The 57671-nt window shown below is 56.9% G+C and carries 48 protein-coding genes and 1 pseudogene (1 of these 49 running past the window's edge); 25 read left to right on the forward strand and 24 right to left on the reverse strand.

What is annotated here, in order from left to right; translation table 11 throughout:
• Window positions 1–62: 62 nt before the first annotated feature.
• Together AC3WTM_RS13840 and AC3WTM_RS13845 are read left to right on the forward strand one after the other, a co-directional pair.
• Window positions 63–1061: a hypothetical protein gene (locus tag AC3WTM_RS13840; protein ID WP_256586035.1), complete on the forward strand. Its 999-nt coding sequence runs from the start codon at window positions 63–65 to the stop codon at window positions 1059–1061.
• Between the two features lie 168 nt (window positions 1062–1229).
• On the forward strand, window positions 1230–1727 hold the full coding sequence (locus AC3WTM_RS13845) for a hypothetical protein (protein WP_256228284.1): 498 nt from the start codon (window positions 1230–1232) through the stop codon (window positions 1725–1727).
• A gap of 450 nt (window positions 1728–2177) precedes the next feature.
• Here AC3WTM_RS13845 and AC3WTM_RS13850 read toward each other — a convergent pair whose 3' ends face one another.
• Window positions 2178–3557, reverse strand: coding sequence for a DUF6035 family protein (locus tag AC3WTM_RS13850; protein WP_020797634.1), 1380 nt, complete (start codon window positions 3555–3557; stop codon window positions 2178–2180).
• A gap of 121 nt (window positions 3558–3678) precedes the next feature.
• Window positions 3679–4401 (reverse strand): HEPN domain-containing protein, encoded by a 723-nt coding sequence (locus AC3WTM_RS13855; protein ID WP_020797633.1) that lies wholly within the window; start codon window positions 4399–4401, stop codon window positions 3679–3681.
• A 197-nt stretch (window positions 4402–4598) separates the two neighbouring features.
• On the opposite strand from AC3WTM_RS13855, the gene AC3WTM_RS13860 reads away from it, so the two are divergent.
• Window positions 4599–5831 carry an RES family NAD+ phosphorylase gene (locus tag AC3WTM_RS13860; RefSeq protein ID WP_219736431.1) on the forward strand — a complete coding sequence of 411 codons (1233 nt, stop codon included), beginning with the start codon at window positions 4599–4601 and terminating at the stop codon, window positions 5829–5831.
• Window positions 5832–5860: 29 nt separating this feature from the next.
• Here AC3WTM_RS13860 and AC3WTM_RS13865 read toward each other — a convergent pair whose 3' ends face one another.
• Both AC3WTM_RS13865 and AC3WTM_RS13870 read right to left on the reverse strand, forming a co-directional pair.
• Window positions 5861–6535: a hypothetical protein gene (locus AC3WTM_RS13865; protein ID WP_256228281.1), complete on the reverse strand. Its 675-nt coding sequence runs from the start codon at window positions 6533–6535 to the stop codon at window positions 5861–5863.
• A gap of 1 nt (window position 6536) precedes the next feature.
• A complete protein-coding gene (locus tag AC3WTM_RS13870; protein ID WP_020797630.1) occupies window positions 6537–6707 on the reverse strand; it encodes a hypothetical protein in 171 nt (56 codons plus the stop codon).
• Between the two features lie 771 nt (window positions 6708–7478).
• On the opposite strand from AC3WTM_RS13870, the gene AC3WTM_RS13875 reads away from it, so the two are divergent.
• The gene (locus AC3WTM_RS13875) at window positions 7479–8636 is read left to right on the forward strand and encodes a hypothetical protein (protein WP_020797629.1); all 1158 of its coding nucleotides are present in this window, start codon (window positions 7479–7481) and stop codon (window positions 8634–8636) included.
• Window positions 8637–8757: 121 nt separating this feature from the next.
• On the opposite strand, the gene AC3WTM_RS13880 is transcribed toward AC3WTM_RS13875, so the two are convergent.
• The 7 genes and pseudogenes from AC3WTM_RS13880 to AC3WTM_RS13910 all read right to left on the reverse strand — a co-directional run bounded on the left by AC3WTM_RS13880 (window position 8758) and on the right by AC3WTM_RS13910 (window position 18040).
• On the reverse strand, window positions 8758–9273 hold the full coding sequence (locus tag AC3WTM_RS13880) for a hypothetical protein (RefSeq protein ID WP_020797628.1): 516 nt from the start codon (window positions 9271–9273) through the stop codon (window positions 8758–8760).
• Window positions 9270–11408 (reverse strand): site-specific integrase, encoded by a 2139-nt coding sequence (locus AC3WTM_RS13885; protein WP_020797627.1) that lies wholly within the window; start codon window positions 11406–11408, stop codon window positions 9270–9272. Before AC3WTM_RS13885 ends, AC3WTM_RS13880 begins: the two co-directional genes overlap by 4 nt.
• A complete protein-coding gene (locus AC3WTM_RS13890) occupies window positions 11408–13858 on the reverse strand; it encodes a tyrosine-type recombinase/integrase (RefSeq protein ID WP_020797626.1) in 2451 nt (816 codons plus the stop codon). The genes AC3WTM_RS13885 and AC3WTM_RS13890 overlap by 1 nt, the downstream gene beginning before the upstream one ends.
• Window positions 13855–15147 carry a tyrosine-type recombinase/integrase gene (locus AC3WTM_RS13895; protein WP_256586034.1) on the reverse strand — a complete coding sequence of 431 codons (1293 nt, stop codon included), beginning with the start codon at window positions 15145–15147 and terminating at the stop codon, window positions 13855–13857. The genes AC3WTM_RS13890 and AC3WTM_RS13895 overlap by 4 nt, the downstream gene beginning before the upstream one ends.
• Window positions 15148–15261: 114 nt before the next feature.
• Window positions 15262–15786 (reverse strand): annotated as a pseudogene (nadE, locus tag AC3WTM_RS13900) (NAD(+) synthase); the annotation flags it as partial.
• A gap of 4 nt (window positions 15787–15790) precedes the next feature.
• On the reverse strand, window positions 15791–17017 hold the full coding sequence (gene pncB / locus AC3WTM_RS13905) for a nicotinate phosphoribosyltransferase (RefSeq protein ID WP_102669257.1): 1227 nt from the start codon (window positions 17015–17017) through the stop codon (window positions 15791–15793).
• A gap of 111 nt (window positions 17018–17128) precedes the next feature.
• Window positions 17129–18040, reverse strand: a complete 912-nt coding sequence (locus tag AC3WTM_RS13910) for a LysR family transcriptional regulator (RefSeq protein WP_102669256.1) — start codon at window positions 18038–18040, stop codon at window positions 17129–17131.
• A gap of 174 nt (window positions 18041–18214) precedes the next feature.
• Here AC3WTM_RS13910 and amaB point away from each other — a divergent pair, with 174 nt between their 5' ends.
• The 10 genes from amaB to AC3WTM_RS13960 all read left to right on the forward strand — a co-directional run bounded on the left by amaB (window position 18215) and on the right by AC3WTM_RS13960 (window position 29351).
• Window positions 18215–19705, forward strand: a complete 1491-nt coding sequence (gene amaB, locus AC3WTM_RS13915; protein WP_102669255.1) for an L-piperidine-6-carboxylate dehydrogenase — start codon at window positions 18215–18217, stop codon at window positions 19703–19705.
• Between the two features lie 154 nt (window positions 19706–19859).
• The gene (gene amaA, locus AC3WTM_RS13920) at window positions 19860–21143 is read left to right on the forward strand and encodes an L-pipecolate oxidase (RefSeq protein WP_102669254.1); all 1284 of its coding nucleotides are present in this window, start codon (window positions 19860–19862) and stop codon (window positions 21141–21143) included.
• Between the two features lie 362 nt (window positions 21144–21505).
• Window positions 21506–22639 (forward strand): ABC transporter substrate-binding protein, encoded by a 1134-nt coding sequence (locus tag AC3WTM_RS13925; protein WP_008048115.1) that lies wholly within the window; start codon window positions 21506–21508, stop codon window positions 22637–22639.
• A gap of 240 nt (window positions 22640–22879) precedes the next feature.
• On the forward strand, window positions 22880–23794 hold the full coding sequence (locus AC3WTM_RS13930) for an ABC transporter permease subunit (protein WP_007979705.1): 915 nt from the start codon (window positions 22880–22882) through the stop codon (window positions 23792–23794).
• A gap of 3 nt (window positions 23795–23797) precedes the next feature.
• Window positions 23798–25081 (forward strand): high-affinity branched-chain amino acid ABC transporter permease LivM, encoded by a 1284-nt coding sequence (gene livM, locus AC3WTM_RS13935; protein WP_090452840.1) that lies wholly within the window; start codon window positions 23798–23800, stop codon window positions 25079–25081.
• Window positions 25078–25950 (forward strand): ABC transporter ATP-binding protein, encoded by an 873-nt coding sequence (locus AC3WTM_RS13940; RefSeq protein ID WP_090452841.1) that lies wholly within the window; start codon window positions 25078–25080, stop codon window positions 25948–25950. The genes livM and AC3WTM_RS13940 overlap by 4 nt, the downstream gene beginning before the upstream one ends.
• A complete protein-coding gene (locus AC3WTM_RS13945) occupies window positions 25947–26663 on the forward strand; it encodes an ABC transporter ATP-binding protein (RefSeq protein WP_057712220.1) in 717 nt (238 codons plus the stop codon). Before AC3WTM_RS13940 ends, AC3WTM_RS13945 begins: the two co-directional genes overlap by 4 nt.
• 293 nt (window positions 26664–26956) lie before the next feature.
• The gene (locus AC3WTM_RS13950) at window positions 26957–27205 is read left to right on the forward strand and encodes a hypothetical protein (protein WP_102669253.1); all 249 of its coding nucleotides are present in this window, start codon (window positions 26957–26959) and stop codon (window positions 27203–27205) included.
• Between the two features lie 297 nt (window positions 27206–27502).
• Complete coding sequence (locus AC3WTM_RS13955) at window positions 27503–28273, forward strand: SDR family oxidoreductase (protein ID WP_102669252.1); 771 nt, start codon at window positions 27503–27505, stop codon at window positions 28271–28273.
• A gap of 172 nt (window positions 28274–28445) precedes the next feature.
• Complete coding sequence (locus AC3WTM_RS13960) at window positions 28446–29351, forward strand: cation diffusion facilitator family transporter (protein ID WP_102669251.1); 906 nt, start codon at window positions 28446–28448, stop codon at window positions 29349–29351.
• Between the two features lie 23 nt (window positions 29352–29374).
• On the opposite strand, the gene AC3WTM_RS13965 is transcribed toward AC3WTM_RS13960, so the two are convergent.
• From AC3WTM_RS13965 to AC3WTM_RS13995, 7 genes are all read right to left on the reverse strand, one after another.
• A complete protein-coding gene (locus tag AC3WTM_RS13965; RefSeq protein ID WP_102669250.1) occupies window positions 29375–30508 on the reverse strand; it encodes an AGE family epimerase/isomerase in 1134 nt (377 codons plus the stop codon).
• Window positions 30509–30693: 185 nt separating this feature from the next.
• A complete protein-coding gene (locus tag AC3WTM_RS13970) occupies window positions 30694–31266 on the reverse strand; it encodes a HupE/UreJ family protein (RefSeq protein ID WP_102669249.1) in 573 nt (190 codons plus the stop codon).
• Between the two features lie 29 nt (window positions 31267–31295).
• Window positions 31296–31910, reverse strand: a complete 615-nt coding sequence (ureG, locus tag AC3WTM_RS13975; RefSeq protein WP_090452850.1) for an urease accessory protein UreG — start codon at window positions 31908–31910, stop codon at window positions 31296–31298.
• 23 nt (window positions 31911–31933) lie between these two features.
• On the reverse strand, window positions 31934–32608 hold the full coding sequence (locus AC3WTM_RS13980; RefSeq protein ID WP_102669248.1) for an urease accessory protein UreF: 675 nt from the start codon (window positions 32606–32608) through the stop codon (window positions 31934–31936).
• Window positions 32605–33105 carry an urease accessory protein UreE gene (ureE, locus tag AC3WTM_RS13985; protein WP_102669247.1) on the reverse strand — a complete coding sequence of 167 codons (501 nt, stop codon included), beginning with the start codon at window positions 33103–33105 and terminating at the stop codon, window positions 32605–32607. Before ureE ends, AC3WTM_RS13980 begins: the two co-directional genes overlap by 4 nt.
• Before the next feature lie 285 nt (window positions 33106–33390).
• Window positions 33391–34023 (reverse strand): TetR family transcriptional regulator, encoded by a 633-nt coding sequence (locus AC3WTM_RS13990; protein ID WP_102669246.1) that lies wholly within the window; start codon window positions 34021–34023, stop codon window positions 33391–33393.
• Window positions 34024–34196: 173 nt separating this feature from the next.
• Window positions 34197–34625 carry a hypothetical protein gene (locus AC3WTM_RS13995; protein ID WP_102669245.1) on the reverse strand — a complete coding sequence of 143 codons (429 nt, stop codon included), beginning with the start codon at window positions 34623–34625 and terminating at the stop codon, window positions 34197–34199.
• 387 nt (window positions 34626–35012) lie between these two features.
• Here AC3WTM_RS13995 and AC3WTM_RS14000 point away from each other — a divergent pair, with 387 nt between their 5' ends.
• Window positions 35013–37082 carry an AsmA family protein gene (locus AC3WTM_RS14000; protein WP_102669244.1) on the forward strand — a complete coding sequence of 690 codons (2070 nt, stop codon included), beginning with the start codon at window positions 35013–35015 and terminating at the stop codon, window positions 37080–37082.
• A gap of 70 nt (window positions 37083–37152) precedes the next feature.
• On the opposite strand, the gene AC3WTM_RS14005 is transcribed toward AC3WTM_RS14000, so the two are convergent.
• From AC3WTM_RS14005 to AC3WTM_RS14015, 3 genes are all read right to left on the reverse strand, one after another.
• Entirely contained in the window at window positions 37153–37842 is a 690-nt protein-coding gene (locus AC3WTM_RS14005; RefSeq protein ID WP_102669243.1) for a hypothetical protein, read from the reverse strand.
• 79 nt (window positions 37843–37921) lie between these two features.
• Window positions 37922–38692, reverse strand: a complete 771-nt coding sequence (locus tag AC3WTM_RS14010; protein ID WP_102669242.1) for a hypothetical protein — start codon at window positions 38690–38692, stop codon at window positions 37922–37924.
• 205 nt (window positions 38693–38897) lie between these two features.
• Entirely contained in the window at window positions 38898–39812 is a 915-nt protein-coding gene (locus tag AC3WTM_RS14015) for a LysR substrate-binding domain-containing protein (RefSeq protein WP_173677921.1), read from the reverse strand.
• 109 nt (window positions 39813–39921) lie between these two features.
• On the opposite strand from AC3WTM_RS14015, the gene AC3WTM_RS14020 reads away from it, so the two are divergent.
• From AC3WTM_RS14020 to AC3WTM_RS14030, 3 genes are all read left to right on the forward strand, one after another.
• Window positions 39922–40560: an FMN-dependent NADH-azoreductase gene (locus AC3WTM_RS14020; protein WP_102669240.1), complete on the forward strand. Its 639-nt coding sequence runs from the start codon at window positions 39922–39924 to the stop codon at window positions 40558–40560.
• Window positions 40561–40866: a DMT family transporter gene (locus AC3WTM_RS14025; RefSeq protein WP_046039891.1), complete on the forward strand. Its 306-nt coding sequence runs from the start codon at window positions 40561–40563 to the stop codon at window positions 40864–40866.
• Between the two features lie 96 nt (window positions 40867–40962).
• A complete protein-coding gene (locus tag AC3WTM_RS14030) occupies window positions 40963–41853 on the forward strand; it encodes an esterase/lipase family protein (protein WP_102669239.1) in 891 nt (296 codons plus the stop codon).
• 114 nt (window positions 41854–41967) lie between these two features.
• On the opposite strand, the gene AC3WTM_RS14035 is transcribed toward AC3WTM_RS14030, so the two are convergent.
• Complete coding sequence (locus AC3WTM_RS14035; RefSeq protein ID WP_102669238.1) at window positions 41968–42855, reverse strand: DMT family transporter; 888 nt, start codon at window positions 42853–42855, stop codon at window positions 41968–41970.
• Between the two features lie 97 nt (window positions 42856–42952).
• Here AC3WTM_RS14035 and AC3WTM_RS14040 point away from each other — a divergent pair, with 97 nt between their 5' ends.
• The 4 genes from AC3WTM_RS14040 (at window position 42953) to AC3WTM_RS14055 (ending at window position 49926) form a co-directional block, all read left to right on the forward strand.
• Window positions 42953–43735, forward strand: coding sequence for an AraC family transcriptional regulator (locus AC3WTM_RS14040; protein WP_102669237.1), 783 nt, complete (start codon window positions 42953–42955; stop codon window positions 43733–43735).
• 104 nt (window positions 43736–43839) lie between these two features.
• Entirely contained in the window at window positions 43840–48267 is a 4428-nt protein-coding gene (locus tag AC3WTM_RS14045) for a dermonecrotic toxin domain-containing protein (protein WP_102669236.1), read from the forward strand.
• 90 nt (window positions 48268–48357) lie between these two features.
• The gene (locus AC3WTM_RS14050; protein ID WP_102669235.1) at window positions 48358–48666 is read left to right on the forward strand and encodes a PsiF family protein; all 309 of its coding nucleotides are present in this window, start codon (window positions 48358–48360) and stop codon (window positions 48664–48666) included.
• Window positions 48667–48912: 246 nt separating this feature from the next.
• Window positions 48913–49926 carry an AI-2E family transporter gene (locus AC3WTM_RS14055; protein ID WP_056725372.1) on the forward strand — a complete coding sequence of 338 codons (1014 nt, stop codon included), beginning with the start codon at window positions 48913–48915 and terminating at the stop codon, window positions 49924–49926.
• Window positions 49927–50050: 124 nt separating this feature from the next.
• Here the strand turns inward: AC3WTM_RS14055 and AC3WTM_RS14060 are convergent, their stop codons facing one another.
• Window positions 50051–51325 (reverse strand): Hsp70 family protein, encoded by a 1275-nt coding sequence (locus AC3WTM_RS14060; RefSeq protein ID WP_102669234.1) that lies wholly within the window; start codon window positions 51323–51325, stop codon window positions 50051–50053.
• Between the two features lie 298 nt (window positions 51326–51623).
• Between AC3WTM_RS14060 and AC3WTM_RS14065 the strand changes: the two genes are divergently transcribed.
• Entirely contained in the window at window positions 51624–52568 is a 945-nt protein-coding gene (locus tag AC3WTM_RS14065) for a DnaJ C-terminal domain-containing protein (RefSeq protein ID WP_102669233.1), read from the forward strand.
• 27 nt (window positions 52569–52595) lie between these two features.
• A complete protein-coding gene (locus AC3WTM_RS14070; protein ID WP_102669232.1) occupies window positions 52596–52901 on the forward strand; it encodes a chaperone modulator CbpM in 306 nt (101 codons plus the stop codon).
• A 43-nt stretch (window positions 52902–52944) separates the two neighbouring features.
• On the opposite strand, the gene AC3WTM_RS14075 is transcribed toward AC3WTM_RS14070, so the two are convergent.
• Window positions 52945–54075 carry a sensor histidine kinase gene (locus AC3WTM_RS14075; RefSeq protein ID WP_102669231.1) on the reverse strand — a complete coding sequence of 377 codons (1131 nt, stop codon included), beginning with the start codon at window positions 54073–54075 and terminating at the stop codon, window positions 52945–52947.
• 248 nt (window positions 54076–54323) lie between these two features.
• Between AC3WTM_RS14075 and AC3WTM_RS14080 the strand changes: the two genes are divergently transcribed.
• Window positions 54324–57671: the 5' portion of an NEL-type E3 ubiquitin ligase domain-containing protein gene (locus tag AC3WTM_RS14080; RefSeq protein WP_102669230.1), read on the forward strand. 1911 nt of this gene lie beyond the right edge of the window; only the first 3348 of its 5259 coding nucleotides appear in the window; its start codon is at window positions 54324–54326; its stop codon lies beyond the right edge, outside the window.

Genomic DNA, 57671 nt, shown 5'->3' on the forward strand with positions numbered 1-57671 from the left:
CATCACCCCCAAACAGAAGTTGGCCCTCGCGGCCTGACCTCTACTTCTGGTGAGTACTAAAAATGGGAGGATTACCGTTCTACCTGAAAAATGGATACAAGGTTTCCTTTCTTCCGGAACTGAGCATCACCTGGCCGGACGGAAAGACCAAGAAGACACCCGATCTACTCGTTCAAACAGGTGAAGAAGGCTTTTATGTCGAGTGCAAGCGAGCTGCTCAGCAAACTAGATACTCGCTGGATGAGCGGAATGCTTGGGCTCAAATCTGGGCGGTACTGAGCCTTCACATGTTGAGGGTCGCGCCATGGAGCATTGTTGATATCACTTTCCATGACCAGGTCAAACATGCGTCGGCAGAGGAAGTGATCAGGGTTGTGGATTTGGTACTTCAGAAGGGCGGAGGCCGGGTAAGAAACGGATCGATCAGTGTCGAATTGCGCTGGGTTGATCGGGGGCCTCTTGAGCGTCATTACCGTCGCTTCTCAGTCCGACCCAACTGCCCACAGCATGAGTTTTTGGTGTTCGGTGACGTAGACAGCAATGAAAAGCGCAGCATTGCAACGATCGCAGAAAGCATCGTGCGCGCCGGCACTCCCGATAGCATTCTCAACATCTTTGTCCAGGACGTTGCTAACTGCGTGGCTGCTCAGTGGCGCTGTGATCATGAGATATCGCTCGGGCTACGTTCGAAGCACTTCAAAAGCCTAATCAACGACGCGGTGACTCAGATTCCACCGGACAAACCTGGAGTCGTTCACGTGTTCTATGAAACCCGCGATGGCATTGCGATTGAGGAGATGAGAAGAGCGAAAAACATCGACAACATCGCGAACTACGATGCGTCCGGTACAACTGTGGCGGGCGTGCTCATGCACGCCGTGAACTATTACCCCTTGGAAAATGGTTACCAGTGGGCTGAAACCACGCAGGACTTCGCCCGCGTCCCTAATTTCATGGATATTTACCCTGTGCAAACCTTGATGCTCTCCTCTGGGGCTGCGCGTGAAGTCGAGGGTGATACCCATTGGCGGCAGGACAAAGCCTCTAAAAAGCCGCGATAGTGCTGTAATAGAGCTTTGGCTTAAGGTAGTGACACCTACCCCCAGCGTCGCCAACCCGAGGTCGTTGTAAGGTCTGGCAGAGCAGGGCAGGGCGGTCAGAATGACCATTAAAATCTGTGGCAGAATGGCGACGCCCTCAGGGACTAGCCACCACTGGATGAAGAACACTTGTCAGCATTGATGCCCCTTGTGCCGCTGTTTGATTACGCGACCCTGGACAAAGAGGTTTGCGTACCGCACCCAGTCACTGGTTTGCTCAGCTATGGCTATATCGAACCCTACAGTAGTCGTAACCTCACGTTGCCCGGTGGCGAGATCTACCTGCGGGTAGGCAAGCATCATGGTTTCAGTAAAGGCTTTGGTGTTCGCCATATCTGGGAAGGTCACGGTCATGAACTGGTCGGTGCTGGCTGCCCGAAGATCGAAGATGTCCCGGCTTTCGTAGCGGCAATTCTGTCGCAGGGGGCGCAGATTCTTTGCGAGGGGTATCAAACCCGTGATGGTTACCGTTTGACGATTGTGAGGGGCGCGAAGGGGGTTGTGATCCTCTCCCCACAGCTGGATGCCGAAGGCGAGAATTTCTATTCTGTAGTGACCGCTTACAAGGTTCTGAAGAAGCAGAGCGCGATGAAGGTCGGCACGCTGAAAGCAAAAAAGGCGCCGTAGGCGCCTTTTTAGAGAATTCATTGAGGGCTGGTAGTCGCAGCGCTTGCTTAGCACGTCCAGGCAGAGCTGCCTGAAAGGGGTCGGAAGCTAACCATTGTTGCCGGTTACCGCTACCGCACAGGTGGCGACCTGCGCAATCCACACTGATCTGCCAATATCGCCATGATCCAGATCAGCCCTGCTCTTATTGAGCCCTCGTGATCATTCTTGAGCAACGAGGGTCACTATGTCAACACAGAAAGTGGAAATTACTTCGGCAACCGCCCAGGTTTTGGGCTGGAGCGCCCCCGTCAAGCTGCTTGACGAGGATCACGCTGCAGAGCGCTCGCAGGCTATCGGCAACCATCTATCATAACGCTTCCCCCGCAGGATGCGGCAGCGAAGTCGACGTTCGGCCAAGATACTCTAGAACCCTTCCATGCGCCCCCGGTTCGCAGTGCTCTTCGCGGGTTACCAATCCCTGGCTTGGGCGAGCTTCTCGGTAATCTCGGGAACGAGGAATGCGATCAGTCGGTTGAGGCTGGGATCTTGCCGGAACGCCTCGTCATGATTCCTCATACCGTCCTTGATGACCTCAATGCGCCGAAGCCACGTACCTTTGGTGTCCTGCTCCTTCAGCAGATGCTCGGTATCGCATAGTTTGAGCGCCCAGCCAAACGGGTAGAGGTACTGCTTGTAGTGGTCGAACGCAGTGTTGGCAACGTTCAGTAAGCGCGGCAGGTTGTAACCGACAGGCCGGCCAAAGCGGGCGCTCAGCATCAGTGAAATCGCTCCATGAAATTTGCCCGTGCGGTAGTCCGTTGGCAGGTGCAAGCGCGGTAAAGCAACGCGCATCTTTTCCCGCAGAATAACCCAGGCGGCATCCGTTTCCCGGCAATCATTTGGGGCATGTTCGAACCAGAAGTCATAAAACGCCTGGCGGGCTTTCGAGATATCCAATGAGCTTTCCAACTCGGCACGAATGGCATCGTAGTCCTTGAAGAACACCTTCTGTGCCTTGGTATCTACAGTTAGCTGGTAGAGGAAAACCTCCTCCATCACCCACTCGTTGATGATCGTCTTGCCCCTCAGGTGCGGTACCGCATACCAGCAATCCATGGCCATGTGTTTCGCGTGTCGCGATCGCTCCAGTGTTGCCTCATTCACGATGAAGACGTTGTGGTTGTTCAGGTAGAAGATGTCTTCCTCGGAGGTTCGAGTGATGCTTGGATCGAAGCTCTGGAATACCCAGACCATGCCGCCGTTGTTCATTCGGTAGAATTCGCGCCGGCCTACGATCTCGGTTAGATAGGTGGTCGAGAGCTGCACCTCGAATGCCAGTCGCTGGCCGGCGTGTTCTACCTGCACATCCGGCTTGCGCCACTGCGCTCGGTCAGCAAGCCGCATGCCCTTCCAGACAGCTTCCACTTGCGGCTCGCTGCAGTTTTCATCGGCAATCAAGCTGTCTCGAATGATGCTCTTGAGCCTGAGGTGAGCAGAGCTTTCCTTGGCTGCGTTGTACTTAATGCAGTTGATCTGCTCAGCACTGAGTTGGCCACGCGTGGAAATCGAACACTTCTGCTCGACCTCCTCTCGCGGGTGGTGGCGGAAGTGAAAACGCCGACCTTTGGTGCGTACCAGGATGACCGGCGCCGAGCATAACTGGCAGACCAGCCAGGGTTCTTCGGGATTGCGTGCATACCTGCTGGCCAGCTCGCCCCGGTCTTTGATGACCAGGCTCAGCTCGCGGCTCAGGAAAACCTGCAGGTCGACGTTTTCGCCGTTCTCCATGTCGAGGATCTCGGTCAGGAGCATGGTGTCGGTGGGCTGTGCGATTTCATGGGTGAACATACGGCTTCCTTTCGTGGGGTCTCCTAACCAGCCTCCGGAAATCAGCGGCCCGCTGCCACCGAACCCTTTACACTTACTCACACCCTGATTTGCACACGGTCAGCGTCCACTGGTGCGCCATCTAGAAATCAGCGGACTCTCGTTCGCAGGCGGCATTATCGATCCTGGATTTCAGCTCTTCAGCAAATTCACGAATGGTGCGTATTGCCTGTTTAACCTCTTCCGTAGTGAGCTCGATCGGCTGATCGTCGACAGTCTTACCATTGCGGTGGACGATGTCATGGCGCTTGCTGCAGATGCGACCGATCTCGCCCACCTCCAAGCTGTCCATGTGTTTGCCAAACATCGCACCCAGCACCTCTTTCACCGTTCCGACGTTGTGCAGCGTCAGCTCCTTCAGTGTGGTGAGGACGATGCTCTCCACGAGCTTGGGCTGCTCGGCAACCTCCTTGAGGTTGATCGTGCGCGTACTCAGCTTCCGGTACCCAGCCACCAGATTGATCAGCAGCCCCTTGTCACTAACGACGAGCTTGCAAACGACAGAACTGATAAGCGCCTCCATCAAGGTCACGGCATGGGCATACACAAGCTTGTTCAGTGTATCGGTGTGCTGCTCACTATCGCCAAGCGTCAATAGGCTGGATGCGGTCGCAAGGTCTTCGGGAAAGTTGAGGAAAAACTCGCTATGCGTATGCCGGTTCAGCCATTGGAACTCAGCTTCTTCCTCTTCTCCGTCAAGCATGGCTGAGTACTCGGCGGCCAGCTCCGCCCAGCGCTCATCATCCTTGTCGATGTCGATTCCATATACCTGTTTGATCCCCTCAATGCAGCCTTGCTGTTGCAACTCGAAGAAGTGTTCCTTGACGCTGCTAATACGATGTCCTGTCCTGTGACGTTCATGGAGGGGTGTCGCTGTGCGTGGAAGCTCACGCAACGGATCGGCAAATCAGGTGTTGGTCTGCGGATGATCATCAGCGATCATGCCGAGCTTCCACGTACTTGTACTTTGCCACCATTATGCAAAAGGACGATGAGCACGCGATGGCTGAAAATGTAAATGTGTGTTCCGAGTGTGCATTCGATTCTTTTCTTGGCGAGCAGATCCGGCTCAAAGGTAGCGCCGTTGTGTGTGGGCTCTGTAACTCGACGCGTACGTGCTCACCGCTCAGCGAGATCGTTACCTGCGTGGAGGACGCCCTCGGTAAACACGTTTGTGTAGGAACTCACCGTCACGTTGGTGGCGACGGCGACTTCTTCGTAACGCATGGCGATAACATCGAGCACTGGATCATCTCGATGTTTGGTTGTTCAGCTAGTGAGCCAATCGTGGGCGCGGTTTGCAGCAACCTGACGTCCTTCCGGCGCGACGACGAATACCTGAAGAGGTCTTCCACACATGATCATATTGGCTTGAAATGGGGAGAGTTTGAGGAAGGTGTAAAGCACGGCAGTCGCTTTTTCAATCAGCAAGCCAGAGAATACTTAGACTGGCTATTCGAAGGGCTGCATAAGTACTCAGAAGAGTCAGAGGCTCTGTCTGTGGTGCGCGTGCTGACTCCTGAAAACGCTCCACCAATTTACCGCGCCCGCACCTGCATGACGTCGTCAAGCGTTGATGAAATCAGCGCCGATCCCGCGACCAAGCTCGCGGCGCCGCCTAAGGCGCTGGCAGGCGAGGGGCGAATGAACCCCAATGGCGTACCGGCATTTTATGGTGCCTTCAAGCGAATAACCTGCGTGGCTGAACTTCGACCTCCGGTAGGTGGGACTGTCGTCAGCGGGGAGTTCAGATTGAACAAATCGGTTAGCGTGCTGGACTTCGAACGATTCGAAAATGCCGATCTTGGGCTCGAGCCGAGCGTCTTCGATCCCGACTACTTCCGAAAGTCCGGGCGCAGGGAATTCCTCAAGTACCTGCACGATAAGATCACCGCACCAGTGCTCCCAGGATCGGAGAGAAATTATCTGGTATCTCAGTTCATCGCCGAATACCTGGCCACCTGCGTAGAGCCTCGTATCGATGGCGTCATCTTCAAGTCGGTTCAGGATCCCTCGGGAAGTAACATCACCCTGTTCTCGCATGTCGTCTGCGTAGAAACGGCATTGCAGTGGGAGTTCGACGGCAGCCATGGAGTGCGGGGGCCGAGACAATCTGACCCCCCTCGCATTGCGTATGTAAACGCAAGCCTCGTTCAGCACTCTATCAAAGCAGTGGAGTACCGCCCCATCGATAAAGCCCTCTCGGAGAGGGCTCAGGGCTGCGAGAGTATTTAGCCGGGGCGTTGCAGCAGCCAGGCGGCTGCTTAGCGGGTTGAGGTTACTGGCGTCGATGCTGACGCCGACTCGACTGGCAGGTCGGCTTTCGGGGCGGGTCTGATCAAGATGCCGACGCCGAAGGTTTCGGCCAAACCGGAAATGATCCGTTCCTTCGTACTCTGTGCGAAGTCGTCGCGGGTGACGCTGGACGCCGCCCCGAACAGAACAAGGATGACGATAAGGGTCGTGAGTGCATTGCCTACGACACCGCCGATGCCTCCAAAGAACAGCGCTTTGGAGCCATGTAAGAACTGCTCGAATTTCGACTCAGGCTTGTGCCGCTTGATGAAAAGCCAAAGCTCAGCCTTGTACTGCTCCTCCATCTCATCCAGCTTGTCCTGGATAGCCTGAGCCAGATAATCGTTGAACAGGTTGTTGGCGGTGTCTTTGTACATATCCACGGCAGGTAATTCTGCACAATGGACGTGGTTGCGGACTTCCGCGTCGCTGGGCTGCCTTTTGTTTCGCGACGCGAATTGCTGGAGATACTGCTGCTTGCTCTGCTTGTACATACAATAGGCGAGCTGCCCCACGATGTCATCGGGGTTCTCGACCAGCTTTTCGTACATGACATTGTGCTCCACCACCGACTCGTCGTCGTTGGCGGAGGGCTTGGGTAGGAAGGGCTTGGGAGGCGCTTTTTTGGGGCCTTTCTTACGCATCCTATCGAGAAGCCACACGCTTGACCTTCGCGAAGCGAGCGTTGATGGTGGCTGCACTCTCTGTGCTCAGACCGCGCGCAAAGGCACTCACAGCCTTTTTAGAGCTGTGGCGTTTCAAGACTTTGGACACAAGGTCGTTTTTGCCCATAAGGCTTTTGAGGAAAGCAGTCATAAATCCTCCTGATTCATAGGGCATTGTACACCAAACCCCGCAGCCTACCAACGGAGCGGAGGAACGCTGCGCCCTCTGCAGACGACCGTTCAGTGGCTGCCACGCAGGTAGATTAGGTGAAGCGCTATCTCTTATCAACGTCTGCTACCCGGTGCGCTGATGGAAAGCTCCACGAACTGCGTCTGGTAGAGCTGGCCAATAAGAATCAATGCACCGCCCAGAATATACGGCGGGCGGGGCGTATCGCAGCAAAGCCGATTTCTGCGGAGCCACCCCGGAGCGGATTCACGAGATCTTCATGTCCTCAGAGTGGCAAGCGGGTAGGCGGGATGGAGGCTGATGGTTATTTGACCAGATCCTAAATCTCCACAGGACGTAGCCAGAGAATCTCTGGGCGTGTTCGCTCGTCCGTACCTTTGGTGTATGTCGATGACTTGATGGATGATTCTAAAATCATCTACCCACGACGCTGACCCTTCTAGAGCCCATCGCACGTACTGTGCGGAAGCATATCAATCGATCTCTATTTTGCTCCTGAGCAAACAGCCTAGGGCATGTAAACTATCGAAAATTCCCCCTCCTGAATGATAGTGGCACAAATCTTTTTTGGGGGACGCGCTTGTGCCATCATTCCGTTCCGGGCAGCGCTTATCAGAAATTGAAGCGTATTGTCCTAAGCCTGCAGCTTGTCTTCTCCAGATCTATTGGGGCAGGAATTTTGACCGTTGAGCTGAATGATTCGGCTTTGTGTTTTGATGTCTAGGAGCGGAAATGAGTGGGCTCTCATCGTCAGTAGAAAATAGGTTGAGTAAGTTCCAGCCACCAGTAGACCATAAGGAATTTGAAAGGTTATGCGTAGACGTCTTTGAGTTTATCCTCAAGGCGCGAAATATTAAAATATTAAGTAAGTTGCACAATCGCGTGCACGCGTATGGGACTACCGGGGACAAGCAGTATGGTGTTGATGTAAGAGATCCGGCCACTATGGCTGTGGCGCAGTGTAAGAGGCAGGTTGACATAACTACAACCACGCTTCAGCGTGAGCTTAAGCTGCTCATGGAGTACGAAAAGGACGTTTCGCACTATTTTTTCTTGATTAGTCATTCGGATGTCAAAAAGTCATTGTCTGATTGGGTGGAAAAGAAAAATACCAAGGCGAAAGCAGAGCGTGATGACTCCACACCTTTTCCCTGCCTTCCTTCTGTTGCATTGCCAGAGCTGCACATACTAGGTTGGGATGAAATCAGGAGCTACCTTGGTCAAAGCACATTCCTGCTGTGGAAGTGGCAGGTGTCAATACCAGTCGGTCAAAACTTTCATCTGGATGGTTTAGATATTAATGGTCTTGATCGGGAAGTTAGAAGATTCAAGGATGAAATTGATCCCGCTGAAACACCTCTCTCTCAAGAAGCGATTGATGCAATTGAAAGCTTACTCTCAACAATCGACATTGAACGAATTCTTACTATAGGTGCTGGCCCGCTGATTGACGTAAAGGTAGTTAATGGAATCGGTACCTTTATAAATGAACTGGCTGAAACCTATAGAGTCATCCGCACATATCCCGAAGCCATCAGAAAAATCGATAAAAGAGACTTGATAGTAGTAGAGCAGGGGTATTCGTTACTTAATGATTTGGCTAGACAGAAGGCGCGGATTTCTGCGTATCCATACCTGCGAAGGATTCTATTTGCTTGCCAAGCTCTCCGTTGGTGCTTGACTCGACCTGAGTGCTATATGTGGGAGCCTGAAGAAGTCATTGACGAATGTGGAGATCAGCATGTGGTGGACGGCGTAACTCAGTTACGATTCAACTTTACCAAAAAGGAAAGTACATACTATGGAATAGCTTACACTGATCCAAAGGAAGTAATTAAGCTGACTGGGAAAATTGTCAAGGGGATAAGGTATCTCACTTCTTTTAGTTGAGGGCCCACCTAGGTATCTAATGGTGTAGTCGGTGTTAAATTAGCCTTTGGAATGTGTTTTTTGGCAGTGCCCGCCCCCACCGCTCGATTTTGCTTGAGGGCGGGGGGCTGAAGTCGCAATATCATTTAGCTGGCGACAGATTTCGCTTCAAGAATGTGAGTTCTTCTTCCTGCAAGGCGAGCGCGTCCTGCAGCTTACTGATTTCATATGTTTGCTTATTGATATTTTCTAAGTGTTCTCGTGATTGTTTCATGTAGAAATTTCTGCTCGCTTCGGTTTCTTTAAGCTTTTTGATCAGCGAGTTATTGCTATTGCGAGCGTCCTGAAGCTGTGTGAACCAATAAATAACCTCAAGCCGACTTAGCTCCAGAAGCTCCTCTGGTGTTTTTTGGCCAGCCTTGATAATAGCGTCATCTTTCTTTTGCTGAACGCGATTTTCTTTGATTACGTTAAGTTTCTCTAGTGGCCATTTGCGGTTATAAATGGTATTTCGATGCACACCAGATAGCTTGGCCAGCGATGAAACAGACGCAGATAGTGAAGAATCCTTTTCTAATTTACGCAGCGCCTCATTAAGTTGTCGCGTTACTGCCTCAAATAATTCTTCGTTCTTTTCATCGTATGGAGAAGAGCTCATACTACCAACTCCTCGCCCAATCCTTGCAGTACCGCCTCAGCCTCAGCGATTGCCGCCTTCATCTGCGCAATCGATTTCGCAAAGCCACCATAAATAAGCTGATCGGATGACTTGACCTCCGACTCGAGCTTTCTGACTGCAATCGTGTTTTGCACATAAATCTCGCGCCACTTGGGTGCATTGGCCTTGGTGACCACAGCGTTTTTGCAGCGATATGGGTTGCACCGAAGCGAACCGATACAAGGGAGCGATGCGTCGAAGTCCTCTGTAGCGTCGCCATAGCAGTAGCCTTGACCCACGTTGATGATCGCAAAGCCGAGCTCAACCATCCGATCAAAGATTTCGTCTCTGGTGTAGCCTGCCTCAAGATAGCCTTGGAAGTATTTCTTCAATCGCTCCCGATGGGCTCCGGCATTTTCACCCACGTAGCCGCCATCGGGATCGCAGGCATTCATGATGAATTCTTTTTCGGCATCGTGCCGAATGGCATTTGCGGCGTCGCGCCCCGCGTCGGAGGTGAGTGCTGAGCCGATATTGCCATAGTCAATCGTGACGGCGCTTAGGCGGTTTTGCCCAATGCCACTCACAAGATTTCCAAAATGCTTCAGTTGGTAGGAGATGAAAGGAAGTCCTACGGAAGCACGAAACATTTGATGCGCCAGGGAGTGACGCAGGGTATAAGCGGAGACATCAAGAGTTTCTAGTTCTTCGAAATCTAAGACTTCTGATAGGAACGCCCACAAAGTGTGGTCAAAATTTCCGATCGAATTTGCGCTTCCCTGTTGCCCAGGGGCCACGGTATTCATATTGGCTATCAAGTACGGGTTCTGCTTGAACCGGTTTAGTATTTGTAGTGTCCTTACGGCATCCATGACGATAGGAATCGCTGCCCATTTATCGCCAAAAAGTTTTCCAAACGCCTCGCGATTTTTAATGACTGTGCTCAGGATTAAATTGTGACCAAACTCACTTGTCGTTAGGCATCCTTGCGCCATTATGCCTGAGAGCTCGGATGGCCTCATGCCAGTGTATTGAGCGATTATGTAATATGCGCTGTTGCTGATGTGTGTAATGTACTGATAAAAGTCCTCATCCATCTTAGCCTTGGTCAATTTGCAGATGGCTTCCTTATCCTTAAACATTCCTTCACGTTGGAGAGACCAGTATTCTGGGTCGCTGTAGTAAAGGAACGGTTCGATTTCTTTTCCTGTATATCCTCTAGAAGTCAGACGAATGGCTACATAGATGTCAAAATTTTTCTTGGTGAGTTTGGCTATGGCTGCAGCGTCGTAACCACTAACCTTTACTCGTTCAAGGCCATCTTTGTCACAAACAGGTTCCTTCAACGCTTTCAGGAAGTCGACAACCGCGAAAGTGGCTTTGCGTGAGCATTTCTCAAAGATGTGGTTGTCAAAATGTTTTTGTTTTTTACGGATTTTAGGATCAGTAATGCTGTTTTGTGGCCACTCCAGAGTATGCATTTCTACAAAAGGCAGTGGCTTCGCAAACAGATTTTCGAGTAAAAAATGTGAGCGTAGGAGTGTGAATCCTAAATTCGTGACGTTCCGAAAAGCACGATCGTATACTTTGGCTTCTACAGCATAATCATCTTCACCGAAGTCTGCGAGGCTGTAGTAAGAAAGCTCGAAATATTCATCGCCCTGTTCACAACGTTTGCGAGCACACATTTTATCAATGAACGGGATGACTGACTTGAAAATATCGATGATGGTGTGCGGCTTTAAAGTTTTAAGCCTTTCTCCAGTTCGAATGGCCCCTGGCATTTGAAGTGCGCAGACGAATGCAATTTTCAACTCGAAGAGAATCGTTGAGTTAAGGTTTTTGTAGTTCCCAAAGTCAATCCTAGACTTTGAGCCCTGAATATTTCTCGCCAGAAGATGCGGTTCGTCATTGAAGTCCCATACCAAGTCCCTGATGACGCTGAGCTTACTCACGGGAAGATTCATAAGTGCATTGTGGATCGCAACAGGGTCGTAGCCGACGCTGGGCTCACCATGGCTGAGTTGGCCGGAGCTACTAAGTCCTTCGGCAAGAACGTTCTGAGCACTGAGTAGGCACAGGAATTGATCTCTTGCCGGTTTAATCTGGTAGATAAGGGTATCGAGCGAAGTCATCAAAGGGTCATACCTTCTACCAGGGTGCTTGTAATGATGTGTTCAGATAGTCGCTCGGCATACTCCAGTTGCTCGATATCGAAACCCTGCGCCGACGGTGTCAGGATGGAGTTCAGCGTTTCTAGGTTCTCCCGGATGATTCGCCCATAGGGAGTTTGCGCGACGGCGCTGGTCTCCATCATCGCGTTATAGTCCCTTCGCATAGCGAACAGGTCAGGCAGGTTAGAGACCGTAATGATGCTGTTTCGGCAGGAAAGGCATTTGTTCAGAAGCGAGCATGGGTTCCCTTCCTTATAGCTTGGCGATTTCCTGATCTCTGGTGGGGGATCGTAGACATTTCGACACTCGACCAGTCCAGTGCTGATGGTGACTGCTGGGGAGCTGAGGTCGTTTGGGGTATCGATGTTGGTCTTGGGAGCGTTTACGCTGCTCGCTTCATCCAGCACGAATTCCTTGTGTATCTTCAGCAAAGCTTCATCAACCACTTTCTGCGCGGTTTTGCTGAACTCTAACTGGTCGAGGTAGTTGATCGTGGTGGAGATGCTTCGATGGCCGAGAATCATTTGAATCTCACGCAGAGAAACACCCTGATCGACCAGTTCTGCTACAAGGCTAGGCCTTAACCTTGAAGCAGAGATTGCCATGTCGTCACCATTGTCTTTCTTCAAGTTATGATCTTTAGCAAACCGATTCATCACCAGGTTGATGATGTTGGAGTTCTCAATCGATTTGATCTCGCGATACTCGGATCTTTTCAAGGATTCATAAATAAAAAGCTTCTCTCTAACGGGAGGGGCAGCGCGGTCACGGATGTGACGAGTTAAGTAGATCACATCGTTGAAGATCTTCTCGACTTCAACGCTCTGAGCAACACTAAGCCAAGTGACGTCAGCATCCATGAGATCAAGGCCAGCATTCATGAGATCAAGGTGGTAGAGTTTTTCTCCGCCTGATCGCTCCTTCCAGTAGCGCAGGTAGGGCCGCTTGGTGATTTCATGGCATTTGATGAAGTCATCCACATCCAGAGATTTCACAGAGTCGGCATTGAGTCCTGTTACTTGTGCTAAGCGGATTAAATAGGGGGCGAGTAATCTGGATGTATATTCGTAGATGACACCCCAGCTCTTATAGATATCGATGATGCCAAATTCTGAATAATCCAGGATTTTGCAAAAAGCTTTCTCGTAGAAGTTATTTTGGTCAGCAAATGCACGGCTAAGGCGTTGGCAGTTGAGTTTGTTTTCAAAAATCCATCTGGCATTTTCTAGTGTGCCAAGGCCGCTCTGAATATGACCTTTAGCATTGACGGGGTCGCAGCCGCCATTAAACTGCTGGTAATCCGCCGCGAGTCGATTGGTTTCCTGGATTTCTAACTCGCAGGCCTCTTTGATTCTGATTCGCTCTGGAGAAGTATAGGGGCGATACTCATCGGTGCTTCTGCTTGTTTCGAACCCTTGAGTGTCCACAAAACTACTGAAGCCAATTCCTTTGATTTTCAACGAGCGCTTTAACATTTTGCGTGTGCATGAAATGGCATTGTCAGCTATATGCGATGTCGTTGCCCCAATGCTAAGTTGCTCTACCATGTAGTTTCGAAGCCGAGTCAAGTAGTTTGGCGTGATGCATTGCAATGCATGCTCAGTGCCGGTGTAGCCAACTTCTTGCAAGTGTTGACTGACATACCTGAAGCCTTCGACAAAATTGCGCTGCCCAGACTCAGACCTGGTAGCCATCGATGCTGCGGCAAACATGTGGAAGATTTGAATGAATGGGCGTGCGGGGTCAACCGGTACCAGGTCTTCGACATGCGAGAGCGGGATTGATCGCAGCGTATTCAGCTGCTTTTCCCAAGTCTCACCTTTTGGGAATTGCTCTTTCTTTTCGTCGATCTCAAGATTTCGCTCAGCAACTGTTTTGTAATTGGCGTCTACGACACCGCGTTTTTCTAGATCTAACAAGATGTCGCTGAAGGTTTGCTCTACAAGTGGGATATTCAAACGTGCCCACTTGAGATTTCCCATTCCCGGTACATTCTGGAGGCATCTGCGGACTGAAATGGTATTGCTTACAATCGGGATGGCTTGCTTCTCGGCATCCGTCATACCTTCATACCAGCACAGCAGCTTGCGACGCCATTCATTGGCAATCGAATTATGCCCGGGGATAATAATTTCCTCATCAATCATTCTTTGGATGACTGAATTTAGGATTGCGGTTCTCGTTTTGAAGACGCCATAGGATGTGTCCAGCTGGGTCTCTAAATAAGTGGGTGCGATAGCCGGCTCGCCCTTTTGATTAAGCTGCACATTAAGAAGGCTTGACCGGCTGGATTTGATCTTTTCGGCCCACGAGTCGATCTCTTTCGTGATATCGGCCTCCAAGCGCTTCTTGCGCTTTATCGGCTCTTGGGCGGCCTCTGTAAGTTCGCCTTCAGGAGATTCATATTTCATTTTTTGTCTCCTGTACGGATTCGCTTGGTAGTTCTTTCACGGAGTAGTTCCATCTCGCTGGCTTTGGTCTTTTCCACGGAATTAGGGTCGGCGAGCTTTTTATACAAATCATGAGGGATCAGCGTGTAACCCTCAGATGTCGTCTCCCGATTGTGCCCATACGACTTCGTGAGCGTAACGAGACGATCGACGTAATCATTGCCTAGGTCAGGGCTGTTGAGAATCGCGTATGCGCCGCCGTGGCGCAGCTTGTGCGGCGAGATGAGCCGCCTGGTTTTCCTCGCATTCCTGGCCCGCTTGGCGACGCGGTCAAAGAGCTTCTCGATGCTCTTGGTCTTGTAGGGCTCACCATGTGAGTTGAAGAACGCGGGTGTTTCTTCTGGAGTCGGGTATCGATTAGCAGAGCGCCGGTATAGAGGAGTCCTGTGGTAGTTCTCGATGCGTTCCAGCGTCGTCCGGCTGACCAGCGTCACACGCGGCTTGATCTGATTCTTTCTGCCCTTGCTCCCTTGGATATGGAGCGGGCAGTACTCCGCCTTCAACGGTCTTGCGTGAGACAATCCTGCGGTGATGAACTGCAGCTTCTGAAAGTCGAGCGCATCTCGTACCGCCTGCAGCGTAACGCGAGGTACTTCTGACTCCCGCATTCCAGTGTCGTATACGGCCTGGATCAGGCACCGCTCACGCTCCGATTCAGCGTGTAGGATCAACTGCTCCAGCTCATCCATGCTGCAGGGTTGAACGATACCCAGGGTGTTTGCTTTGCCACTCCAAATTAGGCCTGTCTCGTAGGGATTGTCCTCTCGGAGCGCCGGGCTCTCATCAAACTGCTTGCATAGAAACGTTGTGAACAGGTGATGATGGGCTGAGTCCCTTCCTTTAATTGTTTTGGGCGCAAGGCCTGCAGTGTTCAGGCCGGCCAGATAACTCTCAAGCCTACCTATAGTGACGCTCAACAACGCTTCGTCTCGGTCACTGCTCTCAAACTCCACCTGGGTCTTCAGGTCATCCAGAAGGTACCCAATACGGTACGCGTAGGACTTGGTGCTGGCATCAGCCAGTAGGTTATTCCGGTAGTTGCGGCAGAGATATTCCGAGGTCAGGGGTTGGAGTTGCTCGCCACTCCCTATCAACACGCACCCGGTGACCTTCACTTCGAGATGTTGAGCTTCAGGTTGGGACAAGAACTGCTCCCGATACTTGCCTTCAGTCAGGACAGAATTTCTTAGGTCTAGGAGCTTTCCCTTGACTGCAACCATCTTCATCAACGCACCACCTTCGGTTTCCATTTCAATCAGTTGAGGAACCAGCGGTGTGCATTATGAGTGGGGAGATAAGGTAAGGGGAAGTGGGTAGGACGGGGGGTACAGAGGGTGTTGTGCAGTTTAGTGTAGGGGGGTAGAAATCACCGCTTCCGCCGCGTGATCGGTGCCGATCACCAGGCCATGGGCAGCGCCAGCGATGGTGTACTGGGCGACCATGCGCATGCGCGCCTTGGTGTTGCCGAGCACGAAATCCACCGACACCGCATGTTTGCCTTCGAAGGCCGCCACTTCATTGGCCAGGGATTTGACCGCCGGACCGATATTTACGGTGTGGCGCTCGTCCGGCTTGATGAAATCCACCGAAGCCTGGGCGTCGTGTTCATCGAACTGGGTTTCGTAGGGCAGGCGTACGGCGATGAATTTGTAGGCGGCATCACCGCTGCGCTGGCGCAGTTCACGGACGGCCCGTTGGGCCAGCAGGCCGGCGGTGAGGGAGTCGACACCACCACTGATGCCCAGTACCAGGGTTTTGAGCCCGGAATTGACCAGGCAGTCCTGAATGAAGGTCACCCGCCGGGCGACTTCGGCCTCAAGGGCGGCTTCGTCGGCGAATGGCGGCTGGACCTTGAGCTGTTCAGCAATCTCACGCTGTACGGCTTGCATGAATTCACTCCTTGCTTGATGTACTTGAAAGGGCGGCAGGAACCTGGAAAACGTGTCGCAAGTAAGCGACGAAATTCGGGTCTTTACAGTGCGTCTTGCCTGGCTCGTCGGAGATCTTCGCCACCGGCTGGCCGTTGCAGGCGGTCATTTTAAGCACGATGCTCATCGGTTCGACACCCGGAATATCACACGTCAGGTTGGTACCGATGCCGAAGCTGACATTGATCCGACCGCGCAGCGCCCGGAATATCTCCAGAGCCCTGGGCAGGGTCAGGCTGTCGGAGAAAGTCAGCGTCTTGCTCATCGGGTCGATGCCGAGCCTGTGATAGTGGGCGATGGCTTTTTCTGCCCAAACCACCGGATCGCCTGAGTCGTGGCGCAAGCCGTCGAAAAGCTTGGCGAAAAAAAGATCGAAATCGCCGAGGAAGGCATCAATGGTGATGCAGTCGGTCAGGGCAATCCCCAGCAGGCCACGGTATTCACGGACCCAGCAATCGAGTGCGGCAATCTGGCTGTCGATCAGCCGCGGACCAAGTTGCTGGTGCGCCATGATCCATTCGTGGGCCATGGTGCCCAGGGGTTTCATGTCCAGCTCCCGGGACAGGTGAACGTTGCTGGTGCCGACGAAGCGTCCAGGGAAATCGTGCTTGAGCACATTCACTACTTCTTCCTGCACTCGGTAGGAAAAGCGACGACGGGTGCCGAAGTCGGCCACCTGCAATTCGGATAATTCGTCGCTGCTGGCATTGGCGCTCAGCCAGTCGAACTTGCGATAGAGCTGCTCGCGGGCCTGTTCCAGCACGACTTCGCGGTAGCGATAGCGGTTGCGCACCTCGCTGACCAGCGCCAGCAGCGGCACTTCGAACAGGATCACATGCAGCCAGGGGCCCCGCAGCCGGATAAACAGTTCACCGTTTTCGAGGCCGGTGTGGATGTAACGCAGGTTGAAACGAAACAACCCGAGAAAGCGCAGGAAGTCCGGCTTCAGGAAGCTGATGCGTTCCAGAAAGCTCAACTGGTCGGCGCTCAGGCTCAGTTCGGCAAGGCGCTCGATCTGGAATCGGATTTCCGCCAGGTACGGGCGCAAGTCCTCGCTGTTACGGCAACGAAACTCCCATTCGACTTCGACGTTCGGGTAGTTGTGCAGCACCGCCTGCATCATCGTCAACTTGTAGAAGTCGGTGTCGAGCAGGTTCTGCACGATGCGATCGGCAAACACGCTCTCGCTCATAACGGGAATCTCCGGCGTTGCAGCGGTATTGATCAGTGGCGCTAGTGGCGCATATCACTAGCAAGGAATGCCAGCAATTTTTTGGCTGCAGCAAATCCTCTGTGGGAGGGTTTAATGTTGCATCACATCCGGGCTATCGATCTGCTCCAGCATCCACTTCACAAAGTCCCGCACCTTGGGGACTTCCGCCGAATGTTCCGGGTACGCCAGGTAGTACGCGTCGGTGCTGGGCATTGCATGCTGCCAGGGAATGACCAGCTTGCCGTCGGCCAGTTCCTCTTCCACCAGAAAGCGCGGCAGCAACGCCACGCCGCAGCCGACCTGGGCGGCGCGGATGCACATGTAAAAGGTTTCGAAGCGCGGTCCGTGGTAGCTGTGCTCGGTGTGGTAGCCCTGATGGTCGAACCAGTCATGCCAGGCCTGGGGGCGGGAAGCGTTTTGCAGCAGGACCAGGTCAGTCAGTTGCGTAGGATCGGTAAACGGTGTGTCCGGCAGGCTGCCCGGGGCGCACACCGGCACCAGCTCTTCGCCGAACAGCTTCAGGCATTCGGTGCCGGGCCGTGAGCCCTGGCCGAAGTAGAACGCCAGGTCGCTGCGACCTTGCAGCAGGTCGTCGGCTTCCTGCTCGCTGCACAGGTCCAGGTGGATCGACGGATGCCGCAGGCGCCAGCCTTTCAGGCGCGGCACCAGCCAGCGCGCACCGAAAGTGGGGGGCGTCGAAACCCGCAGGACTTCTGTTTCACCACCGTAGGAGCGTAGGTAATGGGTCGACATCTCGACCTGCGTGAGGATTTTTCGCACCTCAACCAGGTACAGATCGCCAGCCGGCGTCATCTGCAGGCGGCGGCGTACCCTGCGAAACAGCAGGTGCTGCAACAGCTCTTCGAGTTGCGCGACCTGTTTGCTCACGGCGCTTTGGGTCAGGTTCAACTCTTCGGCGGCCCGGGTGAAGCTCAAATGCCGGGTGACGGCCTCGAAGCACTGCAATGCAGCGATCGATGGCAAGTAGCGTTTATTCAGCATGGGCGGTCCTTGGTTCTTGTTTCTTGTTGCCAGCAATGCACAGCATGAATAAACGGAATGATATCTCTCTTAAAGGTCGTTTGTTGAGTAACCTCCGGGCAGCTAAAACTACAGGTCTGATCAGCCGTGATTTTCCGGCTGCACGTGTTCTGTCTTTTGCTTGAGGAGTGACCCATGGTTGCCGCATTGCTTGATCGTCTAGGTGTGAACCCGGCCCTGTACCAGAATGGCAAAGTGCCGGTGCATTCGCCGATCGATGGCAGCAGGATCGCCGCTGTTAACTGGGAAGGCGCGGCTGAAGTCGAGCAACACATCAGTCGCGCAGATCATGCGTTCGAACTGTGGCGCAAGGTTCCGGCACCGCGCCGTGGCGAGTTGGTGCGGCAACTGGGTGACATCTTGCGTGAATACAAGGCCGACCTCGGCGAACTGGTGTCCTGGGAGGCCGGCAAGATCACCCAGGAAGGCCTGGGTGAAGTTCAGGAAATGATCGACATCTGCGACTTCGCCGTCGGTCTGTCCCGTCAGTTGTACGGTCTGACCATCGCCTCCGAGCGTCCTGGCCACCACATGCGCGAAACCTGGCACCCGCTGGGCGTTGTCGGAGTGATCAGTGCGTTCAACTTTCCGGTCGCGGTCTGGGCCTGGAACGCCACGTTGGCGCTGGTGTGCGGCAACCCGGTGATCTGGAAACCGTCGGAAAAGACTCCACTGACCGCACTGGCTTGCCAGGCGCTGTTCGATCGCGTGCTGAAGAACTTCAGCGATGCACCACCGCACCTGAGCCAGGTGATTATTGGGGGTCGCGATGCCGGCGAAGCCCTGGTCGATGATCCGCGTGTCGCACTGGTCAGCGCCACCGGCAGTACCCGCATGGGTCGTGAAGTGGCGCCGAAAATCGCCGCGCGTTTTGCCCGCAGTATCCTGGAACTGGGCGGCAACAACGCGATGATCCTCGGCCCAAGCGCCGACCTGGACATGGCCGTTCGCGCGATTCTGTTCAGCGCCGTCGGCACCGCCGGTCAGCGCTGCACCACCCTGCGTCGCCTGATCGCCCATGAATCGGTGAAAGAAGAAATCGTCACCCGCCTGAAAGCTGCGTACTCGAAAGTGCGTATCGGCCATCCACTGGAAGGCAACCTGATCGGCCCGCTGATCGACAAGCAAAGCTTCGACAACATGCAGGATGCGCTGGAGCAGGCCTTGAGCGAAGGCGGCCGGGTGTTTGGCGGTGAGCGTCAGCTGCAAGACAAGTTCCCGAATGCCTACTACGTGTCGCCGGCTATCGTCGAAATGCCGGAGCAAAGCGATGTGGTCTGCCACGAAACCTTCGCTCCCATCCTGTACGTGGTTGGCTACAGCGATTTCCAGGAAGCCCTGCGCCTGAACAACGCCGTGCCACAAGGCCTGTCCTCGTGCATCTTCACCACCGACGTGCGTGAAGCCGAGCAGTTCATGTCGGCGGTGGGCAGCGACTGCGGCATTGCCAACGTCAACATCGGCCCGAGCGGCGCGGAAATCGGCGGCGCGTTTGGTGGCGAGAAAGAAACCGGCGGCGGCCGTGAGTCCGGCTCCGATGCATGGCGCGGCTACATGCGCCGCCAGACCAACACCGTGAACTATTCGCTGGAGTTGCCGTTGGCGCAGGGCATCACGTTCGATTGACAGGTGCCTTCCTGTAGGAGCGAGCTTGCTCGCGATGGACGTCAACGATAACGCGTGTTTGCTGCATAACCGTGTTGCCCTGACGTTTTTCGCGAGCAAGCCCGCTCCCACATTTGAAGTATGTGTTTGTTAGGTTTCTGCTTGGAGTCTGGCAATGCCGTTACGCGAAGAGTGTCTGTGGGAAAAACTGACGCCGCAAAGGCCGGACAATTCGGCCCTCACGGGTGAGGTTACGGTGGATGTCTGCGTCATCGGCGCCGGGTTTACCGGTTTGTCGGCGGCGGTGCATCTGCTGGAGCAGGGCAAGACTGTTTGCGTGCTGGAGGCCCATCGCGCCGGCCATGGTGGTTCCGGGCGCAACGTCGGGCTGGTCAATGCCGGGATGTGGATCCCTCCGGACGAGATCGAAGCCGGGTTTGGCGAGGCGGTTGGCAGCCAGCTCAACCGCATGCTGGGTGCAGCGCCATCCCTGGTGTTCAGCCTTGTGGACAAGTACAACATCGATTGCCAGTTGCGCCGCGAAGGCACGCTGCACATGGCGCATAACGCCCGTGGCGAGGCCGACTTGCGCAGTCGTGAAGAACAATGGAAGCGCCGCGGTGCGCCAGTAGAACTGCTCACCGGTCAGGCCTGCGAGCAAGCCACCGGCACGAAAAAGATCGCCGCGGCATTGCTCGATCGCCGCGCCGGCACACTCAACCCGATGGCCTACACCACGGGGCTGGCCAAAGCGGCCATCGGCCTGGGCGGTCAATTGTTCGATCATTCCCCGGTCACCCGACTCGAACGTCAGGGGCAGCGCTGGTCAGTACAGACTGCCCAGGGCTCGGTCATGGCCGAGAAAGTAGTGATTGCCTCCAATGCCTACACCGAAGGCGACTGGACGCAATTGCGGCGCAATTTCTTCCCCGGTTACTACTATCAAGTGTCCTCGGTGCCGCTGACCGAAGAAGCCGCCCGGCAAATTCTGCCCGGTGGCCAGGGGTCCTGGGACACCCGCCAAGTGCTCAGCAGTATCCGTCGAGACAAAGACGGTCGCCTGCTGCTTGGCAGTCTCGGTAATGGCAATCAGAAACCGGCCTGGTTCCTCAAGGCCTGGGCCGACCGCGTGCAGCAACACTATTTCCCGTACCTCAAGCCGGTGGAGTGGGAGTGCACCTGGACCGGTTGCATCGCCTTCACCCCCGATCATTTGATGCGCCTGTTCGAACCGGCGCCCGGTTTGGTGGCAGTCACCGGTTACAACGGCCGGGGCGTGACCACGGGCACGGTGGTCGGCAAGGCGTTTGCCGACTACTTGTGTAACGGAAATCCTCAAGCGCTACCGATTCCCTTTGCACCCATGCAGCCACTGGCCGGGGTGGGGTTGCGCAGCTGTCTGTATGAGGCGGGATTCTCGCTGTATCACGCAGGCCAGTGCCTGCGGATCGTGATCTGAATGTTGATTTTTGCAGTGGGAGGCGGCGCTTTTTCGATCTGCGGCTAGCCTGTAGTGGTGCGGGTTGTAGCAGTTCCGCACCAGCAGTGTGCACTTCGGTGACGCACGTTGTTACAGGCTGGTTGCACGTTGTTTAAAGCCGCGGTTGCAATGATGGCGCAGTCGGGTTGCGCCTCAAATAATAAATGGTTTTACCTTCTGCGGTTTAGACGGTTGCACGCCCAATGAAAATGGGACCGAAACAGTCGAAATAACAAGAAAGCAGCGACTTTTTTCAGAATAAAAAACCGATGGCACGGCCCTTGCTCTGAGCATTCAGTGAAGTCGCAGTGCCAATTAAAAAAACCATGGAGCACCACCTCATGTCCCAGACGTTTTACAAGAAAGGCTTTCTGGCCCTCGCAGTGGCAACTGCGCTGGGTGTTTCTGCATTTGCTCAGGCTGACATCAAGATCGGCGTAGCGGGACCAATGACGGGCGCCAACGCGGCATTTGGCGAACAGTACATGAAGGGTGCACAGGCCGCGGCCGATGCGGTCAACGCGGCTGGCGGGGTTAACGGGGAAAAAATCGTACTGGTCAAGGGCGATGACGCCTGCGAGCCGAAACAAGCTGTGACGGTCGCCAAGGACCTGACCAACCAGAAAGTCGCCGGCGTAGTCGGTCACTTCTGCTCTTCCTCGACCATTCCGGCTTCCGAGATCTACGACGAAGCGGGCATCATCGCCATCACCCCGGGTTCCACCAACCCGGCCGTTACCGAGCGCGGCCTGAGCGCCATGTTCCGTATGTGCGGGCGTGACGACCAACAAGGCATCGTGGCCGGCGACTACATCGTCGATGTGCTCAAGGGCAAGAAAGTTGTCGTGCTGCACGACAAGGACACCTACGGCCAGGGCCTGGCGGATGCTACCAAGGCTCAACTGGTCAAGCGCGGCGTAACGCCTGTGCTGTATGAAGGCCTGACCCGTGGCGAGAAAGACTTCAGCACCATCGTGACCAAGATCCGCGGCGCCGGCGCTGACGTCGTCTACTTCGGTGGTCTGCACCCGGAAGCCGGTCCTCTGGTGCGTCAACTGCGTGAACAAGGCCTCAAGGACGTCAAGTTCATGTCCGACGACGGCATCGTGACCGACGAACTGGTGACCACCGCTGGCGGCCCGCAATTCGTTGACGGCGTGCTGATGACCTTCGGCGCCGACCCACGCCTGCTGCCAGACAGCAAGACCGTGGTAGACGCATTCCGCAAGGCCGGTACCGAGCCTGAAGGCTACACCCTGTACGCCTACGCTTCGGTCCAGACCCTGGCAGCAGCCTTCAACGGCGCCAAGTCCAACAAGGGCGAAGAAGCGGCTGCGTGGCTGAAGAAGAACCCGGTCAAGACCGTCATGGGCGAGAAGACCTGGGACAGCAAGGGCGACCTGAAAATCTCCGACTACGTGGTTTACCAGTGGGACAAGGATGGCAAATACCACCAGCTGGAAAAACAGAAGTAAGGGCTGACTCAATCGGGTGAACCCCACGGGTTCCCTGTGGGAGCGAGCTTGCGCGCGATGACGGACTGGCAGGCAACTCATTCGTTGAATGTTAAACCGCAATCGCGAGCAAGCTCGCTCCTACAGGGGGCCGTGGTGGCCTGCCTGATCGTGGCTGACATTGCTCCGACGTATATCTGTATTTTCCTTAGAGGAACCGCACAGCCACATGTGCAGGTTCTCATTGCGTGAGATTGCGTTATGGATGGTATTTTCCTGCAGCAACTGGTCAACGGCCTGACCCTCGGGTCGGTCTATGGCCTGATCGCCATCGGCTACACAATGGTCTATGGCATCATCGGCATGATCAACTTCGCCCACGGCGAGGTTTACATGATTTCCGCTTACCTCGCGGCAATCAGTCTGGCTCTGCTGGCTTACTTCGGTATCGAATCTTTTCCGCTGCTGATGCTTGGCACACTGATCTTCACCATCGTCGTCACGGCAGTGTATGGCTGGGTCATCGAGCGTGTCGCTTACAAACCCCTGCGTAACTCCACTCGACTTGCACCGCTGATCAGTGCGATCGGCATCTCTCTGATCCTGCAAAACTACGCACAGATCTCCCAGGGCGCGAAGCAACAAGGCGTTCCGACTTTGCTCTCGGGTGCCTGGCGCGTTGATATCGGTACCGGTTTCGTTCAGTTGACCTACACCAAGGTCTTCATTCTGGTCGCAGCGTTCGTCGGGATGGGCCTGCTGACCTACGTCATCAAATACACCAAGCTCGGCCGCATGTGCCGTGCAACCCAGCAAGACCGCAAGATGGCTTCGATCCTGGGGATCAACACCGATCGAGTGATTTCCTACGTGTTCATCATCGGTGCAGCGATGGCGGCCCTGGCCGGCGTGCTGATCACCATGAACTACGGCACGTTCGACTTCTATGCCGGCTTCATCATCGGGATCAAGGCGTTCACTGCCGCGGTGCTCGGCGGGATTGGCTCACTGCCCGGCGCAATGCTCGGCGGGATCATTCTCGGGATTTCCGAGTCGCTGTTTTCCGGTCTGGTGAACTCGGACTACAAAGACGTTTTCAGCTTCTCGCTGCTCGTTCTCGTTCTGGTCTTTCGGCCCCAAGGCCTGCTCGGCCGTCCTCTTGTGTCGAAGGTGTAAGCGATGTCTTCAACCACTAAAAAAACCATTGATCTCAAAAGAAGCCTGGTTGACGCGATTCTTGCCGGCCTGGTGGCCCTGATTGTGTTCGGCCCGATTGTCGGCGTAGTCCTCGACGGCTACGGCTTCAACCTGGAAGCGACCCGGGTGGCATGGATTGTCGCCATCGTCATGGCCGGCCGTTTTGCCCTTAGCCTGTTCCTGCAAACCCCCAAGGGCCTGAGAATCCTCGAGGGATTTGAAACCACCGGATCCGGGGTCCATGTACTGCCGCCTGATTACAAATCCCGGCTGCGCTGGATCATCCCGCTGATGATTGTTATCGCGGTGGTATTCCCGTTTTTCTCCAACTCGTACCTGTTGGGCGTGGTCATCCTCGGGCTGATCTACGTGCTGCTGGGGCTGGGGCTGAACATCGTGGTCGGCCTGGCCGGCCTGCTCGACCTTGGTTACGTGGCGTTCTACGCCATCGGTGCCTACGGCCTGGCGCTCGGATATCAATATCTTGGGCTGGGCTTCTGGACGGTGTTGCCGTTGGCGGCGATTACCGCTGGACTGGCCGGTTGCATCCTCGGTTTCCCGGTGCTGCGCCTGCACGGTGATTACCTGGCGATCGTGACCCTGGGCTTCGGTGAAATCATTCGGTTGATCCTCAATAACTGGCTGACCCTGACCGGCGGCCCGAATGGCATGGCAGCGCCGTTGCCCACCTTCTTCGGCATCGAGTTCGGAAAAAGGGCGAAAGAGGGCGGGGTGCCGTTCCATGAGTTCTTCGGCATCGCCTACAACCCTGACGTGAAGTACTACTTCATCTACGCCGTGTTGTTCCTGGTGGTCCTGGCCGTGCTGCACATCAAGCATCGCCTGACCCGCATGCCGGTCGGCCGCGCCTGGGAAGCCCTGCGCGAAGACGAAATCGCCTGCCGCTCCATGGGGCTGAACCACGTGCTGGTCAAGCTCTCGGCGTTCACCATCGGCGCCTCGACGGCCGGTCTGGCCGGGGTGTTCTTCGCCACCTACCAGGGCTTTGTCAACCCGACCTCGTTCACCTTCTTCGAATCGGCACTGATCCTCGCCATCGTGGTACTCGGTGGCATGGGTTCGACCATAGGCGTGGTGATTGCAGCGTTCGTGCTGACCGTCGCCCCGGAGCTGCTGCGTGGCTTCGCCGAGTACCGCGTGCTGCTGTTCGGCATCCTGATGGTGTTGATGATGATCTGGCGACCGCGCGGCCTGATTCGGATCAGCCGTACCGGTGTGACCCCGCGTAAAGGAGTAGCGCCATGAGCGAAGTCGTACTCAGTGTAGAAAAACTGATGATGCACTTCGGCGGCATCAAGGCGTTGAATGATGTCAGCCTGAAGGTCAAGCGCAACTCGATCTTCGCCCTGATCGGCCCCAACGGCGCCGGCAAGACCACCGTGTTCAACTGCCTGACCGGGTTCTACAAGGCTTCCGGCGGCAAGATCGAACTCAACGTGCGTGGGCAACAGACCAATGTCATCCAGTTGCTCGGCGAATCGTTCAAGCCGACCGACTTCGTTTCGCCAAAAAGCTTCATCACCCGGATGCGCTACAAGATGTTCGGCGGCACCCACCTGGTGAACCGCGCCGGCCTGGCAAGGACCTTCCAGAACATTCGCCTGTTCAAGGAAATGTCGGTGCTGGAAAACCTGCTGGTAGCCCAGCACATGTGGGTCAATCGCAGCATGCTCGCCGGCATCCTCAACACCAAGGGCTATCGCAAGGCCGAAAGCGATGCTCTGGACCACGCGTTCTACTGGCTGGAAGTGGTGGATCTGGTGGACTGCGCCAACCGCTTGGCCGGTGAACTGTCCTACGGTCAGCAACGCCGCCTGGAAATCGCCCGGGCCATGTGCACCCGTCCGCAGATCATCTGCCTCGACGAACCGGCCGCCGGCCTCAACCCTCAGGAAACCGAAGCGCTGAGCGCGATGATCCGGCTGCTGCGCGACGAGCACGATCTGACCGTGGTGCTGATCGAACACGACATGGGCATGGTTATGAGTATCTCCGACCACATTGTGGTGCTGGACCACGGCATCGTCATCGCCGAGGGTGGCCCCGACGACATCCGCAACGACCCGAAAGTGATTGCCGCTTATCTGGGCGCGGAAGAAGAGGAGGTGGTATGAGTAAACCCATCCTCGAGCTCAAGGAACTGGACGTGTTTTACGGGCCGATCCAGGCCCTTAAAGGTGTCTCGCTGCACATCAATGAAGGGGAAACCGTCAGCCTGATCGGCTCCAATGGTGCCGGCAAGTCGACCCTGCTGATGTCGATCTTCGGCCAGCCAAGGGCGGCGGACGGGCAGATCCTCTATCAGGGCGTGGACATTACCCACAAGTCGTCCCACTACATCGCCTCCAACGGCATTGCGCAATCGCCGGAAGGGCGGCGGGTGTTCCCCGACATGACAGTCGAAGAAAACCTGTTGATGGGCACTATCCCCATTGGCGACAAGTACGCCAAGGAGGACATGCAGCGCATGTTCGAGCTGTTCCCCAGGCTCGAAGAGCGGCGTACCCAGCGGGCGATGACCATGTCCGGTGGCGAGCAGCAGATGCTGGCTATCGCCCGGGCCCTGATGAGCCGGCCCAAGTTGTTGCTGCTCGATGAGCCAAGCCTGGGCCTGGCGCCGATTGTGGTGAAGCAGATCTTCGCCACCCTGCGGGAACTGGCCAAGACCGGCATGACTATCTTTCTGGTGGAGCAGAACGCCAACCACGCCCTGCGGTTGTCGGACCGGGCTTACGTGATGGTCAACGGCGAAATTCGCATGACCGGCACCGGCAAGGAGTTGTTGGTCAACGAGGATGTGCGTAGCGCCTATCTCGGCGGGCACTGAGTTTCAGTGGTTGTACACAAGCCCCGGCGCGCAATCGCCGGGGCTTTTTTACATCTTCAAAACACCACTGAACCCTGTGGGAGCGAGCTTGCTCGCGATAGCGGTGTGTCAGTCTCCACGATGCAAGCTGTGCCGCAGTCATCGCGAGCAAGCTCGCTCCCACAGGTTTTTGGCATGCCTCTGGGAAATTGTGGAAAACAATATTCCCAAGCTCGTAAAGCGCGACATAAAGCCGCTGCAAATAGTTGTTTTGTCACGGTTTTGACTTGTCCCCGTTTGCTGTGGAACCGGCTGTGAATAACGTGGGAGTAGCTGGCTGCAGGCCTTTTAAACCGTGGCTTGCAGAGGTGTGGTTGTTTTTTGATCAAGTGTTTTTGCGCAGCTTGCAGGCCGCTTTGTCAACCTTTTTGTTCGGGATGAAAATGCATGGAGTCGGCGTGGACAAGCCTGTGGATAAGTCTGTGACTAAACTCTGGAAAGACTCGGCTGAAGGCCGTGGTTGCTGGCTTGGCGCCATCGCTGGATTGACCCGTCAGTCATGAAAATGGCCAAGGGCTACACAGCAGGCGCTTGAGGGTCAAGCAAAAAAGTTTCAAAACCCCGCGCAAAGCCTTGTGGATAGCGGCTTGCAGCTTTTCCACTTGCCCCCAAAGACTGTGGATCGGCCTGTGGATAACGTGCGCGCACATGGCTGTAGGCCACGCTGGTCAAGGGGTTGCCGGGATTGAGCGTTTTTTGAACAAATTGAACGGTGGTTGCCGCTGTGAACAAGGCCGGGCATGCTGCCTGCTGATTTTCTATTCCAATGGCTGGCGATCAGCCGAAGCAAGGAGAACACGATGTCCAACACCCTGTTTATTACCGGCGCGACCTCCGGTTTTGGTGAAGCCTGTGCCCGTCGTTTTGCCGAAGCCGGCTGGAAACTGGTGCTGACTGGCCGTCGTGAAGAGCGCCTCAATGCGTTGTGCGCTGAGCTGTCGAAGCAGACGGAAGTCCATGGGCTGGTGCTTGATGTGCGTGATCGCAAGGCCATGGAGGAGGCGATTGCCAATCTGCCGCCATCCTTTGCAAAACTGCGCGGATTGATCAACAACGCCGGACTGGCCCTGGGGGTTGATCCGGCGCCCAAGTGCGACCTGGACGACTGGGACACCATGGTCGATACCAACGTCAAAGGCCTGATGTACAGCACACGTCTGTTGTTGCCGCGCCTGATCGCCCACGGTCGAGGTGCCGGTATCGTCAACCTGGGGTCCATCGCCGGCAACTACCCGTACCCGGGCAGCCATGTGTATGGCGCGACCAAGGCGTTCGTCAAACAGTTCTCCCTGAACCTGCGCTGCGACCTGCAAGGCACGGGCGTGCGGGTCAGCAACATCGAGCCGGGCCTGTGCGAGAGCGAGTTCTCGCTGGTGCGTTTTGCCGGTGACCAGGAGCGCTACAACGCCACTTACGCTGGCGCCGAGCCGATTCAGCCGCAAGACATCGCCGAGACAATCTTCTGGGTGCTCAATGCCCCGGCGCACATCAACATCAACAGCCTGGAGCTGATGCCGGTGAGCCAGACCTGGGCCGGGTTTGCTATTGATCGCAGTGGTGGCAAGGCTTAATACCGAGGCATCGTTCTTCGCGACCAAGCCCGCTCCCACATTAGACCGCGATCCAATGTGGGAGCGGGCTTGCTCGCGATGGGGCCGGACCAGACAAAACCGGACATCAGCTAGACTCCTCCCTCAAGCAATCCGCCGCACCCGGCGGTCTAGAGGTATCCGAGGAGATCAAGTGAGTAATCGAAGCGAGCAGGCGCTGCTCAAGCAATCGACCTTCCTGATGCTCGCCGTAACATTCGCCGGGATCATCACCGGCTTTGTTTCGGGCGCCCAATCCATTCTGTTCGATGGCTTCTTTTCGTTGATCGCGGCCTTCATCAAGGTCCTGATGCTGATCACCGCCCGGCTGATCGCCAAGGAAAGCAACCATCGCTTTCAGTTCGGTTCCTGGCACCTGGAGCCCATGGTGCTGGTGATCGAAGGCAGTTTCATATTCCTGGTGGCCGTTTATGCCTTTCTCAACGGTGTGTTCGGCATCATCAGTGGTGGTCGCGAAGTCGAACTCGGTCTGGTGATTTTCTACGCGGCCTTCTTCACTGTCGTTGAGCTCATTTATTTCTTCTACGTCCGCCAACGCAATCGCACGCTCAACTCATCGCTGATCCAGTTCGACAACATCAGTTGGCTGGTGGACGCGATGCTGTCGGCGGGACTGCTGGTGAGTTTCCTGATCGCACTGCTGCTCAAGACTCAGGGTTACGACAAGTGGGCGGTGTATGTCGACCCGATGATCCTGATTCTGCTGGCCTTGGGCATGCTCCCCCCGGCGTTCAAAATCCTCGGGCCGGCGTTGCGCGATGTGCTGGGGATCGTCCCGGATCAGCTGGACGACAAGGTGCGTCAGGTGATGGAGGTCGTGAAGGCCGAGCATGGTTTCGACGATTACATTTCCTACGTGCAGAAACACGGGCGTGCGTGTTTTATCGAGATTCACATCGTATTGCCGAAGGATTACCGGCTGGACGGCGTGGGGCAACTGGACAGTCTGCGCGAGGAAATTTCCAAAAAGCTTGGCGAGCCGGATGCCGCTCGATGGCTGACCATCAGCTTTACCGGGGACCGCAAGTGGATTGAGTGATTGGATTTCCTCTTGCCACTCAGTCAGCCGAGATACTGCGCTAACCCGCGATAACAGGTCGCCAGGTGATAAGGCGTGGTCGACGGCATGTCGCGGCGGCTGACTTCACCGTGCTCGTCACGGCATTCGTACCAGCCGCCGGCATGCAGCGAGCGCTGCTGCAATGCCTGCAATTGACTCAGTACATCCGCTTCGCTGTCCGGGCGCAGCGTTAATGCGCGTAGGTACTCGGCCTGGGCCCAGATGCGTTGCGTGGCGTCCCGGGCGCCGCCATCGGCTGCGAAATCGAGCATCGCCCGCACGGCGCCAGTCCGCTGATCAACGCCCACTTGCTCGGTAAAAGCGAAGGCCCGCTCCAGATCGGCATGCAGCGTCGAATTGCGCAACAGCTCCGAGGATTCCAACAGGAAATACCATTCGAACTGATGCCCCGGTTCAAACCAGTTATCCACAGACCCCAGCGGTTTTTCCATCAATACGCCGTGCTGTGGATCGATGAAGCGTGCGTGCATGGCTGTGCATAACCCGACGAGCGCCTGTTGGACGTCGAGGTCTTCACGCACTGACAGGGTGGCGAGGAAAGCTTCGGCCAGATGCATCAGCGGGTTTTGCAAAGGGCCGCTGTCCAGCGATGCCCAGTCGCGGTCGAGCGTAGCTTCGTACAGACCGTCGTCCGTGGCGAAACGCTGCGCGACCACTTCCAGCGAGGCATTGAGCACCGACTCCACCAGCGGCTCGCGGACCTTGTCCCAGTAATGGGCGCAGGCGAACAGGATGAAGGCGTGGGTGTAGAGATCCTTGCGCTGATCGAGCGGCGCACCTTGTGCATCGACACTGTAGAACCAGCCGCCGTGCTCGGCATCGTGGAAGTGCCGCTGCAAGGAGCGAAACAACGCGGCGGCACGCTCTTCGGCGCCCGGCACCTGATCGATCAGGCTGGCAAACAGATACAACTGCCGCGCACAGGCCATGGCCCGGTAGCGTTGCGGTGGCAGCGGTTGGTGTTTGGCATCCAGCGCCTCATAAGGCAACGCCATATCGGCGTTCCAGCCCGGACCTTGCCAGAGCGGCACGATGACGTTCAGGAAGTGCTGTTGCACCGAGGCGAACAGGGCGGTCAGTTCAGGCTGAGAGGCGGAGCGGGAAACAGGCGGCATTGGCTGGCGTCGTCACGGCAGGGGCGATTGCGCGACATGTTAGCAGAGAGGCTGGCCTGAGAGAGGTTGTGTCTGTCAGGCCGCCTTCGTCGGGATGCCACCCGGGACAAGCCCGCCCACAGGTGTACGCATTCCAATGTGGGAGCGGGCGTGCCGGCGAAGAGGCCGGGTCAGGCACTAGAGAGTCAACCTGTCAGCAACCACACGCCAGTCGCCGCCGAAGCCGCGCCCGCCAGTCGAACCAACGGCGCCGCCGCCTGCGGCAACACCCGCACCAGTGCATAACCTGCCACGTGTAACACTGCCGTCGCCGTGACGAAGCCTGTGGCGTAGGTCCATGGACTCGACATCTCCGGCAGCTCCAGGCCATGGGCCACGCCGTGGAATAGCGCAAACAACGCCGTCGCAGCCACCGCCATGCCCAGAGGTGGACGCACGGCCAATGCCACGGCCAGGCCCAACGCGAACACCGACGCGGCAATCCCGCTCTCCAGTGCCGGCAGGTTCAATCCTTCAAAACCCACCAGCCCGCCAATCAACATAGTGCCGACAAAGGCGCACGGCAGCGCCCAGCGCGCGGTGCCTTGCTGCTGTGCTGCCCACAGGCCGACCGCGAGCATTGCCAGCAAGTGATCGAGCCCGCCAAGTGGGTGGCTGATACCGGCGATCAAGCCGTTGTCGCCGTGTCCCGGATGGGCGAAGGCGAGGGCCGGAGTCAGCAGCAGGGCCAGGGCGGCGAGAATGCGTTTGAGTGTCATGGATAAGCTTCCTTGTTGATAAGTCATGATCAGGCCGCGGTCAGCAAACCCTGGCGTTCGATGAAGGCAATGATCTCCTCCAGGCCCAGGCCGGTTTTCTGATTGCTGAAGACAAAGGGCTTGCCGTTGCGCATGCGTTGGGTGTCGCTGTTCATCATCTCCAGCGAGGCACCGACCAGAGGTGCCAGGTCGATCTTGTTGATCACCAGCAGGTCGGATTTGCAGATTCCCGGCCCGCCCTTGCGTGGCAGCTTGTCGCCGGCCGAGACGTCGATCACGTAGATGGTCAGGTCGGACAGTTCCGGGCTGAAGGTCGCGGAGAGGTTGTCGCCACCGGACTCTACGAGAATCAGGTCCAGCCCCGGAAAACGGCGGTTGAGCTGATCCACGGCTTCGAGGTTGATCGAGGCGTCTTCGCGGATGGCCGTGTGCGGGCAGCCACCGGTTTCCACGCCGATGATGCGCTCCGGTGCCAGGGCTTCGTTGCGCACCAGAAAATCTGCGTCTTCGCGGGTGTAGATGTCGTTGGTCACGACGGCCAGGTTGTAACGCTCGCGCAGGGCCAGGCACAGGGCCAGGGTCAGGGCGGTTTTGCCGGAGCCGACCGGGCCGCCAATACCGACGCGCAGGGGTTGTGCGTTCATGTGTTTCTCCAAAATAAATGGCCCTAGGAACGGAACAGACGGCTGTACTGGCGCTCGTGGGCCATACACGCCAGGGACAGGCCGAAAGCGGCGCTGCCGTAATGAACGGGATCGATTTGAGTGGCGTTCTGTTGAGCTTGTTGAAGCAGCGGCAACAGTTCGCTGGTCAGGCGTTGGGCGGCTTGCTGACCCAGGGGCAGGGTCTTCATCAGCACCGCCAACTGGTTTTCCAGCCAGCTCCAGAGCCATGCGGCCAGGGCGTCCTGCGGGCTGATCTGCCAGGCGCGCGCGGCCAACGCCCAACCCAGGGCCAGATGTGGTTCGCTGCGCTGTTCGAGGAAGGCGCGGGCGGGGGCGTCGAGCTCCGGCAAGCCATTGAGCAATTGCTGCAACGAGTAGCCCATCTGCCGGCTCTCCTGATGCAGCTCGCGGGTTTCGCGGCTGGCGCGGTGTTCCTCGCAGCGTTGCAGCAATTCGTCCCAGTTTTCCTCGCTGGCGGCCAAGCAATGGGCGAGCAGCAAGGGTGCTTCGAAGCGTGCCAGATTCAGCAGCAACTGATCGCTGATCCAGCGTCGCGCACTGTCGGGGTCGTGAACACGGCCGTTATCCACAGCCATTTCCAGCCCCTGGGAGTAGCTGTAGCCGCCAATCGGCAATTGCGGACTGGCCAGACGCAGCAGCGCCCAGGCCGGGTTCATGTGCGTACGCCGAACTGGTGCAGTTTCGGCGCGTAGTTGAAGTCTTCATCGCCGTGACGCGAATGATGATGGCCACCACCGTAGGCGCCATGTTCCGGCTGGAATGGCGCCTCGATGTTCACGGCAACGGCACCGAGTTGTTCGAGCATGGCCTTGAGCACGTAGTCGTCGAGCAGGCGCAACCAGCCGTTGCCGACTTGCAGGGCGACATGGCGGTTGCCCAGGTGATAGGCCGCGCGGGTCAACTCGAAGGCATTGGCGCAGGTGACGTGCAGCAGTTGTTCGGGACGGGCGCAGACGCGCACGATTCGCCCGTCTTCGGCTTGCAGGCATTCGCCGTTACGCAACGGCGGCTGGCCGCGCTCCAAAAACAATCCGACGTCTTCACCTTCGGCACTGAAACAGCGCAATCGGCTTTTGCTGCGGGCTTCGAACGTCAGGTGCAGTTCGGCGGCCCAAACGGGTTGAGGGTCGATTCTGCGATGAATAACCAGCATCGGAAGGCTTCCAGCTATGGACAATGCTCAGGCTAGAGCAAGGGGCTTGCCAATCGACATGATGCGTAGGAAATGGCTGAAGGAGACGTGATACTTGTATCAATGGAGTGAGTTTTTTGGTTGAAGTTGGTGCGTTGTTTTTGATTTGTGCACCAAGTTAAAGCGGCGAGGTTTAATGTGCGAGCGAGCTTGCTCGCGATGGCGGTGGAGCGGTCACATAGAGGGTGGATGTCATGCCCTCATCGCGAGCAAGCTCGCACCCACAGGGATTTCATCCTCAGAAAGTTACTCAGTGCTGCCAAGCCCTTGCCAATGCTTGAGGCCGATAAAGATAAACCGCAGCTGCTGGGTGATTTTCGCCTGGGGCGTCAAGTGCTCTGGCAAGGCTTCGGCTGGCGGATCGATGATGTCCGGCAGGGTGGCGAACACGCTCTTGACGATCAGATCCGCCATGACGCTCAGGTCGGCGATGTCCAGATGCTGCAGTTTCGGCATCAGTGACAAATCCGCCGCCAGGTCCGAGCTGATGTTTTCACGCAAACGGCCGATGGCCTGGCGCACCGGCACCGAACCGCCGTACTGCTCACGGGCAAGAAACAGGAACTGCGAACGGTTGGCGCTGACCACATCGAGAAAGATCCGCACCGAGGCATCGATGATGCCGCCCATCACGAACTCGTTGTGTCGTACCAGGCGAATGGTTTCGCGGAATGTCTGGCCGACTTCGCTCACCAGCACCAGGCCCAATTCATCCATATCGGCAAAATGGCGGTAGAAACCGGTCGGTACGATGCCGGCGGTTTTCGCGACTTCGCGCAGGCTCAGGCTGCCGAATCCTCGGCCGCCATCCATCAGGTGCCGGGCAGCGTCCATCAGGGCGTTACGGGTTTGTTGTTTCTGTTCGGCGCGGGGCAGCATCGCAAGGGCGTTTTCTGGACAGGGACGCGGCGCACTCTAGCAAATCGGCTTTGCTGGCGTCGAACGACTGTAGGGGGGATCACGCGGGGATGTGTGGCATCTATTAAGCGGGCCTATGAAAATTCAAAAGCCCAATCCGGGGATTGGGCTTTTTTTCAAGGCGGCCATGGAGCTTAGCTCACGGCGCTGTTGCGTTCGATCACGCGGTCACCACCGCCTTCAGCAAGGGTTTGACCTTGTGGAGTACGATCCGAACCGTCGGCGGCAAGGGTCTGGCCTTGTGGCGTACGGTCGGAACCATCGGCAGCCAGGGTTTGACCTTGTGGGGTACGATCGGAACCATCGGCAGCCAGGGTTTGGCCCTGAGGAGTGCGGTCCGAGCCATCCTGAGTGATCAGGCCTTTTTCTTTCAGGCGATCATTGCCACCTTCGGCAAGAGTCTGGCCTTGTGGGGTGCGATCGGAACCATCGGCGGCGACGGTCTGGCTGAACACCGAGTGGTCTTGTTTCACTTGTGGAGTAGCCTGGTCAGCTGCTGGCAGGGCAAAAGCTGTGCTGGTCAGCATCGAGAGTGAAAGGCTAAGCAGTAATTGGCGTTTCATGATTGTTGTGCTCCTTGGGGAGGCGAAAAGTGGGTACGAGAGCAATGCTACTCTCGATAAGTCGATATAAAAGTTCATAAACGCAATGGTAATAATCAACGGAATTGATTGTTTGCTGTGGAGGCCCTAGGCCGGGCGTTTCCGGCGAGTTGTCTTGCACTTCCGTGGGTATTTTCGCCCCGCCTGTGTTGTGCAAAAGTGCAGAACCGGTAACGCAGCTCGACCGGCTGGTCAGTATTGGACTGGGCGAAATCGGAGAAATCGGTCTATCGATTAAACCTGCCGGGTTTTTGTCAGTCGTAGTTTGCATGGCGAGCCGTTTTGCGGCTCACCGTTTCACATGTGCGTCGCAGTCGGGGCGCCCGGTCGTATCAGGAGCCCTGTGCAATGACGCGCACTCAAAGGACGTTGGTCTGGACCCTTTCCACTTTCCTCACCTTGTTGGTGATGCTGGTGCTGATCATCGTGTTCTTCGACTGGAACCGGATCAAAGCGCCGCTCAGCGCCAAAGTTTCCGAAGAGCTGCACCGCGCTTTCGCCATCAACGGCAATCTGTCGGTGGTCTGGCAACCCGAGCCCGATGAAGGCGGCTGGCGCGCCTGGGTACCGTGGCCTCATGTGGTGGCCGAAGACTTGAGCCTGGGTAATCCCGACTGGTCGAAACAGCCGCAGATGGTCACCTTCAAACGGGTGGAACTGCGTATTTCACCCTTGGCATTGCTGGCGCAGCGGGTGATGATCCCGCGTATCGATCTCACTGAGCCCAATGCCCACCTGCAACGCCTGGCTGACGGGCGCGCAAACTGGACCTTCAAATTCGACCCAAAGGACCCGGACGCCGAGCCGTCGAGCTGGGTGGTGGATATTGGGGCGATCGGCTTTGACAAGGGGCATGTCACCCTCGACGACCAGAACCTGAAGACCCAACTCGACGTACTGATCGATCCATTGGGCAAGCCGATTCCGTTCAGCGATATCGTCGGCGACAAAGCGGCGAAAGCCGCGCAGGAGAAGGGTTCGTCACCCCAGGACTATGCATTCGCCCTCAAGGTCAACGGGCAGTACCACGGCCAGAAACTCGCGGGCCAAGGCAAGATTGGCGGGCTGTTGGCGTTGCAGGACGCGGCACGGCCGTTTCCGCTTCAGGCACAGGTAAAAATTGCCGATTCCAGCGTCGAACTGGCCGGCACCCTGACCGATCCGCTGAACCTCGGCGCTCTGGACCTGCGCCTGAAACTGGCCGGTACCAGTCTGGGCAATCTCTATCCGCTGACCGGTGTGATCCTGCCGGACACGCCACCCTATGCCACCGATGGCCATCTGATCGCCAAGTTACACGAGCCGGGTGGCGCGGTGTTCCACTATGAAGAATTCAACGGCAAGATCGGTGAAAGTGACATCCATGGCAACCTGACCTACGTGGCCAGCCAGCCACGGCCAAAGCTCAGCGGTTCGCTGTTGTCCAATCAATTGCTGTTCGCTGACCTGGCACCGCTGATTGGTGCCGACTCCAACGCCGAGCAGAAGGCCCGAGGCGGTGACAGCAAACAACCGGCGGACAAAGTACTGCCGGTCGAAGAGTTCAAGACCGATCGCTGGCGCGATATGGACGCCGATGTTGAGTTCACCGGCAAGCGCATCGTGCACAGCGAAAAATTGCCGTTCAACGATCTCTATACCCATCTGGTACTCACCGATGGCGTGCTCAGCCTCGAGCCACTGCGTTTCGGCGTGGCCGGCGGCAAGCTGGATGCGCAGATTCGCCTGAACGGCCACACCGATCCGCTGGAGGGCCATGCCAGACTCACGGCGCGTGGCTTCAAGCTCAAGCAGTTGTTCCCCGGCTTTGAACCGATGAAAACCAGTTTCGGCGAACTCAACGGCGACGGTGATATTAGCGGGCGCGGCAATTCGGTGGCTAAACTGCTGGGCAGCGCCAATGGCAATCTGAAAATGCTGATCAACGATGGCGCTATCAGTCGCGAGTTGATGGAGTTGGCCGGGCTGAACGTCGGCAACTACGTGGTCGGCAAGATCTTTGGCGACAAGGAAGTGAAGATCAACTGCGCCGCCGCTGACTTCGGCATCCAGTCCGGCCTGGCGAGTACGCGCTTGTTTGTGTTCGACACAGAGAATGCTATTGTTTACATCGATGGCACCGCGAACATGGCGACCGAACAACTGGACCTGACCATCACCCCGGAATCAAAGGGCTGGCGTTTGATTTCGCTGCGTTCGCCGCTGTACGTGCGGGGCAAGTTCATCAAGCCCGATGCTGGGGTCAAGGCCGTGCCGTTGATGTTGCGTGGAGCCGGGATGGTCGCGTTGGGCGTGATCGCCGCACCGGCGGCAGGGTTGTTGGCGCTGATAGCGCCGAGTGGCGGCGAGCCGAACCAGTGCGCACCGTTGCTGGAGCAGATGAAGGCGGGCAAGGCGCCGAAGACGGTGAAAAACTGAATATGTTGGTGAGCAGTGTTCAAGCGCCCCCGACTCCGGGTCGCTTGAACGTCTGGCGAGGCTAGATCATTCAACTCAAGCCGGTGGGCGCATGGATTTGCAATAACTCCGCTTCCATCCTGTTACCCAGTTTCTTGAGGACGTCATCTCTTACTCGATTGTATTGGCGCCCATCCAGCAAACTACTCATTAGCCAAATGTTGGTCTTGTGTTCGTTGTTGCTATTCAGAACCGGCTGGTCGAGAATATCTATTGCAATTTTTTTGGCTGTTTCGAACGCCACTTGCAGAGTTACCACGGTTTTATCGTTGCGAATAATCGTCAGCAGAACAGCCGTTGAAACCAGTATGTCCGTGGTGGTGTTGCTCACAATAGCGTTTCTTTGAAGTTGCTCGACGATTACCCTGATCGCCGGTGAGTCAGGCTGGAGTTTTGCCAGTTGAGCAAATGCAAAAGCGAGCGCTTGCCGTTCATCTTGTGGCAGGGCACTCCCGGCGCTTTGTTCAATAATATTAAATAGGCTCCTGTGTTTAAATTCTAATTGCTGGGTCGCTTGGCTATTGACCGTCCAGCCAATTTTTTGAACGGTATTTTTATAGGTTGGCCAGGAAGTTTCACGGTTTGTGCTTTTTTGTGCAGCCACTAGTTCGCCTAGCAGGCTAGACGCTAGGATATCTTTTTTAAAACTGTCAGTGTGCAGGCCGTAGAAAATCGTTATGTTGCCATTAACCAACCAAGTATCAATTGTTGTTTTTTTCATATTTTCACCTACGCGCAGGTGGGCGCAAGAAATTGTTTAAATCGGCAGGTGTCTGCCGATTTAAACGTATCAGTGGCTGTTAGAAGTCTGGCAGGTCATCAATGAATTTTTTACCACTTTCGCTAAACTTCCTGTACAAGTCGCCACGCAGGCCTGAAAACGTTTTAGTGTCCAGGTAAGTGCGCACAGCACCCGTTTTAATAGTGGTGGACTGGCGGGTCGATTTCCAGAACAGAATACCGTTTCTGCTCTCCCTTGCATCCAGGGAGATGCAGTTGAGGATCATGTTTGGTTGCCTACCGTTATCAAGCCAGATCGGTGCGATATCGAATTTTGCCTGGGTGCCCAGCTTAGAGTTACGGTCAAAAATCTTAATGGCATCTGGACTTTTCTGCACCGCCTCAACGGCCTTTTTAGCAACTTCAGCCAGGATTTTAGCTGCATTGCTACCAATCAATCCTGCAGCCACTTCCAGGGCAACTTGATCCATTGTCAGGCCAACTCTCTTGATCGTGACCTCCTGGATGTTCCGGTTTTGAGTCACCCAGCCAAGTTTGCTCAGGCCGTCAACATAGTAGCGATACCATTCGAAGAGTTGCTCATCTTTGGGATAGAGTTTGGTGGCGGCGTTTTGCATGACCAGTTTGCACAAATTGACGTCGTCGATGATTTCCTGCGAAATGCCGGGCAGGAAGGCATTGATAGTATCAGGCATGACGCTGGCGGTTGGTTTGTCGATATCATGTTCAGGTGTGTTTGAGAGCGTAGAAAATACAGGTGCCGAGCGCTGCGTGATGATAGGTAATGCTGGCAGAGAATCAATAAATTCGAGTCGTTGTTCAAGTAGCATCAAAGTAATCCTTTACTTGTTGGTGTGAGCAGCCGGTTGACTGTGGTTGTTAGAATAGATTTATAAATTTCGAAGTCTAGCTTTGGTTTGTAACTTCAGTTTTTGGTTGTGGTAGTTATTCGCTGTTTGTGGTTGTTTTAATTCGTGGGGGTGAACTAAAGTAGTCGTTAAGCTTGAAATATTTGAACTGTTGTCGAGGCGCTGATCAGCGCACCGCATGCCCGGACAACAATGCCTCTTCACGCAGCCACGCAAAAAATGCCCGAACCGGTGGATGACGTTCGCGTCCCGGCACGCACAGTGCGCTGTAGCCGGCTCCATCGACCTGGATATCTCCCCGGTACGGCAACAACAGACCACTGGCCACGCTTTCCGACACCAGAATATTGCTTGCCAGCACCAGGCCTTGGCCGGCAATCGCCGCTTGCAGGGCGTAATGCTCTTCGTCGTATTCGCGCACGGCGGGCCGACCGCTCAGCCAGGTTTCGCCGGAGCGAGCGCACCAGGCCTCCCAGCCGTGGGCATAGAGTTTGGAATTGTGCCAGCGCACGCTGATCAGCGTCGGGGCGCGACTCGATGCCAGGGCCACTTGTTCAGGCGAACCGTAGACACCAAAGGACTCATCGAACAGGCACTGGCCGTACAGGTTGGGGTAATCATCGAGGCTGTAGCGCAGCACCAGATCGACACTGGCGTCCTGATGCAGATCGATGACTTCGCAGTGGGTATCGAGGCGCACGTTGATATTCGGGTGTCGGGCGTAGAAACGTCCCAATCGTGGCACCAGCCACAGGGCGGCGAAGGCGGCGGTGGTGGAAACCGTCAGGCTGGCACCACTGCGTTGCGGACGCAGTGTATCGACACTTTGCGCCACTTCCAGAAAAGCCCCGTGCAGGCTCTGGAACAGCCGTTCGCCGCATTCGGTCAGGCGCACCTGGCGCGGCAGACGCTCGAACAATGGCACGCCGAGCCAACTTTCCAGGGAGCGGATCTGGTGGGATACCGCCGTCGGCGTCACCGAGAGTTCTTCGGCAGCAGCCTTGAAGCTCAGCAGGCGTGAGGCGGATTCAAAAGCGCGCAGGGCGGTCAGCGGCAACGAGGCGAACATTGAATACTCCATGGATGAAATAGATTCATCCAGACTGATTTCTGCTCATTTGAACGAGGACGATAGTGAGCTTCAAGCTGCAAGCCACAAGCCGTTTGAGTTTAGCCCTGAGGAGAATCAGATGAGTAAAATTCTTGCTGTTCACGCCAGCCCCCGTGGTGATCGCTCGCACTCCCGGCGTTTGGCCGAAGTGTTTCTGGCGGCCTGGCAGGCCCGTCATCCACACGCGCAACTGACCCGACGCGAAGTCGGTCGAGCGCTGATTCCGCCGGTCAACGAGGCATTCGTGGCCGCCGCGTTTTACCCCGAGCCCGCCGCTCGGCCGCTGTCGATGCAGGCCGATCTGGCGTTCAGCGACGAGCTGGTCGGCGAACTGCTTGGCCATGATGTGCTGGTGATTTCCACGCCGATGCACAACTTCAGCGTCCCCAGCGGCTTGAAAGCCTGGATCGATCAGATCGTGCGGGTAGGGGTGACCTTCGATCACACCCTGGACAATGGCGTGGCCCAGTACGAGCCGTTGGTGCAGGGCAAGAAAGCCCTGATCATCACCAGCCGTGGCGGCTTCGGTTTTGGTCCGGGAGGCGAGCTGGAAGCCATGAACCATGCCGACACGCTACTGCGTACGGTGCTTGGATTCATTGGCATCACGGACGTCACCGTGGTGGCTGCCGAGGGCGAGGAGTCCGCCGGGCGCAGCTTTGAAATCTCTGCCGCCGAGGCTGAGCAGCGCTTGTTGGCGCTGGCCGGAGAGTTCTAGATGGCCTGGCTGTTTCTGCTGGTCGCCGCCGGGTTCGAAGTCACCTTCGCCATGGGCATGAAGTACGCCGAGGGCTTCACCCGACTCTGGCCTTCGCTGGTCACCGTAGTGGCCGCTGTGGGCGGGATCTATTTTCTGACCCTGGCCATGCGCGAGCTGCCGGTGAGCATTGCGTACCCGATCTGGACCGCCATCGGTTCGCTGGGCACGGTGTTTCTCGGTTTCGCGCTGCTGGGTGAAAGCCTGACCGTGATCAAGCTGGTCTCGGTCGGGCTGATCGTGGCGGGCGTGGTAGGGTTGAAGTAGGGCGGATGACATAGACTTGTCATCTTCGCTGGTAATGCTTGGCGGATGTCTTGCATCCAGCCTTGCGCCACCGCCCGACCACAAGGATGTTCGCCCATGTCGCAAGGTTCTGCCCCGCGCTACCCGCTGGTGTTGGTCCCGGGAATGCTCGGGTTCATTCGGTTGGTGCTTTATCCGTATTGGTACGGGATCGTCGAGGTGTTGCGCCATGGCGGTGCAGTGGTGTTCGCGGTGCAGGTCTCGCCGCTCAATTCGAATGAAGTGCGGGGCGAGCAATTGCTGGCGCGTATCGAAGAAATCCTGCGGGTAACCGGGGCAGACAAGGTCAACCTGATCGGCCATAGCCAAGGCTCGCTGACTGCCCGTTATGCAGCGGCCAAGCGCCCGGACCTGGTGGCATCGGTGACCTCGGTGGCGGGGCCGAACCACGGTTCGGAGCTCGCCGATTACCTGCACGAACATTATCCCCATGGGAGCGTCCGTGGTCGTCTGCTGTGCTTTTTATTGCGGATCGTCGGCGTGCTGATGGGGTTGTTGGATACCGGTTACCGCGGGCCGAAGCTGCCGGTGGATATCCATGCGTCCCATCACTCCCTCACCAGCGCTGGCGTCGCGTTGTTCAACCAGCGTTATCCACAGGGGCTGCCCGACACCTGGGGCGGTCATGGTCCAGAGGAAGTCAACGGCGTGCGCTATTACTCCTGGTCCGGCACCTTGCAACCGGGCATTACCGATCGCGGGCGCAACCTGCTGGATGGCACCAACCGCAGCTGTCGGTTATTCGCTAAAACCTTCGTCCGCGAAGCCGGGCATTGCGACGGCATGGTCGGGCGCTACAGTTCGCATCTGGGTACGGTGATTGGCGATGAGTATCCGCTGGATCACTTCGATATCGTCAACCAGTCACTGGGGCTGGTGGGCAAGGGGGCTGAGCCGATCCGGTTGTTTGTCGAGCATGCGGCGCGGTTAGCTGCGGCCGGGCTCTAGTCCGCGTTATCGTTCATCGCGGGCAAGCCACGCTCCCACAGGTTTCCGGTTGTTCACAGAAATCAGATTCGACACAAAACCTGTGGGAGCGAGCTTGCTCGCGATGGCGTCAGATCAGGCAACACTGACCTTGCGACTCAACACCGTCGTCCAACGCTCGGAAACGATCACCCCACCCAAGGTCAAAACTCCGCCCACCAGGTGATACATCGCCAGTTGCTCATGCAGCACCACCGCCGCAATCAATGCGGTAATCAGCGGTAGCAAATTGAAAAACTGCGTGGTCCGGCTCGGTCCCAAACGCACCACGGCTTGCATCCACGCCAGTGGCGCGACCATCGAAGCCAGCAGGCAGGCGTACAGCACCAGTGGAATGTTCTGCAGGGTCGGACCGACTTTCGGTGAGACGATGAACAGCGGGAACAGCACCACCACGGCCACCAGTACCTGCAAATACAGAAGCACCAGCGGCGGCAGTTTCAGTTGCCACTTTTTCAACAGGGTGCTGTAGACCGCGTAGGCCAGGGTGGCGATCAGCATCATCGCGTCGCCCAGGTTGACCCCGTGTTCGAGCAATGTGCCAAGGCTGCCGGACGACACCACCACCAGGACACCTGCAAACGACAGCACCGCACCGGCCAGGGCACCCATGGTCAGGCGCTGGCCGAGGCTGATGATCGCCATGGCGAGCGACATCAACGGCATCAGTGACAGGATGATGCCCATGTTGGTGGCCGAGGTCAGGCTCGCGGCGAAGTACGCCAGGCTTTGATAGACCGCCATGCCGAGAACACCGAGGACAAAGATCTTGCCCAGTTTCGGGCGGATCTGCGACCAATGGGTGAGCACCGGTTTGAGCATGAAGGGCGTGAACAGCATTCCGGCCAGCAGCCAGCGGTAGAAGCCGATCTCGGCAGGGAAGATCGCCCCGGCCGACATTTTGGTGATCACGGTGTTGCCGGCCCAGATAAAAATGGCCAGCAGGGGATAAGCGTATTGCATCGGGAAAAACCAGAACGTTAATGAAGGGCAATTATCCGCTTGTCTGGATGCAAGCCTATACTTCGATCCAGACAACCGGCCCCTGATGACGGACAGCATGAGCAGTAAACACATCGATCTGCTGGATTTCAGCGAATTGCCTTCGGCGGTGTACTTCCGCTACGCCGATTTCAATACCCACGAATTTGCCGCTGCGCACCGTCATCCCTGGGGCACTCTGGAGTATGCGGCCCACGGGGTGTTGCACATGGACGTCGAAGGCAGCCGTTTCCTCTCGCCGCCGCAATACGCGGTGTGGGTGCCCCCCGAAATCGAGCACAGTTTCTACAGCCACCAGCCGATCAACTACCGTGCCGTTTGCCTGGCGCCGGCGGTCTGCGAGGATCTGCCACAACAGGCCTGCACGCTCGCCATCAGTGACATCCTCAAGGCGATCCTCAAGGACTTCGCCGTCCGTGACGTCAAGATTCCCGAGCAGGCCGCGGATAAACGCCTGGCTCAGGTTCTGGTGGATCAGTTGCAACAGGCGCCGGTGCATGAGTGTTACCTGCCCTATGCCAGCACACCGGGACTGCTGAGCATATGCGAGGCCCTGCAAGCCGAACCCGGTGACAACCGGCCCTTGGCGCATTGGGCGGCGCAGGTTCACGTCAGTGAACGGACCCTGGCGCGGCAGTTTGTCCGCGAGTTGGGCATGAGTTTTGGTGAGTGGCGCCAGCGTCTGCGATTCCTGGCCGCGATTGAAGCACTGGACAACCATCGCAGCATTCAGGAAATCGCCTTCGATATGGGCTACAGCACCGGTTCGGCGTTTATCGCGATGTTCCAGCGTCAGGCCGGGTGCACGCCCGACTACTATCGACGCAACAAGAAGTTTTAACGCACTCGTTAAGAATTTTCATACAGCATTATCCGAAACAAACTTCATGGGAACAGAATTGGGGCGCTGTAGGCTTCGATCTTCTATCTCTAAGTTTGCGAGTAATGATTGTGAAAAATTTGTTGTTGAAGTCTGCGAGTAGGCCAGACTATTCCGATGTAGAACAAGAGCACAGTACTCACTACAACTTTATCAAAAGCGCCATTCCCGACTGGATTGTCGATTCTTCGCTTCAGCGGATGGGTGATTTACGCAACACATCAAAAGTTATTCCCGCCTGGAGCAAAGCGGCGTCCCACACGGAACATGTGGCAGCGAAAGAAGCCACAAAGGTCAGTTGGCAGGCGCAGAACCAGGTCGACCGGATGCTCGGGAAGCTGCAAGATGCCGAGTCCTTTGCCCAGCCACTGCTCACCAACGCCCTCAAGAAGCAATTCGGTGTAATGGTCGATGTTCGTGAAGTTTTTCTGCGGTTGTATTTTCCGGCTAAAACATCCGCTTGGGCATTCAATGTCACCGGCGGTGTCGGCAGTCGAACTGTCTCGTTACTTAACGCGTCTCTGCAAAACTTTGCCGAGGGCGAAGTATTTACCAGCGACTCTGCATTTATCACTAAGCCCGACGAAATCGGACGGTTTGAAATAAAGAAGCTGGGAATAACGATCGAACAGTTCAAGACGCTGTGCCGAACTCTGGATATCGGGTCCCAATATAAAAAATATCTGGAAAGTTATCTGGCTCCCGAAGGTGCCATGGATCGGGAGGCGGTGCAGCACCGCATCGTCGCCAGTCAGAAAAGCGCCATGAAAGCTGCAGCACATCTGGCATTGATGAAGAAGGACATCGGGGCACCGGCCTACCTGACCGTGTTGAACATGGTTCTGGGTAAAAAGGGACTGGTGTGGGATGGCGCTCTCGTGCGTTTCTACCACTTGAGCATGCTCGACACCCGTCTGACCGGGATTGTACTGATCGCTGCCGATCTCGATATCCCCGGTGCGAATGTCCGGCGCGTCATTGCCTACGTACCGCACGATCCCGAGCATCCGCTGAAAGAGTATGCCTCGACGGCCGAGTTCGCGCTCGAACTGACTCACCAACTACGGGGTAACGATCAGGCATCCGGCGCTTCCCGGCGCAGCTATCAGGCGTTTTTCAGTCGATTCGTGGATCAATGCCAGCGTGGTCATTTCTTCGCCGCGCTCAATGCGAAACTGTGGGAAATCACTTACCACGACACACAACCGGGCTCCAATCTGCCTGCCTGGCGCGAAACTCAAGTAGATCGCCCCGATTTACGAATAGCTGCGGTATCGTTCGAAAGCGATACCGTCAGCCGTTATAACGGCGATCCGTGGGTTTATCTCTATCAGCAGCAAGTTGACAAGATTTTTGCCGACGGGCGCGCGCTGGCCGTGACCACCGCCGATGCGGACAGCGCCGCACGTTGGGCGTGGATCGAAAACCTGGAAAAAATGTTCTCCGACATCATGCAGGTTGCCTTGCTCGTCGCGACCCCCTTTGTCCCGGTGCTCGGGGAGCTCATGCTGGGGTATATCGCCTATCAACTAGTAGACGGGGTTGTGGAAGGTGTCGTTGAACTCGCCCAGGGCGAGTACGTTGAAGCGGCGGAGCATCTGGTCGGCGTCGCTGAAAACCTGGTTCAGTTGGGCACGTTTGCCGTGGGCGGTGCTATCGCCACTCAAGTGGTGAAGCCCAGGTTGTCGTCCTTCCTCGAAGGCGCCCATCAAGTCACGCTCCGAAACGGTCAGCAGCGGCTATGGGGGGGAAATCTGCAGCCGTACCTGCAACAAAACCTGCGTCTGGCGACGGATTCCAAACCTGACGTTTACGGTCTGCATCAGCATCAGGGCCGGCAGATTCTGTCTTTGGACGATGGTCATTTCGAGCTCAAGTTCGATCCGCAATCCGGCAAGCACCGGGTTCAGCATCCGACCCGTCCCGAGGCCTATCAGCCGGTGGCGGAGAGTAACGGCACCGGCGCTTTTGTAATCGAGGGTGAAACACCTCACACCTGGGATGCCGATGCGCTGATCAAGCGACTCGGCCCGTCGGTGGAGGGGTTGACCGACAAGTTAGGCGACATTCGCACTGTCAGCCGTGCCGATGTCGGTGCGTTGGTACGCATGTACGCTGATAACGAACGGGCAATCCCTTTGCTGAGCGATACGGTGACCCGGTTCAGGATCGACCGGGATATCGACACCTTCATCCGCAACATCGGCAGTACCCAGGAACAGGAAAATTTGCAGGCCGATCCGCTTTGGCAGTTTCAACTGCTGGACGGCTTGTGGCCCGGCAGAGCGATTGAGCTCAAGGGGGCTGATGGACGAGTGCTGTACGCCATCGGGGTCGATGACGAACCTGTTTCTTTCTCTACGGACCAATTGGCGGATACCGACCTGATCGACACCTTGCTGTTGCTTCTCGATGATGCCGAGACCCGGCAACTGCTGGGTGATGAGCCTGATGCACCGATCGGCAGCCGCACACAAAATGCCATGCGTTTGAGGGGGCAACTCGCGCAATTGGCAGAGCGGCGCAAGGCCTCGTTGTTCGAAAAACGTTACCGAGATGTCGGGCAAGCCGTCAGTGCCGAGGCAAGGTTCATCCAGGGCGAGGTTCCAGGAATGCCCGGTGTCGTTGCACAAGAGCTGGTCGCGCTGGCGCGCCCGGAGGAGTTGCAGGCGCTCAAGCTGCGCAGGCTTCCCGAGCGACTGCAAGGGTGCGCCGATTGGGCGCTCAGGGACGTACGGATCAGTCGTGCGTACGAGGGTTTTTATCTGGACTCGGTCGAAAATCCGGACTTTGACGCCTTGGCGTTGCATTCCCTGGAAAACCTGCCTGGCTGGAATGCCAATGTGAGGATCGAGCTGCGTCACTACCGTTTCGATGGTCGACAACTGGACAGCATCGGCCCCGAGGATGCCGCCATCCGGCGTACGCTCGTCTTAAGCAAAAACGGGTTGTTCCAGGCTTGTGACGAGCAAGGCAATGCCCTGCATTCGGGCAGTGATTTGTTCACCTCGATCTTGCAGGCATTACCCGATGCCGAGCGTGATGCGTTGCAGATTCATATCGGTCAGGGCCCGGTCCTGAAGGCGGCATTGCGCGACCATGCCCTGAAACCCTACAGGCTGTTAAGCGTACTTTCCGACTTGCCGGAGCTAAAAAAAGCGACATTCGATCCGGCAATCATGCGTCTGCGTGGGGGCGCTCCGACGATGGGAGGCGAACTCACGCGACTGCAAGAGGTCGGGCAGTATTATTCGCAACTTGTCTCCTTAGCCTTCCATCCAAGCGTCCCTTCGATAGATCGATACAACTTCCTGCGCGGTCTCAAACTGATGCACGAAACCTTGTACCTCGAATGCCCGAATTCACTTAAGTATGGGCTTTCCAGGGCGAACGGCGAGGGTGCCGAGGCCAATCTGCGAGCGGTACAAAGTATTGAAGTCTTGCCTGACCTGAAGAATCTGATGTCGCTCGAACAGTACCAGGCATTGATCGAGCGACTGTTCCCCGATAACGATTTTGTGCCACTCACGGAGTCGGAGCGCAATCTGGGCGCGCGCGCTCGCGATCTCGAGCAAACCGGGCGACTCGATGAATATCAGGCGCTGCAACGCGCCGTGAGGGAAAACCTCCCGGTGTCCAGCGATCAATGCGCAGCATTGCAGAACTATGCCGCTTACCTGGATACCGATGTCTCGACAGCTGTGCAGCCAGTCGAAGTGACACCCCAGGTCATGGCCAATCTGCGACAGGCACAGCGTGCCATCTATCGATCCAAGGAACTGTTGCCTCTGTCGGGCAACCAGCTGCCGAGCATCTGGGAAAACGGTGGTTCAGCGATCGCGAAAATCAAGGGGCTGCGAGGACTGGATCTGCAGGAAGGTCAATTCACTGCACGGATGTCTCTCGCCGAACATGCGCGTAAAGCCATTGAAATCAAGGGAGGCAATTGTTCGGAAAACTCCAAGGTGACCTTCGCGCTGCTGGCCAGCCAACCGAGAACCTCGCGGATCCACCTCGTCAAAGCCACCGCATTTGATCATCAGTACGTGGTCATTGGCGATGACTTGACCGATCTCAAGCAACTGGTGGTTGCCGATTCGTGGCCGGAGTTCCCTGCCGCCCATACGGCGGATAATGGGCATTTCGAGTTTGAACTACCCCCCATTGCAACCCTTGAACCGGGACCCGCCAACGCGGATTTTGCCTTTATCAACGATGTGCCTGCAGGCCCGGCGGCGCTGCCGGAGGTTTCCCGGGACAACACCATCAGGCAGATAACCATAAACAAACTGTACAAGTCGGGGGCTTATGCTCAATTCACGTCATTGAAGACGTTGGCGACACGATACAGTGTGCCTGGGGAAGCCTGGGTGTCGTTCGAGCGCTTGCCGGTTTCCGTGATCGCAAAGCGCCTGTCAGCCTGGCGAGACTATCAACACGCATTCAAGAACCTGCTGAAGCAACAGCCCGCTGGTGCCTCACCGGCCGAATGATCCTCTCTGGCTGGAGGAAGGTGTAACAAGGCTTGACTACACTCCTCGTGGAGGCCGCATCTCTCGATGCGGCGACACGGAGAAAACTCCATGAAGATAACGCGTGTCCCTTTGTTGATGATCGGTTTGCTGCTCTGTTCCCAAAGCTTCGCCGCCACAGACCAACAGAACAAGATGACCACCTGCAACGCCGAGGCGACTGCAAAAACCCTCAAGGGCGATGAGCGCAAAGCCTTCATGAGCAATTGCCTCAAGGCCACCCCGGCGGCCAACGATGCCGGTAAAGCCTTGACCCCGCAGCAAGAGAAAATGAAAACCTGTAATGCCGATGCGACCTCCAAAGCCTTGAAGGGTGACGAGCGCAAAGCCTTCATGAGTGATTGCCTGAAGAAGAAATAAGATCGGCTCAAGGACAGTGGTGGCTGAGCTGGCCCCATCGCGAGCAGGCTCGCTCCCACATTTGTCCAGTGTACTCAGCTCTACTGTGGGAGAGCCTGCTCCGGGCGGCGCTCCGACGATGGAGCCGCAGAAGTCGCCGCAAAAGTCCTGAAGCACCACTAAGGTCGCCCCACACAATCCCTAGTGCTCGCACCGGATCGCTGGCAGACTGCCAATCCTTTTTACGCCGTTCGTTTTTGAGGCTGTATGCCAACGTTTTCTCAGCGTCAAGTCTTGCTGGTCATCAGCTGGGTCATCATTTTTGGCGGACTGCTGCTGGTCCTGCCGCTGCGGTTGCTGCCTAGCCTGCTCGCCGGGTTGCTCGTGTTCGAACTGGTCAACATGCTCACCCCGCAACTGCAACGGCTGATCGAAGGCCGGCGTGCGCGCTGGCTGGCGGTGGCGTTGCTGGGGACTCTGATTGTCAGCGTGCTGTCGCTGATCTTTGCCGGTGCCTTCAGCTTCCTGCTGCACGAGGCGGAAAACCCCGGCGCGTCCCTCGACAAGTTCATGGGAGTGGTCGACCGCGCGCGCGGGCAATTGCCGCCGTTCATCGACGCCTATCTGCCGGCCAGTGCCGCGGAGTTCCGCGTGGCGATTGGCGAATGGGTCAGCAAACACCTCAGTGATTTGCAACTGGTGGGCAAGGACGCGGCGCACATGTTCGTGACCTTGCTGATCGGTATGGTGCTGGGGGCAATCATTGCCTTGCAGCGCGTGCCGGACCTGACCAAACGCAAGCCGCTGGCCGCGGCGTTGTTCGAACGTCTGCACCTGCTGGTCCAGGCGTTTCGCAACATCGTGTTCGCCCAGATCAAGATCTCCCTGCTTAACACGGTCTTCACCGGGATTTTCCTGGCGGTGATCTTGCCGATGTTCGGTATCAAGTTGCCTCTGACCAAAACCCTGATCGTGCTGACGTTCCTGCTCGGCCTGCTGCCGGTGATCGGCAACCTGATGTCGAACACCCTGATCACTATCGTCGGATTGTCGTTGTCGATCTGGGTCGCTGTGGCGGCGCTGGGTTACCTGATTGTTATCCACAAGCTCGAATACTTCCTCAACGCGCGCATCGTCGGCGGGCAGATCAGTGCCAAGTCGTGGGAGTTGCTGCTGGCGATGCTGGTGTTCGAGGCCGCGTTCGGCCTGCCGGGGGTGGTGGCGGGGCCGATTTACTACGCGTATCTGAAGAGTGAGCTGAAGCAGGTGGGGATGGTTTGATCCGCTGGATCTTTGTTGGCTGATCTGGCCCCATCGCGAGCAAGCTCGCTCCCACAATGGACCTGTGCTCGCAGGACTAATGTGGGAGCGAGGTTGCTCGCGATAGAGGCACCTCGGTTCTGGATCAGTCCATAGAGCCGTAACGCTTGGCCGCTTCAATCGCCAGACCGCTACCGATACTGCCAAAGATGTTCCCTTCCACATGCCGTGCATTCGGCAACATCGCCGAAACACTGTTGCGCAGGGCGGGGATCCCGCTCGAGCCGCCGGTGAAAAACACCGTATCGACCTGATCGACCCGCACATCGGCGTCTGCCAGCAGTTGGGTGACGCTGTTGCGCACCCGCTCCAGCAGGCTGTCGATGGCTGACTCGAACAGCGCACGGCTCAGGTCCACACTCAGGCCCGTTTCAATGCGATCCAGCGGCACGTGGCGATTGTCGGCGTGGGTCAGCTGGATCTTGGTTTCTTCCACTTCCATGGCCAACCAGTGTCCGGCGCGCTGTTCGATCAGCTTGAACAGGCGGTCGATACCGCCGGTGTCCTCAATGTCATAGCGCATGCTGCCCAGGGCCAGTTGCGATTTCTGCGAGTACACCGAGTTGATGGTGTGCCAGGTCGCCAGGTTCATGTGGTGACTGGTCGGCATGTAGGCGCCGCTCTTCATGCGGCTGCCGTAGCCGAACAGCGGCATCAGGCCTTGCAGGCTGAGCTGTTTGTCGAAGTCGGTTCCGCCGATGTGCACACCGCCGGTGGCGAGGATGTCCTCGTGGCGGTTATCCACACCCCGACGTTCCGGCGACAGGCGCACCAGTGAGAAGTCGGAGGTACCACCGCCGATGTCGACGATCAGTACCAGCTCTTCTTTCTCGATGGTTGACTCATAGTCGAACGCGGCGGCAATCGGCTCGTACTGGAACGAGACTTCCTTGAAACCGATCTTGCGCGCCACGTCTACCAGGGTGTCTTCGGCTTCCTTGTCGGCCATCGGGTCATCGTCGACAAAAAACACCGGGCGGCCCAGTACAACCTCTTCGAATTCCCGACCAGCGGAGGCTTCGGCACGGCTCTTGAGCTGGCCGATGAACAGCCCGAGCAGGTCCTTGAACGGCATCGCCGTGCCCAGGACGCTGGTGTCGTGCTTGATCAGCTTGGAACCCAGCAGGCTCTTGAGCGAGCGCATCAGGCGGCCTTCGTAGCCTTCCAGGTACTCGTGCAACGCCAGACGGCCGTATACCGGGCGACGTTCTTCGATATTGAAGAAGACTACCGACGGCAGGGTGATCTTGTCGTCCTCCAGCGCGATAAGCGTTTCCACGCCGGGGCGCAGCCAGCCGACGGTGGAGTTGGACGTGCCAAAGTCGATACCCAAGGCACGGGCTGGAGATGCGTTGTTCATGTCTTTCAGGTTCCGGTTAAAAAACGGCCGCGCAGTGTATGTCAGAGCGCGTCAGATTCGAAGGCCGGTTATCTGCTAATTCTTCGCAGACAATGCCTTGAAAGATGGGGCATCCCCCCCAAACTACCCTGCATCAACCGGACAGCCGCGGGAGTGCTCGCAAGAAGCCCCGCCTGCTGCCGATAAACTTCTGCAGCGCCGCCCGGTCACAAACTTGAGATTGGTCAAACCAATGGCTGCAAACAAGCGCATGCTGTGGCCTGTGGCGCGATTCTGATAACGGATGGTGATTCCCGCGATGGACTTCAAAGACTATTACAAGATTCTCGGCGTGGAGCCGACCGCAGACGATAAGGCGATCAAGGCCGCCTATCGCAAGCTGGCGCGCAAATACCACCCCGACGTCAGCAAGGAAAAGGATGCCGAGGCCAAGTTCAAGGACGCTTCGGAAGCCTATGAAGCACTGAAAAGCGCCGACAAACGCGCCGAATACGATGATTTGCGCCGCTACGGCCAGCACGGCCAGCCGTTCCAGGGGCCACCGGGCTGGCAGAGCCGTGGTGGTTTCGGTGGTGGCGGCCAGGACACGGGCGATTTCTCGGACTTTTTCAGTTCGATATTCGGTAACCGTGGGCCAGGCTTTGGTGGTGGACAGTCACGTCGCAGCACCGGACGTCGAGGGCAGGACGTGGAAATGGAGCTTGGGGTTTTTCTCGAAGAAACATTGTCGACTGAGTCGAAGAAGGTCACCTTCCAGGTGCCGCAGTACAATCCGGCCGGCCAGCATGTGAGCAACACCAGCAAAAGCCTGAACGTGAAGATCCCGGCCGGCGTGAGCGACGGCGAGCGCATTCGCCTCAAGGGGCAGGGCGCTCCGGGTGTGGGTGGCGGGGCCAATGGCGATCTGTACCTGACGATCCGTTTTGCACCGCACCCGAAATTTGACGTTGAAGGCGAGAACCTGATCATCACCTTGCCATTGGCACCGTGGGAGCTGGCGCTGGGTGCCGAAGTCGCCGTGCCGACCCTGACCGGCAAGATCAATCTCAAGGTGCCGGCCGGCAGCCAGAACGGCCAGCGCATGCGCGCCAAGGGCCATGGCCTGATGAACAAAGCCGGTGAGCGTGGTTACCTGTTCGTGCAACTGAAGGCCGTGATGCCGAAGAAGTCCGACGATGACATCAAGGCCCTGTGGCAAGAGCTGGCGAAAAAGGCCGCATTCGACCCGCGAGAGCATTTTTGATCCCTTGGAACCAAGGAGACACTGACAATGAGCAGTCCCCTGAACGTTCAACTGGACATGGCGGAATTCTGTGAGGCGGCCGAGCTGTCGGACGTCTACGTGATCGAAATCGTCGAGCACGGCATCCTCGAACCTCAGGGCGCTCAGCCCAAGGACTGGGTTTTCAACGACTACGAACTGGCCCTGGCCAAGCGCGCCGCCAAGTTGCGGCGCGACCTGGACCTTGAATGGGAAGGCGTCGCCCTGGCGCTGGACCTGCTTGAAGAAGTCCAGCAATTGCGGGCCGAGAACCGCATGCTTAAGCAGCGGTTAGGGCGATTGGTAGTGGAATAACACAATCTACCTTCAACCCTGTAGGAGCAGCCTTCGGCAGCTCCTACATTGAGTTGCGTGGCAACATCACCGTAAACAACGTGCCGTCCTCTTCGTTCGAGGTGACTTCAATCGTCCCCTGATGCGCATCCACCACTTCCTTGACGATAAACAACCCCAGCCCGAGGCTGGTGGAAGGCTGCCCCAGCTCTTCGTCGGCGCTGCGCACCAGCGGATCGAAAATCGTGGCGATGGCGTCCTCGGGAATCGGCACGCCGAAGTTATGCACAGTCAGGCGCACCGCATCCGGCTGGCCCTTGAGGGTCACAGTCACGTCGCGTTTGTTCGAACCGTGCTGCAAGGCGTTGCCAATCAGGTTCTGCAATAGCTGAGTGAGTCGACCCGCGTCCCACACACCGTGGGTGTCTCCGAGTATTTCCAAGGTTGGATCGCATGCAGGGTTGCCAGCGCAGGCTTCGGCAATCGCCGCATGGGCCACTTCGGCCAGGTCCAATGGGCGTCGCTCGATAGGCAAGCTCTTGCCCAGGCGGCTGCGCACCAACTCCAGCAAGTCGCCGACCATCATCGCCATATGTCGCGTGCCCCGCTGGATGTGGGTCGCGCAGGTCAGGGCATCGCCCTCCAGTGGAGTTTTGCGCAGCAGCAGTTCGATGGACATGCTTACCGCTTGCAGGGGCGCGCGCAGGTCGTGGCCGAGAATCGCCAGGAAGATGTCCCGCGAGCGGTTGACCTGGTCGGCATAGGCGGCCGTGGATTCGGCCAACGCTTCGTCGATGGCTTCATTGAAACGGATCATGTCCTGGAAGTAAGCCATGTCGGGGGACTCGAGACTGTCTACCCACAGGCGGATCACGCAGGCGCGAAGATGGCGGAATTCGCTGGTCATCTGCACCAGATCAAACCCCACGTTATGACGCAATTCGCCGTGGCTGGCGCCAGCCTCGTCCAGGCTTGGCGTTTTTTCCGGACCTTCACCGCGAGCTTTGGCTGCCTGTTCATCGGGGCTTTGCGGTTTGGTCATGTCCCGCGAGGCGGCCAGCAGGATCGATTTCGCGTGGTCGCGCAACGAAGCGCTGTCCATGGATTCGGCGGCAGGGGTGATGGTCTTGGCGAACTGCTCCCACTCATTGACGATGCGATCAACATTACACACGATGAATTCGGAAAGACGCATAGCGGTTACCTGAACATGGATCGAAGGATAGCGTTTCGAATATTAGTCCCTTTGGCGGGAAAAACACGACTACTCATGCTGTGGCATAACCATGGGCAGCAATGGCGGTATTTATGTATTGGCAGCTCCTTGATTTTCGAACTGTTAGAGCCTTTTGAAGCGTTGGCCCAACAGTAATTTGGTCTTTTGTTTTAGGCTCCGGTGCACGAGTCTGTTCGCTCCTATCCTGTTATCAAGGTGATTGAACAGTGTCTGATTTGCATGGAAGCAACTGGCTGGAAACGCCCGCCAAAACCAACGGTGTTCATTACGAGCGTGTACTGGGCGCCATACCCGACGCAATAAAAAAGGCGTCGATGTCGAGAATGAAAGGCCTTGAAACACTAAGGCCTGAAATGCCCGAGTGGTACAGCGCGGCACGGGAAGTCGACCGACAATATCTGAAAGGGTTGATTGAAGAACAAGGACGCTTGCAAGGCGTGCTGGACAAGTCCCTGGGCAACTTGCAACACGATATCAATGCCTTCGCCAAACCGCTGCTCAGTGCATCGATGCAGGCGAACTTCAATACTGTGGAGAACATCGACGCACTCAGCGTGCAACTTGAAGTACCCAGTAATATTGCCTTTGTCATTGATACCGGGGCCAGCCGCGTTCGACAGTCCACGTTGCTGGAAGCGGCGTTGCACAATTTCGAGGAAGCAGAAACTACCGAAGACGCCTGGCGCAGCAGCTCGGGTATCTATCGCAAGGAAGAGCGCGGCAGCCTCGTGCTTGAGACCGCGATTCCCTTGCCCAGGTTTGCATCGATGTGCCGCAGCCTCGACATTGGCGGACAGTACCAGCGGCATATCAAATCCATCTTGCTGCCGACCACAACTGAAGCACGACGCGCCTTGCAGGACGAGTCGGTGGCCAGTGAAAAAGCCGCTTTTCAGGTAGCTTCACTGGTCGCGCGATTGAAAGGCGATATCAGCGACCATGCCTACGGCAAACTCGGGCAGATACGCGAGAGCCAGGCCGATACCACGCTGTACGACCAGCCGCTACATTGCCATCGATTGTCGCTGATGGGCTTTCGTTTGACGGGCATCGTGCTGTTCAGTGCCGTCAGCGATCCGTCGCAGATCAAGCAGGCGATCGATGCCTTGACCCCCGACTCAGTGAAATTCTGGAGCGAATGGTCGCAGCGCCTCTCGATATTGCCGGGAACGGAGTACGATCGGTTCAAATTGCTGCAGGCGTTTTTCGCCAATGGGCCGCAGGGGCTCAACGATGAGCTTTTGCGCCGCGATGACATCTACCATCAGAGTCGTTTGTCCGGCCACGTGATCGCCTATGTACCGGATGATCCGCAACATCCGCTCAAGGAGTACCCTTCGCTGGCCGCGTTCATGAAAACCCTGATCGGTCAGCTGCGAGACACGCAGTACCAGGCGTTTTTCAGCCGGTTCGTGGCGCAAAAGGACAAGGGGCTGTTTTTCAGCCGGGTCAACGAACGTCTGAAGACGTTTACCTGGCAGCAACGCGAGCCATTGGACATGGGGCCATGGTGGCGTGAAACGGCGGTCGAGAATCCCGATGCAGAACCCGTTACCAATCAGATCACGGGCGACCTGTGGGTGACATTGTTCGTTGAACGCCGCGACAAGGCCATCGTCGATGCCCGACGCATCGCGGTGCCGACCGGTGACGAGGACGCCAGCGCCCGCTTCAAGCGCCTGACCAGTTACCTGAACATCGGCTGGAACGTGTTCAATTTCGCCGCGATGCTGGTGCCCGGTCTGGGCGAAGCGATGCTGGGCATCATGATTGCGCAGATGCTCGCCGAAGTGGCCGAAGGCATCGAAGACTGGAGCAAAGGGGACAAGGAAGAGGCCTCTGCCTATTTCAATGGAGTGCTGATCAACTTTGCGCAGTTGGCGCTCATGGGCGCCGGTCACGGGTTGCCAGGCGTCCAGCTGACGCCGATCAAGGTCTCGCCCTTTGTCGAAGGGCTCAAGCCTGTTGAGGTCGCCGGCAAGCAGCGTTTGTGGAATCCGGACCTGACGCCGTATCAACAATCGGTCACCTTGCCCAAGGATGGCGTCGTTGGTGGAAAAGGCTTGTACCGGCACCTTGATCAGGACCTGCTGCGCCTCGGCGACAAATGCTACGAAGTCAAACAGGACCCGAGCACTGGCGAGCATCGCCTGCAACACCCTTCGCGAGCCGATGCCTATCAGCCCTTGCTGGAGTACAACGACGCCGGCCTGTGGAAGACGGAACTCGATCAACCGCTTGAATGGGATCGGCGTCAATTGCTCCAGCGTCTGGGCGCCTCGGTGGATGGGTTCACCGATGAAACACTGGAGCAGATCCTGGCCGTCAGTGGTGTTCACGAAAATACACTGCGGCGGCTCCACGTGGAGCACGAAACCCCGCCCGCACTGCTGACCGATACCCTCAAGCGCTTCAAGGCGTACGCCGACGCAGAAGCTTGCGCAGAACAGATCCTGGCCGATCGAGTCGGCCAGGAGTGGGCCGATCTTGCCGTGCGCTTCATGACTGAGTTGCCGGGCTGGCCCGAGGGCAAGGCCATCGAAGTGTTCAAGGGGCCGGGGCTGTCGGGGGCGGCGTTCAAGGAGGGCTATGCCGACGCGTTGCCGGCCGATACCTTGCAGCTGACCTGGCAGGATCTAATCACCGGTGCGCTGCCTGCACGTGTGGTCGGGTTCCTGGATGAACAGGCCCTTCGCGAGACCCTGGGGCAGTGGTTTTCCGGAGACAAGACGGCGCGCACGAAGGCCTTGCGCGATCGCCTGGCCGAGCAGGCGCGGGGCAGCAAAAGGCGTTTGTTCGACAAGTTGTACGAGCGCCGGGAGCGTGCAGAGGATCCTCGTGTGAGTTTGCTCAAGGGGCACGAGTCGTCGCTTTCGACCAGCGTGGCGCAAGCACTTGTGGAACACGCCCCCCCCTCGGACCTGCAACATTGGGCCGAGAAACAGCGCGTGCCCTTGAGGCTTTCCCATCAGGCCCGGGAAGCGGCGCACCAGCTGCGAGTGGCGCGAGCGTATGAAGGCCTGTACCTCGGCGAGCTGCACAACACCGACACCGAGCGCCTGGAGCTGCACTCGCTGACAGCCCTGCCGGGCTGGCCCTCGGACCTGCGTCTGGAAATCCGTGAATTTTCTTTTTCAGGGCGGCTGCACGACAGTCTCGGCCCGGACGACGCGCCTACCCGCAAAGTGTTGATCCGGGGCGAGGATGGCCGATATGAAGCACGGGACGCGGGCGACGAGCACCTGCACGGCGCGGACAATTTGTATGCCGCCGTGCTGCACGCATTGCCCGACACCCAGCGCGCCGCCCTGGGTTTTGAAATCCATGACGCGGCAGGCCTTGAGCAGGCGGTAAAGTCAAAACCACTGGATCGAGCTGTGTTCGAGCCGATCCTGCGCGATAACCCGGTGCTCAAACCGTCCTACGACCCGAGCGTCATGCGCTTGCGCGGCGGCATGCGGGGTTACGCACAACAGGTCCCGCACGGCATGGGGCTGCGGCGACGGGCCCGTGCACTGTATCCGGGTTTTACCTCGGAGGAAGTCGAGACGCTG

This window comes from Pseudomonas sp. EU05-FHT14B02 (assembly GCF_058791055.1).

What these genes read in the sequence shown, in the direction of transcription:
- AC3WTM_RS13840 (WP_256586035.1), top strand. Translation starts at nt 63, where the DNA reads ATGGGAGGATTACCGTTCTACCTGAAAAATGGATACAAGGTTTCCTTT.
- AC3WTM_RS13850 (WP_020797634.1), bottom strand. Translation starts at nt 3,557, where the DNA reads ATGTTCACCCATGAAATCGCACAGCCCACCGACACCATGCTCCTGACC.
- AC3WTM_RS13860 (WP_219736431.1), top strand. Translation starts at nt 4,599, where the DNA reads ATGGCTGAAAATGTAAATGTGTGTTCCGAGTGTGCATTCGATTCTTTT.
- AC3WTM_RS13865 (WP_256228281.1), bottom strand. Translation starts at nt 6,535, where the DNA reads ATGCGTAAGAAAGGCCCCAAAAAAGCGCCTCCCAAGCCCTTCCTACCC.
- AC3WTM_RS13870 (WP_020797630.1), bottom strand. Translation starts at nt 6,707, where the DNA reads ATGACTGCTTTCCTCAAAAGCCTTATGGGCAAAAACGACCTTGTGTCC.
- AC3WTM_RS13875 (WP_020797629.1), top strand. Translation starts at nt 7,479, where the DNA reads ATGAGTGGGCTCTCATCGTCAGTAGAAAATAGGTTGAGTAAGTTCCAG.
- AC3WTM_RS13880 (WP_020797628.1), bottom strand. Translation starts at nt 9,273, where the DNA reads ATGAGCTCTTCTCCATACGATGAAAAGAACGAAGAATTATTTGAGGCA.
- AC3WTM_RS13885 (WP_020797627.1), bottom strand. Translation starts at nt 11,408, where the DNA reads ATGACTTCGCTCGATACCCTTATCTACCAGATTAAACCGGCAAGAGAT.
- AC3WTM_RS13890 (WP_020797626.1), bottom strand. Translation starts at nt 13,858, where the DNA reads ATGAAATATGAATCTCCTGAAGGCGAACTTACAGAGGCCGCCCAAGAG.
- AC3WTM_RS13895 (WP_256586034.1), bottom strand. Translation starts at nt 15,147, where the DNA reads ATGGAAACCGAAGGTGGTGCGTTGATGAAGATGGTTGCAGTCAAGGGA.
- pncB (WP_102669257.1), bottom strand. Translation starts at nt 17,017, where the DNA reads ATGAGCGAGAGCGTGTTTGCCGATCGCATCGTGCAGAACCTGCTCGAC.
- AC3WTM_RS13910 (WP_102669256.1), bottom strand. Translation starts at nt 18,040, where the DNA reads ATGCTGAATAAACGCTACTTGCCATCGATCGCTGCATTGCAGTGCTTC.
- amaB (WP_102669255.1), top strand. Translation starts at nt 18,215, where the DNA reads ATGGTTGCCGCATTGCTTGATCGTCTAGGTGTGAACCCGGCCCTGTAC.
- amaA (WP_102669254.1), top strand. Translation starts at nt 19,860, where the DNA reads ATGCCGTTACGCGAAGAGTGTCTGTGGGAAAAACTGACGCCGCAAAGG.
- AC3WTM_RS13925 (WP_008048115.1), top strand. Translation starts at nt 21,506, where the DNA reads ATGTCCCAGACGTTTTACAAGAAAGGCTTTCTGGCCCTCGCAGTGGCA.
- AC3WTM_RS13930 (WP_007979705.1), top strand. Translation starts at nt 22,880, where the DNA reads ATGGATGGTATTTTCCTGCAGCAACTGGTCAACGGCCTGACCCTCGGG.
- livM (WP_090452840.1), top strand. Translation starts at nt 23,798, where the DNA reads ATGTCTTCAACCACTAAAAAAACCATTGATCTCAAAAGAAGCCTGGTT.
- AC3WTM_RS13940 (WP_090452841.1), top strand. Translation starts at nt 25,078, where the DNA reads ATGAGCGAAGTCGTACTCAGTGTAGAAAAACTGATGATGCACTTCGGC.
- AC3WTM_RS13945 (WP_057712220.1), top strand. Translation starts at nt 25,947, where the DNA reads ATGAGTAAACCCATCCTCGAGCTCAAGGAACTGGACGTGTTTTACGGG.
- AC3WTM_RS13955 (WP_102669252.1), top strand. Translation starts at nt 27,503, where the DNA reads ATGTCCAACACCCTGTTTATTACCGGCGCGACCTCCGGTTTTGGTGAA.
- AC3WTM_RS13965 (WP_102669250.1), bottom strand. Translation starts at nt 30,508, where the DNA reads ATGCCGCCTGTTTCCCGCTCCGCCTCTCAGCCTGAACTGACCGCCCTG.
- AC3WTM_RS13970 (WP_102669249.1), bottom strand. Translation starts at nt 31,266, where the DNA reads ATGACACTCAAACGCATTCTCGCCGCCCTGGCCCTGCTGCTGACTCCG.
- ureG (WP_090452850.1), bottom strand. Translation starts at nt 31,910, where the DNA reads ATGAACGCACAACCCCTGCGCGTCGGTATTGGCGGCCCGGTCGGCTCC.
- AC3WTM_RS13980 (WP_102669248.1), bottom strand. Translation starts at nt 32,608, where the DNA reads ATGAACCCGGCCTGGGCGCTGCTGCGTCTGGCCAGTCCGCAATTGCCG.
- ureE (WP_102669247.1), bottom strand. Translation starts at nt 33,105, where the DNA reads ATGCTGGTTATTCATCGCAGAATCGACCCTCAACCCGTTTGGGCCGCC.
- AC3WTM_RS13990 (WP_102669246.1), bottom strand. Translation starts at nt 34,023, where the DNA reads ATGCTGCCCCGCGCCGAACAGAAACAACAAACCCGTAACGCCCTGATG.
- AC3WTM_RS13995 (WP_102669245.1), bottom strand. Translation starts at nt 34,625, where the DNA reads ATGAAACGCCAATTACTGCTTAGCCTTTCACTCTCGATGCTGACCAGC.
- AC3WTM_RS14000 (WP_102669244.1), top strand. Translation starts at nt 35,013, where the DNA reads ATGACGCGCACTCAAAGGACGTTGGTCTGGACCCTTTCCACTTTCCTC.
- AC3WTM_RS14005 (WP_102669243.1), bottom strand. Translation starts at nt 37,842, where the DNA reads ATGAAAAAAACAACAATTGATACTTGGTTGGTTAATGGCAACATAACG.
- AC3WTM_RS14010 (WP_102669242.1), bottom strand. Translation starts at nt 38,692, where the DNA reads ATGCTACTTGAACAACGACTCGAATTTATTGATTCTCTGCCAGCATTA.
- AC3WTM_RS14015 (WP_173677921.1), bottom strand. Translation starts at nt 39,812, where the DNA reads ATGGAGTATTCAATGTTCGCCTCGTTGCCGCTGACCGCCCTGCGCGCT.
- AC3WTM_RS14020 (WP_102669240.1), top strand. Translation starts at nt 39,922, where the DNA reads ATGAGTAAAATTCTTGCTGTTCACGCCAGCCCCCGTGGTGATCGCTCG.
- AC3WTM_RS14025 (WP_046039891.1), top strand. Translation starts at nt 40,561, where the DNA reads ATGGCCTGGCTGTTTCTGCTGGTCGCCGCCGGGTTCGAAGTCACCTTC.
- AC3WTM_RS14030 (WP_102669239.1), top strand. Translation starts at nt 40,963, where the DNA reads ATGTCGCAAGGTTCTGCCCCGCGCTACCCGCTGGTGTTGGTCCCGGGA.
- AC3WTM_RS14035 (WP_102669238.1), bottom strand. Translation starts at nt 42,855, where the DNA reads ATGCAATACGCTTATCCCCTGCTGGCCATTTTTATCTGGGCCGGCAAC.
- AC3WTM_RS14040 (WP_102669237.1), top strand. Translation starts at nt 42,953, where the DNA reads ATGAGCAGTAAACACATCGATCTGCTGGATTTCAGCGAATTGCCTTCG.
- AC3WTM_RS14045 (WP_102669236.1), top strand. Translation starts at nt 43,840, where the DNA reads ATGATTGTGAAAAATTTGTTGTTGAAGTCTGCGAGTAGGCCAGACTAT.
- AC3WTM_RS14050 (WP_102669235.1), top strand. Translation starts at nt 48,358, where the DNA reads ATGAAGATAACGCGTGTCCCTTTGTTGATGATCGGTTTGCTGCTCTGT.
- AC3WTM_RS14055 (WP_056725372.1), top strand. Translation starts at nt 48,913, where the DNA reads ATGCCAACGTTTTCTCAGCGTCAAGTCTTGCTGGTCATCAGCTGGGTC.
- AC3WTM_RS14060 (WP_102669234.1), bottom strand. Translation starts at nt 51,325, where the DNA reads ATGAACAACGCATCTCCAGCCCGTGCCTTGGGTATCGACTTTGGCACG.
- AC3WTM_RS14065 (WP_102669233.1), top strand. Translation starts at nt 51,624, where the DNA reads ATGGACTTCAAAGACTATTACAAGATTCTCGGCGTGGAGCCGACCGCA.
- AC3WTM_RS14070 (WP_102669232.1), top strand. Translation starts at nt 52,596, where the DNA reads ATGAGCAGTCCCCTGAACGTTCAACTGGACATGGCGGAATTCTGTGAG.
- AC3WTM_RS14075 (WP_102669231.1), bottom strand. Translation starts at nt 54,075, where the DNA reads ATGCGTCTTTCCGAATTCATCGTGTGTAATGTTGATCGCATCGTCAAT.